Below are 57,671 nucleotides of genomic sequence, written 5' to 3' on the forward strand. Positions count from 1 at the left end.
GGCCACGAAAAGGGGGCCTTCACAGGGGCCACCCAAGCGCGCCCCGGTCTGGTCGAGAGCGCCCACGGCGGCACGCTGTTTCTGGACGAGGTGGGTGATATTCCTCTGGCGCAGCAGGTCAAACTGCTGCGGCTGCTTGAAACCGGCACCTACCGCCGCGTCGGTAGCACCGAACTGCGCCATGCCGATATCCGGGTGGTCTCAGCCACGCACCGCCACCTTGCCCAGATGGTGGCCGAGGGGCGCTTTCGGGAAGACTTGTATTACCGACTGGGCACCTTTCCGATCCACTTGCCACCCCTGCGCGAACGCCGCGAAGACATCGCCCCGCTGGCCCAAGCCCTGCTCGAGCGGGTGGCACCGGGGCGCAAGCTCCAGCTGGCTGCGGGGGCGATGGCACTGCTGCAAACACAATCGTTTCCGGGCAATGTACGCGAGTTGCGCAACTTGTTGGAGCGCGCCGCCCTGCTGTGCGATGGTCACACCATCGGGGTAGAGCAGATGCACGAAGCACTCACCTGTGGTCTGGCCCCAGTGGTTGCAGCGGCCCCCGGTGAAATGGGAACAGCAATGGACGACACCACGCTGGCACGCCTGCTGGCCGAGCACCAAGGCAGTCGGGCCACTCTGGCCCAACGCCTAGGAATGAGTGAGCGCTCACTCTACCGCCGCCTGCGCTTGCTCAAGGGCACGGATGCCGCCAGAGCTTAAAACGGCAGCCGCTCAGGAGCCTGTGGCAGCCGTGGCCAGAGGGGCTGGCGCAGGCTCCAGCAGGGCATTGGCCGCGCGCAGCGCCGTCTCATCCAGTTGCCCGGCCAAGGCGGCCAGACGCAGGCTATCGAGCAGCAGCGCAGCACGGGCTTGGGTCAAGGCCAAATGGGCACTGGCGGTGTCGTTTTCTGCATTGAGCAAATCCAGTGTGGTGCGGTGCCCCACCTCGTGGCCCACTTGGGTGGCTTCGCGCCGGGACTGGCTCGCTTGCAGGGCCTCGCTCAGGGCTTGCACTCGCTCGCGGCCTGCCGTCAACCCCAACCAAGCGGCATGGACTTGCTGGGCCACAGCGGTTTGGGTGCTTTCTACTTGCGCTTGGGCTTGATCTAATTGGCGCAGCGCCTGCGCCTCTTTGGCACTGCGCAAACCGCCCGTCCACAGCGGCACCGTCAGCTGCACGCCAATCAGGGCATTGCTGCCTTTGTTGCGCGCACTGCCAAAGTCACCACTGCCATGCAAGCGTTCTTGCCCAGCCTGTGCGACCAGATCGACACTGGCCGAAGCACCAAGCCGGTACTGGCTGGCTTGGGCGCGGGCCAAGTCCACGCCCAAGCGTTGCAATTGCAGTTCTGGGTTGGCCGCTTCCGCCTGCGCTTGCCATGCGGCCAGCTCACGGGCTGGTGCGGCCACTGCCGTGCCGGGCAGGTGGGGCTGCAAGGCTGATGTGGGCAGGCCCGTGCTATCGGCCAGCAGGCGCTGCTGGATCTCCAACGTGGTTTGGGCGGCCAACCGCTGGGCGCGCAGGGCGGCCAAGCGGGCACGGGCCTCATGGGTGTCGGTGATGGGGGCGCTGCCCAAGTCGAAACGGTCTTGCACTTCGGTGGCGGCACGCTGCACGGCGGCCAGTTGCTGGTCGAGCACGCGCAGCGCCTCTTGGGCGATGGCTACGTCCAGATAGCGTTGCGCCGTGCGCAGTATCAGCGCCTGCTGCGCTGCCCGCCATTGCAGTTCGGCCTGATCGGCGGCCAGCCGCAATTGCTGCTGCTGGGCTTGGCGCTGTGGGTTGTAGAGCGGCTGGCTGGCCTGAATGGCCCAACGGCTGACGGTGCCCCCCGTGACAGAGGTGCTGAAATCCACCCCATTGGAGCGCCCCATGCCAGGCGCAGCAAACTGCGCGCCTTGGGTGTCGGTCTCGCTGCTGCCCATGCCTGCCGTGGCACTCAGGGCAATATGGGGCCGCCACAAGGCGGTGGCTTGGTCGCGCTGGGGTTGGGCGCTGGCATGGGCGGCACGGGCCACGGCATGTTCACGGTCATGCTGTTGCGCGGCCTGCCAAACATCCAGCAGGTTGGTGGCTTGGGCAGCGGACAGGCCGATGGCCCACACCGACAGGGCCAGCACAGTGCATCGAAATGGTTGGAGCATGGCGTTTTTATCTCCAGCGGGGCAGACGGGCTTGGAGCCAGTAAACCAGATTGGCAGCGTGCCGCGCCCAGCAGGGGCACATCATGCCGATACCGGGGCCGCAGCCGCCGCAGCGGCACTGAACTCATCAAAAGCTGCCGAAGCCTTGGCGGCATACATCAGCGACGGGCCACCGCCCATATACACGGCCATCGCCAACACATCGGCCAACTCGGCACGGGTAGCCCCCAGCTTAACCAGCGCTTGCAAATGAAAACCGACACACGGATCGCAACGCGCTGCCACCGACAACGCCACCGCAATCAGCTCCTTGGTCTTTTTGTCCAGCGCCCCCTCGGCAGAGGCAGCCTTGCCCAGCGCGTTAAAGGCTTGCAGGGTGTCGGGCATGTCGCTGCGCAGTTTGCCCAGTTCGGCAGAAATATCACGGGTTAGATCACGATAAGAATTCAGCATGGTTGCACTCCAAGGGTTAAAGAAAAACAGAGAATCGATTGATTAGGCGGCGCTGTGGGCAGGAGCTGGCGCTGAGTGCAGCACCTCCAGCCGATGGCGGTAGGCCACGTAGTACAGAATCGGGATGACCACCAGCGTGAGCACGGTGGATACGGCAATGCCAAAGATCAACGAGATCGCCAGCCCGTTAAAAATCGGGTCGTCCAGAATAAAAAATGCCCCCAGCATCGCGGCCAGCCCGGTAAGCACAATGGGTTGGGCGCGGGTGATGGCCGATTGCACAATCGCCTGCTCAAACGGCACGCCACTGCGCACTTGCAGGTTGATAAAGTCCACCAGCAAAATAGAGTTGCGCACGATGATGCCCGCCAGCGCAATCATGCCGATCATGCTGGTGGCCGTGTATTGCGAGCCCAGCAGCGCATGGCCGGGCATGACGCCGATGATGGTCAGCGGAATCGGGGCCATGATGATGAGCGGCGTGAGGTAGGAGCCAAACTGCGCCACCACCAACAGGTAGATCAAAATCAAACCCACGCCATAAGCGGCACCCATATCGCGGAAGGTTTCGTAGGTGATTTGCCACTCGCCATCCCACTTCAGGGCATAGCCGCGCCAAGCATCTTGGGGCTGGTGGATCAAGTATTCGGTCAGTTGGCCGCCATTGGGCATGGGCAGCTTGGCTATCTCGCTGCGCATGGCAAACATGCCATAAAGTGGGCTGTCTACCGCACCGGCCATATCGGCCACCACAAAGTTCACTGGCAGCAAGTCTTTGTGATAAATGGGTTGCTCGCGCACGGTGTCGCTCACCGTGACCAGTTCGCGGATCGGCACCAAGGCCCCAGAAGCCGTACGCACGCTCAGTTGCAGCAGGGCGCTCAAATCGCCATGCTGCTCGGCGGGCAATTGCAGCACAGCCGCCGCTGGGTATTTGCTCTCGTCATGCAAGTAGGTGGCGGCTTCGCCTGCCAGCCCGGCGCGCAAGGTAGTCACGATGCTCTGCTGTGGCACCCCCAGCAGGGCAGCCTTGCGCCGGTCTACCAGCAGCAGGGTGCGCGGCGCTGGGGCAATGCTGCTGTCGTCCACATCCACCACACCGGGGGTCTTTTCCAGCACGGCGCGCACGGCCTTGGCCACTTGGCGGCGGCCTGCTTCTTCGGGGCCATAGATTTCGGCCACGATGGGGGCCAGCACGGGCGGGCCGGGCGGCACTTCGACTACTTTCACGTTGGCACCAAAGCGCTGGCCGATTTTTTGCAAGGCTGGGCGCACGCGGGTGGCAATGGCATGGCTTTGGTCTTTGCGCTGGTGCTTATCAACCAAATTGACTTGGATATCGCCCACGTCGCCGCCAGCACGCAGGTAATACTGGCGCACCAGCCCGTTGAAGTTGATGGGCGCGGCGGTGCCCGCGTAGGCTTGGTAGTGGGTTACTTCTGGCACGGTAGCCAAATAAGCCCCCAGCTCGTGCAACACGGCAGCGGTTTGCTCCACCGGGGTACCGGCAGGCATATCGACCACCACCTGAAACTCGGATTTGTTGTCAAACGGCAGCATTTTGAGCAGCACCAGCCCAGCCACTGGCAGCGCCACCGAGACGGCAATCAACCCGGCAATGCCCAAGCCCAATAGGGTGCGGTTGCGCGTACCGCGTTTCTCATCGAGCAATGGCGTAAAGATGCGCGTAAACAGCGGCGTGATCTTGCCCGCCATACCATGCGGGTGCGTGGCGTGGTGCGCCGCCTCGGCCACTGAGACCGGCTTCATCCACAGTCGTGCCAGCCACGGGGTAACGACAAAGGCAATCGCCAGCGACAGCAACATGCCCATGCTGGCATTGATGGGGATGGGACTCATGTACGGCCCCATCAGCCCAGAGACAAACGCCATCGGCAGCAGCGCGGCAATCACCGTCAGCGTAGCCAAAATGGTCGGGCCGCCCACTTCATCCACGGCACCGGGGATGATCTGCGCCAGCGTTTTGCCGGGGTAGAGCTGCTGGTGGCGGTGGATGTTTTCTACCACCACGATGGCATCGTCCACCAAAATGCCAATCGAAAAGATCAGCGCAAACAATGACACCCGGTTGAGCGTAAAGCCCCAAGCCCAAGAGGCAAACAGCGTCACCGTCAGCGTCAACACCACCGCCGTGCCCACAATGGCTGCCTCGCGCTTGCCCAGCGCGATAAACACCAACGCCACCACCGAGGCGGTGGCAAACAGCAGTTTTTGGATGAGTTTTTGTGCTTTGTCGTTGGCGGTGGCACCGTAGTTGCGCGTTTCTACCACCTGCACTTCTGCCGGAATCACGGTGTTTTTCAGCACCGCTACGCGCTCCAGCACGGCGTTGGCCACGTCGATGGCGTTCTCGCCGGGTTTTTTCGTGATGCTGATGGTCACAGCGGGGGATTCGCTGGCGTCTTGGCCAGCCGTGCCATGCCACACATAGCGGCTTGGGGGCAGGGCACCATCGCGCACGCTGGCGACATCGCGCAAAAATACGGGCTTGCCCGCCCGCACGCTTACCACCAGTTCGGCCACCTCGTCGGCGCTGCGCAAAAACAGGCCCGACTCGATAGCCACGGCCCGGTTGCCTCCCAGCAGCTCGCCCACCGGCAGGCCCAAGTTGGCCGATTGCAGGGTGCGGCGCAGGTCGTCCACGGTCACGCCGGTGCTGGTCATGCGGGCAGTGTCCAGCTCTACCAGCACGGCGCGGCCTGGGCCGCCCACTGTAGTCACTTCGCGGGTGCCGGACACGCGCTTGAGGTCGGCCTCCATGCTGTGGGCTACGCGTTCCAGATCGAAAGCGCCGGTGTCAGTGCGCGGGCTGTGCAGCGTGAGGGTGACGATGGGCACATCGTCAATGCCCTTGGGTTTGATGATGGGAGGCAACACCCCCAAGCCTTGTGGTAGCCAATCGGCATGGGAATGCACGGTGTCGTACAGGCGCACCAGTGCTTCGGTGCGCGGCACGCCCACCTTGAACTGCACCGTCAAAATTGCCAGTCCGGGGCGTGAGAGCGACATCACATGCTCGGTGCCGGCGATTTGCGAGAGCACCTGCTCGGCGGGGATAGCCACCATTTGTTCAACATCGCGCACGCTGGCCCCCGGAAAGGGCACCAGCACATTGGCCATCGTGACGTTGATTTGCGGTTCTTCCTCGCGCGGCGTGACCAGCACGGCAAAAGCGCCCAGCAACAGCGCCAGCAGCGCCAGCAGTGGCGTGATTTGCGCGCTCTGGAAAAAACCGGCAATGCGGCCCGAAATGCCCAAGGCGTGTTTCTCAGTAGACTGGCTCATGGTGGCGGCCTTACTGCGCTGGCGCACGGCTAGCCGCTGCGGGGTCAGTCATGACGTTCTCTCCCGCCGTCAGGCCACTCAACACCTCTACCTGATCGCCGGTGGTGCGGCCCAGCCGCACTTGACGCAAGCGCGGCTGGCCGCCCTCGCCCTGCACATAGACGCCGGTCATTTCAGCGCGGCGCACCACCGCCTTGAGCGGCACCGACACCGGGCCGGGGCGCGCCGAAGCAGCAGCAGTACTGCCTGCCCGTGGCAGCCACAGGCGGGCAAACTGGCCCGGCACCACACCCAAGAGGCCAGCGGGCAAATCAGCGCGGATTTGCACCGTGTGCGTGGCAGCATCTACCGTGGGTAACACCTGCACCCGCAGCGGCTGCGGCCACTGGGCCGCACCGGCCACACCGGGCAGTTCTACCTGCACGGCAGAGGCCATCTCTGGCTGCACTACCGACTGCGGCAGCGCTGCTGTTACGCGCAAGGCGCTAGGGTCATACAAGGTGAGCAAGGGCTTGCCGGGCATGGCCATATCGCCCAACACCACCGACACCTCAGCCACCACGCCTGCGTAAGGGGCGCGCACGGTGTGCAAGCCGCTTTGGGAATGGGCGGCCCCTGCCTGCGCCACCTGTGCCGCCACTTGGGCCTTGTTGGCCTTGAACTGCGCTTCGGCCTGCTCTAAAGCGGCTTGGCTGATGTATTTTTTCTGGTAGAGCTGCTGCTGGCGCTGGTACTCGCGCGTGGCTACCTCCAGCGTGGCCCGTGCGGCCTGCACTTGGGCATCGACGGCAGCGGCGCTTTGGTCTGCCGTGCGGGCATCCAAGCGCAAGAGCAGTTGCCCGGCCTGCACCCGGTCTCCCGCTTTCACGGCCAGCTCGACCACGGCACCGGGCACCTGCGCCGCCACCACGGTGTGGCGCACCGCCTCCACGGTGCCATCAAAGCTGGTGCGGCTGAGGGTGCTGGCCACTTGGGCAGGCACCGCCGCAACATTGGTGGCAAGCACCGCACTGGCCCCGCCAGACAGCAGCACAGCCAAGGACAGCGCAAGGGGACGGATTTTCAGCATGGGCAGAGGGGGTAGGCAGGGGAAGAAATGGTAGCTATTATTTGCATAAGTAGCTAAATAGTCAAATAGTTGACGAAGAGCCGCCCCAGCAACCACTACAGTGTGTGCTGCATCGGCTTGTCCTCTCTCTTTTCTTCTCATTGCTCTACCACCTATGAACCGTAATCTGTGGCTGCTGGCCTTGTGCCAAGGCCTGTTCCTGACCAACAACGTGGTCTTTATTGCCATCAACGGCTTGGTGGGCCTGCAATTGGCCCCCTATGGCTGGATGGCCACGCTGCCCGTGATGGGTTATGTGGTGGGTGGGGCGCTATCGACCGGGCTGGTGGCGCGCAGCCAGCGGCGCTGGGGGCGGCAGGTATCGTTCCAAATCGGGCTGGCGGTGGCGCTGGTCTGCGCCCTGTGGTGTGCTTGGGCGGTGCATAACGGCCAGTTCATCGGGTTATGTTTGGGCACGATGGTGGCGGGCTACTACAGCGCCAACGGCCAGTTGTATCGCTTTGCGGCAGCAGAGTTGGCCGCGCCCAGCTTTCGGGAAAAGGCTGTTTCCTTGGTGCTGGCCGGGGGCCTGCTGGGGGCGGTGGCTGGCCCTTATCTGGCCAACCACACACGCAACAGCCTAGAGGCTCCGTTTGTGGCCACCTATCTAGCACTGGTCGGGGTGGCACTGCTGTCTATGGTTTGCATGGCGGCTATCCGTTTTGAGGCCATTACCTCTGCCGCTACCAGCCAAGCCGGGCCGGGGCGGCCTCTGGCACAGTTACTGCGCCAGCCCGCTTTTGTCGTGGCGATACTGGGGTCAGCACTAAGCTATGGCGTCATGAACTTGCTGATGGCCGCCACGCCCTTGGCAATGCAAGTGTGCGGTTATGCCTTTGACGAAGCTGCCTTTGTACTGCAATGGCATGTGGTGGGCATGTTTGCCCCCGGCTTTTTTACCGGCCATCTCATCAAACGCTGGGGTGTGCTGCCGGTGATGGGGGTGGGCGTTTTGCTCAATCTGCTGTGCGTGCTGGTGGCACTGTCTGGGCAAGAAGTAGCGCAGTTTACGGTGGCGTTGTTTCTGCTGGGGGTGGGCTGGAACTTCCTGTTTACGGGCAGCACCACTTTGGCTTTGCAAGCCTACCGCCCCGAAGAAAAAGACCGTGCCCAAGCGGGCATCAATTTTGCGGTGTTTGCCACCATGGCGCTCACCTCTTTTGCTTCTGGAGCTTTGGTAACCACCCAAGGCTGGTGGTGGCTCAACCTGGGCTCTTTGCTGCCGATAGCGCTCACAGGTGCGGCCCTGTTGTGGCTGGCCCTACGCCAGCGCCGGGATTAAGGCCATAGGCCACACTACGGTTTTGTTTTTTACAGGAGATCCACATGGGTTTGCTCGATTCCGTGCTCGGCGCAGTCATCAACAATGCCACACAAAACAACGCTGTGGGCAGTGGTTTGGGGGGTAGTCTGGGCAGTTTGATGGGCATGGCCGCCAACAACCCCCAACTGTTGCAGGTGGTGGTCGATTTGCTAGGCAACCAAAGCCCGGTGGGTGGCCTGCCGGGGCTGCTGGCCCGCTTTCAGCAAGCCGGGCTGGGCGATGCCGTGGCGTCATGGCTGGGCAACGGCCCCAATGCTGCCCTGTCGGGGGAACAACTGGGCCGGGTATTGGGCGAAGGGCCACTGGCGCAAATTGCGGCCCAACTGGGTGTTGGCCAAGGTGATGCCGCCGGCCAGTTATCACAACTGTTGCCGGGCTTGATTGACCGGCTCACGCCCAATGGGCAATTGCCCGCTGGCGTGCAAGGCACAGCCCCAGAACTGCTGGGAATGTTGGGCGAGTTGTTCAAGCCCCGCGCTTAAGCACACTCAAGCGGCAGCAGCCAAGGCAGCTTGGCACATATCGGCCAGCAACCAGCTAGTCTACTCCTCGCCTTGGGCTTGGACATTGGCGACCATGCGCTCTAGGTCAGCAACAAAAGCGGCTTGCTCATCAGCAGGCCATTGGCACATCGCCGCAAACACCCCCCCCAAACTATCGACAATACGCATGATTTTTGTTGCCACTGCCGCTCATCCACTGTGACTACCACCCACCCCATCCACCGCGAACTCGACCACGCCTACCGCAACGGTCCGGTGCGTCATATTGTCATCCCCCCCTGTCCAGAACTACTGCGCCAGTTGCAAGAGGCCACAGCCCATAGCGAATCAGACATTGGTGCCCTTGATCAAATCGCCAGTGCTGACGTGGCGATGGCCGCGGCTCTGATCCGCCAGGCCAATAGCCCACTTTATGGGCTGACCCAACCGGTGCATACAGTGGGTCAGGCATTGATCGTGCTCGGCTTGCGTCCGGCAGTGCAACTGCTGACCGGATTTTTAACCCGCCACGCCTTACAGGTGAAGTCACCGCTACTGGCACATTTTTGGGAAAACTCGACCCGTCGGGCTTTAGCTTGTGAACACATTGGCCACCAGCTCTACAACTTAGACCCCGGTCTGGCCTACAGTTTTGGCTTGTTTTGCCATGTGGGTATGCCGGTGCTGATGCGGGGCGTAAAAGACTACGGTGGCACCATCATTGAAGCGATGGCTCGCAAAGACCGCACCTTTGTCCAAACCGAAAATGTCAATCACCGCACCGACCATGCCGTGGTCGGTGCCATCGTGGCACGCACTTGGCGTCTGCCCAGCGAGGTCGCAGTGGCCATTCGCCTACACCACGACTTCACAGCCCTCAATGACCAGCGCTACAGTGACATCGAACGCCACTTGGTTGCCATGGGCTTGATTGCCGAATATCTGGTGGGCCAATACGAAGGGAGCATTGTTCAGCGCGAATGGGAGCAGTATGGCCCAGCCTGTCTGGAGCATCTAGAAATTGGCAGTACCGAACTCGATTCGTGGGTGGATCAATTGCACCCCGTTTTTGAAACCGTGCAACTGAGTTGATGCGATCCAAAAGAAAATAGCGGGAGGTTCTCTCCCGCTATTTTGTCGCTGTCTTGATCGCACCGGCATCACTGCCGGTGACGGACTCTTTCCATCAGAGAGCGGCCAAGCGCTGTTCCAACGCGTTCTTGGTGTCGATCAGTTCTTTGGGCATGTGGTGGGACAGCAGCTCAAAGTGCACGTCGTGTGACTTGAACTCTTCGGCCCAAGCAGCCTTGTCGATGCTGGTCACGGTGTTGAACTGCTCAGGGCTGAACTCCAAGCCTGTCCAAGTGATTTCAGCATACTGGGGCGCAACACCAAACATGGTGTCTTGGCCTTGGGCTTGGCCTTCGATGCGGTCCAGCATCCACTTGAGCACGCGCATGTTTTCGCCGTAACCGGGCCAAACAAACTTGCCTGCCTCGTCCTTGCGGAACCAGTTGACGCAGAAAATCTTGGGCAGGGTGTGGCCCTGACTTTCGAGCTTGTGCTCCATGTTCAGCCAGTGCTGGAAGTAGTCGCTCATGTTGTAGCCGCAGAAGGGCAACATAGCAAACGGATCGCGGCGCACCACGCCTTGCGCGCCAAAGGCGGCAGCAGTGGTTTCTGAACCCATGGTGGCGGCCATGTACACGCCTTCCATCCAAGTGCGCGCTTCGGTCACCAGCGGCACGGTGGTGGAGCGGCGGCCACCAAAGATAAAGGCATCAATCGGCACACCGGCAGGATCATCCCAAGCGCTATCGAGCGCGGGGTTGTTGGTGGCAGCCACGGTAAAGCGGGCATTGGGGTGGGCAGCCTTAGCGCCGGTTTCTTTGGCAATGGCGGGCGTCCAGTCTTTGCCTTGCCAGTCGATCAGGTGCTCAGGCAGCTTACCTGCGTCTTTTTCCATGCCTTCCCACCAGACATCACCATCATCGGTCAGAGCGACGTTGGTGAAAATCACGTTCTTGTCCAAGCTGGCCATGCAGTTGGGGTTGGTCAGGGTGTTGGTGCCGGGAGCGACGCCAAAGTAACCGGCTTCAGGGTTGATGGCGTACATCTTGCCGTCAGCGTTGGGTTTGATCCAAGCGATATCGTCGCCAATGGTGGTGACCTTCCAGCCGTCAAAACCTGCTGGGGGCACCAGCATAGAGAAATTGGTCTTGCCGCAGGCGCTAGGGAAGGCCGCAGCGATGTGGTACTTTTTACCTTGGGGGTTGGTCACGCCCAAAATCAGCATGTGCTCGGCCAACCAGCCTTGGTCGCGGCCCATGTTGGAGGCAATGCGCAATGCCAAGCACTTTTTGCCCAGCAGCGCGTTGCCGCCGTAGCCCGAACCATACGACCAGATTTCGCGGGTTTCGGGGTAGTGAACGATGTACTTGACGGTGGGGTTGCAAGGCCAGCTGGTGGTGTCCTTTTGGCCTTCGGCCAGCGGAGCGCCCACAGTGTGCATACAAGGCACAAACTCGCCATCCACGCCCAGCACGTCGTACACGGCCTTGCCCATGCGGGTCATCAGCTTTTGGTTCACGGCCACATAGGCGCTGTCGGTCAGTTCGACGCCAATGTGGGCGATGTGGCTGCCCAGCGGGCCCATGCTAAAGGGCACCACGTACATGGTGCGGCCCTTCATGCAGCCGTCAAACAACGGTTGCAGCGTGGCGCGCATCGCTGTTGGTTCCATCCAGTTGTTGGTCGGGCCAGCGTCTTCTTTTTGGGCCGAGCAGATATAGGTGCGGTCTTCCACGCGGGCCACGTCGGAAGGATCAGAGCAGGCCAAGAAGCTATCAGCGCGCTTGGCGGGGTTGAGCTTTTTGAAGGTGCCGGCATCCACCAATTGCTGGCACAGGCGGTCGTATTCTTCTTGCGAGCCATCGCACCAAACGATGTTGTTGGGCTTGCACAGGGCAACCATATCGGCCACCCAAGCCAACAGGCGGGCATTTTTAACGTAAGCGGGGGCGTTGATATTCAAGCCCTGCATGGTGGGTGCGTTCATTGGTGAGATTCCTTCAATTGAAAAACGGTTTTTCAAAGGGAACAAACCCGCACTGGCAGAGCGGACGCTGCGCTGCCTTTGAAAAAACGGCTCGGAAGGCACCTGCCGCCACGCAAGGCCGTCCCAAGTTGAGACCACCCCAGCGGCTGGGATGACGATTTTATGAAGCCGCCCGGATTTTGTCTGCGCCTTATCCGGGATATTTATGCAAACAAAGCATAACGTTATGCTTGTATGATGCCAGGTGGTACCTTTTAGCTGTTGAGCGCGGCCTGCCAGCTTTCAAAACCGCGTTGGCGCAGCGCACAGGCTGGGCAGTGGCCGCAGCCATAGCCCCAAGGGTGGCGCAGCTCGCGCGTGCCGTGGTAGCAGGTGTGCGATTGCTCGATCAAGATGTCGATCAGTGCGGTGCCACCCAGCGTTTGCGCGAGCGCCCAAGTTTGCTCCTTGTCCAGCCACATCAGTGGCGTCTCAAAGGTAAAGCGCTGGCCCATACCCAGCGACACTGCCACTTGCAACGCCTTGATGGTGTCATCGCGGCAATCGGGGTAGCCAGAAAAGTCTGTTTCACACATGCCGCCCACCAAAATGTGCAGGCCGCGCCGATAACCCACCGCCGCCGCCAACTGGAAAAACAGCAAATTGCGCCCCGGCACAAAGGTATTGGGCAGCCCGGCGGCGGTCATGGCGATCTCGGTGTCACGGGTCAGGGCGGTGTCGCTGATCTGGCCCAGCACGGCCAAATCGACCATGTGATCTTCGCCCAAGCGCGCGCCCCAGTGTGGAAACTGCGCCCGCAGGGCTTGCAACACGTCTTGGCGCGCTTGCAGCTCTACTTGGTGGCGCTGGCCGTAGTCAAAACCGATGGTCTCGACATGGGCAAATTGCTCTAGCGCCCACGCTAGGCAGGTGGTGGAGTCTTGACCACCAGAGAACAAAACCAGTGCTTTTCCGTCGCGCATCGACATTCCTTGCATAGGGCGGCGGGCCGCACACCCCAAAGAAAAACCCCGCACAGCGGGGTTAGGTTGATTAAAAAATAGGCAATTTTAACGTGCGCAACGCCCTTGCCAGTCACAAACCGCTGCCCGCACCATCAACCCCCAGCTCTTACACCAGCCACCACTAGGAGAAACACGATGGGGCTTTTTGACCTCGCGCTGCGCATTGTGGCCCTGTGTGTCTTGCTAGCATGCGCTGACACTCTGGCTCACCGCGTTCATGGCGCTGTTTGCTATAGCCTGGAGCAGGTGGTTGATGCGCAGGCCGTGGGCCAAAATTGCGCAAGACCTTAACCCGGCGTCGGGCAACTATCTGGTGTTTGGCTTGTTGTGTCTGAACATCACACCGATGCTGATACGCTGGCTATCACCAGCCGTAAAGCAAGAGAGAGGTGATTGGTGCCCATGGCGGGAATCGGACCCGCGACCTCTCCCTTACCAAGGGAGTGCTCTACCACTGAGCCACATGGGCAACTTGTGCGCAAAAGAAGAAAACTGGAGCGGGATAAGAGATTCGAACTCTCGACCTATACCTTGGCAAGGTATCGCTCTACCAACTGAGCTAATCCCGCATATGATGGTTATTTGAGAACCATGCGCTTACCGAAGTAAGACCACGATTATAGTCTGAAAAATAAAGCGGCAAGCTACCTCTGCAAAAAATTTCTGCCTTAGGTGCGAACCGAAGCCGCAGAGCGCTGGGTACGCGCCCAAATGCCCGCACCGACCAAGGTGGCCGAGGCCACACTGAGCAGCAGGGCCAAGGCAGAGCCATAGAAGATACCCCCGGTCAAACCACGGTCAAGCAAAACGCCAAATACGGGTGCCGCCACCGAAAAGCCCAAATCCAGCCCCGAATACACGGTGCCATAAACCCGGCCTGTAGCCCCCGGTGGTGCAGCGCGCTTGATGAGCATATCGCGCGAGGGGCCTGCAATGCCTGTGCCCAGCCCCGCCAGTGCGGCCAAAGCCAAGGCCGCAGTGCCAGGCAGCCAACCCGTGCCCGCCAACACCAACAACACTGCCGAGGCGACGAGGCAGACCGAAATTGTTTTTTCTAGCCGTGCTACACGCCCCACCAGAAAGCCACCGGCCACCATGCCAGCAGCGCCGCAAAGCATGTAGCCCGTGACCACCAATGCCGTCAGGCTCAAAGGCAGCCCGTACATTTTTTGCAACGCCGGGCTGGCAAAACTCTGGATGGCACTGAGAGAGCAAGTGCTCCAAAAAAAGAACGAAAAACACAGCCACACCGAAGGCAGGCGCAAAAAGGCCATCGGGTGCTCGGTAGCGACAGCGGCAGCACCGGCGTGGCTAACGCCTTGGTGCGCCCAAGCGCCTTGGCGGTCATCCAAAGCATCGCGCTGCCAGACCATGACGGCCAGAACCAGCAGCGCCAGCAGCGCGCCACATAGGCAGGCCAGCCGCCACGAGCCTGTGGCCGTAGCCAATCCCGCCATAAACAGCGGCGCTAACGCCCAACCCAGATTGCCCGAAATACCATGCACCGCAAAGCCATGCCCCAGCCGTGCTGCCGACACCCGCTTGTTCAAAATAGTGAAATCGACCGGATGGAAGGGCGCATTGCCCAATCCGGCCAACGCGGCCGCCAACACCAGCCCGGCATAACCTTGCGCAGTGGCAGCGGCCACACCTGCCAACATAAAGCTGCCCAGCGCAAAGAACAGCACGGGGCGCGCTCCGACGCGATCGACCAAAAACCCAGACAGCGCTTGCCCCACCCCAGAAATAACAAAAAACACCGTGACCAACCAGCCCAGCTCGGCATAGCTGAAGCCAAACTCGGCAATCAGCCACGGAAACAGCGGCGGCAGCAGCATATGAAAAAAATGCGAACTGCTGTGGGCCAACCCAATCAAGCTGATAGTGCGTACATCTTGACGTCTGGCAGCAGTTTCTGGATCGGGATCGGTGGCGGGGGGTATGGCACTCATCTGAACATCTTAGAAGCAGTGCGATTTTCTTGCAGCGCAGGGGCTTAGTGTGCCCGGTTGACTTGCATCAACACGGCCATCAAGGCCCATCACCAGAATTCTGGCCCATACAATGGTTTTTTAATTCCAACCGGAGGGTACCTATGAAGCTGCTAAACGACCTTTTCACTACCGACTATGGCCTGATGAGCATCGCCGGCATTGCCCTGATGGTGGTAGCCAGTGTGGCTTTTGTCTATGTGCTCAAGGGCAAAATTGACGCAGGCCCCACGGATGCGGGTCAGAAAAAATAAGCCTGCAAAGACTGACTGACGGGATATTTTTAGCCCAAGGTCAGGGCGGCCAGCACGGCCAGCGGTGCCGTCTCGGCGCGCAGCACCCGTGGCCCTAGGGTAGTGGGCACGAAGCCGTGGGCCAAGGCTAGCGTTTCTTCGGCAGCACTCAGCCCGCCTTCAGGGCCAGACAGAAACCATGCCGTGCCATCACCCGCAGTTGCCTGCAATAGGGGCTGGGTGCCAGTGCGCAATGACAACACACAACGTTGCCCCATGAGCGCGGCGTTGGGTGCTTGTTGCAGCCAGTCGGCCAGCGTTTGGGCAGCATGGATGCGCGGCACCCGGTTGCGCCCACATTGCTCGCAGGCTGCTACGGCCACGGCCTGCCAGTGGGCTAGTTTTTTCTCGGCCCGCTCGCCCTTGAGTTTGAGCACGCTGCGCTCGGCCAGCAACGGCGTGATGCTCGCCACCCCCAGTTCGGTGGCTTTTTCTACCAGCCAGTCCATGCGTTCGTTGGCGGTAATGCCTGCCAGCAGGTGGATGGCCCGTGCCGCTTCGCGCTCCACGGGGTGGTGTGTGCCAATCTGCACCTGTACATCGCTGCGGCCCATGCGCAGCACGGTGGCGTCAAACTCGCCACCGGGGCCGGGGCCTTCTAGCCCACCATGAAACAGCGTGATGGTATCGCCCGGTTGCAGGCGCAGCACCTGCACATGGCGCGCGGCCCCGGCGGGCAGGTCAATCTCGGCACCGGGCAGTAAATCAACCGGGCAATAAAAACGTGGCATGGGTGCTCCTGTGGCTTGGCTTAGACGCGGCCAAAGGCGTAGCCTACCGGCGCTTGCAAGCCTTCAATCTGGTCGATCAGGCGACTGAATGGCAGCAGTTCGCGGTAGCGTTGGCTGGCGGAACGGATGTAGTGGATAAAGCGCGGCGCATCGGCCAAATATTTGGGCTTACCGTCGCGCAAGGTCAGGCGGGCAAAAATACCTGCCACCTTGAGGTGACGCTGCAAGCCCATCCACTCCACGCTGCGATAAAACTCGCCAAAGTCAGCACCCCAACCGCTGGCACTGTTGGCACCTAGCAGCCCGGCCTTGCGCGCTTTTTCCCAGTAGCGCACAGTGATGTCAATGACGAAACCTTCGTCCCAACTGATAAAAGCATCGCGCAGCAGGCTGGCAATGTCGTAGGTGATGGGGCCATACAGTGCATCCTGAAAATCGAGTACCCCCAGTGGCTCGCCTGCCTTGGCGGGGGCCATCAGGTTGCGCGTCATGAAGTCGCGGTGGACAAACACACTGGGCACCGACAGGTTCTCGGCCACGATGCAATCAAAGGCTTGAGTCAAGATGGCTTGCTGCTTATCGTCCAGCGTCAGTGCCCGGTGCTGGGCGATGTACCAGTCGGGAAACAGCGCCAGCTCGCGGCGCAGCACGGCCTCGTCGTAGGCGGGCAGCACACCGGGGCGTGAGCTCAGTTGCCATTGCAGCAGCGTATCGGTGGCCTGTTGGTACCAAGCATAGGCGTCTTGGGGGCGCTCGGGGTCGAGCTTTTCGATCACTGTGTGCTGACCCAAATCACTCAGCAACATAAAGCCGTGAGGCTGATCCCACGCCAAGATGTCAGGCACGCTTAAACCCGCTTGCTGCATCAGCGCCTGTACCTGCACAAAGGGCTGGCAGTTTTCTTTATCGGGGGGGGCATCCATGACGATGCAACTGTGGCCGGTGGCGGTATCGAGTCGCAGATAGCGCCTAAAACTGGCATCGGCAGAGGCTGGGCGCAGCGTGTCGGGCAGCAACTGGTGTGGGCCAGCCAGCGCTGCCAGCCAAGCAGCAAAGGCGGCGTGTCGGGCGGGGGCGGCCCAAGTGACGCTGGAGGAGAGGGAGGAAGAAGGCGCGGCGGCGGGGGGGGAGGATGGGTGGCTCATGGCGGGCTGGATTCTACAAACCCAGCCCAAACTACGGCATTGGCACAACGATCAGTAACGCTCGTCTTTGACCAACACGCCCGTCTTGCGCAGCATCACAGCATCCCAACTTTGGCTTTCGCGGTTGTCGCCCACCAGCTTGAGCAGCTTGTCATCAATCTTGCGCAGCTCGGCCTTTTGGGTGGGGTTGAGCTCGCTCAGGCGATCATGGATTTGGTCGCGCAGCTTATACAGTTGCTCGGTGTCTCCGGCGTCGTCGCTCCAAAAATCGACGTAGCCGTCGTAGCTCTTGAGGCAGCTTTCAATGGTTTTGCGTTCGGTAGTCGGCATATTGCTGATTCCTTGAGTGATAGGGTGCCAAAATAAGCGTAAGTGCAACGGCAGTGGTTTTGCCGTTTCGGCGCAGACTCTACAACAGCCACGACTGCTTTTGCCAGTACTGGGGTGCGCATGTGGATAATCTGTGCCTACAAACCCGGCCCGCCCGGCGCGGGTCGTGGGTGGCACCTTTGGCCGCATACCCACTGCTGCTTTCCTGGACTGACTCCCTTGCCCGACCTGCTCCGCACTCCCTCACTGCCTGTGCGCTCTCTTACTCGCCATGCTCCTCCCTGTACGCGCACAGCACTGGCGCAACAGGTAGCAACCGCTTTATGCCTGTTGCCGCTGTGGGCCCCAGCACAAAACCGAGAGGAAGCCCCCACCACGGCCCCCTTGGTGTTGCGCGCCAGCCCGCAATTGCAAGAGACGATTGCAGAATCGGTGCGGGCGCAAATGCCCACCTTTGTCTCAGGTGACCACATCGAGGGCCAGCCCGATGTGCGCGCAGTGCTGGAGGGCAATGCCGAGCTGCGCCGCGCCGACACCGTGGTGCGCGCCCAGCGCATGGAATACGCCGTGCCTGAGGATTTTTTGCAGGCGCAAGGCCAAGTGCGCATCAACCGGGCAGGCAACGTCTATGAGGGCACGCTGCTGGAGTTGCGCGTGAATGCCTTTGAGGGCTTTTTTGACCAAGCCCGCTACCAATTTTTGCGCAATGCCGCCCACGGAGATGCTGCACGGGTCGATTTTCTGGATCGCGACCGCGCCATCATCCACCAAGGCACCTACACCACCTGCGAGCGTAGCGATGAGGCCAGTTGGCAGCCCGCTTGGATGCTGCGCGCCGACACCATTCATCTGGACATGGACGAAGAAGTGGGTCGGGCCCAAGGGGCAGTGCTAGAGTTTCAGGGCGTGCCCATTTTGCCGCTGCCGCGCATCAGCTTTCCGCTGTCGGATAAGCGCAAATCGGGCTTGTTGCCACCCACCATTGGCATCAACAGCACCAATGGCATGGAGTACGTGCAGCCCTACTACTGGAACATTGCCCCCAACCGCGACGCCACCTTCAAGGGGGCCATCATGACCAAGCGGGGCGTGCAGGCCGGGGCCGAGTTTCGCTACCTAGAGCCTAACTACCACGGCGAGTTGCGCGGCGATTTTCTGCCCGCCGACCGCCTGCGCCAAGACAACCGCTGGAGCTATGGCATCAAGCACCAAGGCAACATGGCGACGCCACTGGGCGGCTTGGGCCTGAACCTCAGTCTGGATCGGGTCAGTGACGATTATTACTGGCGCGACTTTGGCCGTGCAGGCACCCAAATCAGCCAGCGCCTGCTGCCGGGCGACGCCACCCTGTCTTGGGCCGGTGGCGACATGGGCCTGCAACTGCGCACTCTCAAATGGCAAACTTTGCAAGATGTATCAGCCCCCATCGTGCCCCCCTACGACCGCTTGCCCCAATTGCACGGGCGCTATGCACCAACACACTGGGGCGTTTTTGATATCAATATCGAAGCCGATGCCACGCGCTTTCACGCCAACCGCAGCCTCACAGGCCAGCCCAACACCACCCGCAGCTATGCGCTGGCACAAATCAGCCGCCCCTATTTGAGCGCGGCAGGCTTTGTGGTGCCCCGGCTGCAATGGCACGCCACACAATACCAATTTGACACCCCACTGGCTGATGGCCGCCGCTCGGCCAGCCGCGTGCTGCCCACTTTGAGCGTAGACAGTGGACTGGTGTTTGAGCGCGAAACCAGCTACCTTGGGCGCAACTTTCTGCAAACGCTAGAGCCACGGGCCTTTTACACCTACACCCCCTACCGCAACCAGAGCCTGCTGCCAGTCTATGACACGGCAGCCAACGACTTTAACTTTGCCACCATCTACACCGAAAACGCTTTTGGCGGCCAAGACCGTCTGGCAGACAACAACCTGCTGACACTGGGCGTCAGCACCCGCCTGCTCGACCCGGCCACCGGGGCTGAGGCTGCCCGCTTTGGCATCGCCCAACGTGTACGCTTTTCTGACCAAAAAGTGACCCTACCGGGGGCAGCACCTCTAGATGAGCGCCTATCCGACCTGCTGCTGGGTGCCGGAGTGCAATGGACGCCGCAGTGGGGGCTGGACTCCACCGTGCAGTTTAACCCCAAAACCAGCCAATCTATCCGCACCACCTTAAGCACCCGCTACAGCCCCAGCCACTACCGCACCATCAATGCCGCCTACCGCTTGCAACGCGGCACCAGCGAACAGGTGGATGTAGGCTGGCAATGGCCACTCAATGATGCGTGGGGGGACAAAGGCCTCGATTTAGGCCTAGGCCGGGGCCAAGGTGGTGGGCGCTGGTACAGCGTGGGCCGCCTCAACTACAGCCTGCAAGACCGCAAACTGGTCGATACCGTGGTCGGGCTAGAGTACGACGGCTGCTGCTGGATTGGCCGCGTGGTGCTAGAGCGCCTGCAAAGCACCATCAGCAGCGCCAACACCCGGCTGCTGTTCCAGCTCGAATTTGTCGGGTTCTCGCGCCTGTCACTGGGGTCTAACCCCTTGGCCAGCCTCAAGCAAAATATCCCGCGCTACCAGTACCTGCGTGAGCAGGTCAGCACGCCCAGCCGCTTCAGCAACTACGACTGAGACTTTTTCGCCATGAACCACCGTGTCTTTGCCTTGGGCCTTGCCTGTTTGGCCGCCTTTGCCACCTCGGGTGCCAGTGCGCAGGGCTTGCGCCCAGCCCTAGCGGGCAGCAGCACCCCAAGCCTGTCGCGGGCCTTAGCCGCCCCAGTAGCGCTGCCCGCAACAGCGGCCAGTGCTGACGTGCGCCCTGCCGATTACATCGTGGCAGTGGTCAACTCCGAGCCGGTCACTTACAACGAAGTACAAACCCGCGTGGCCCGCATAGCGCAACAACTGGCAGGCCAGCCCAACCCACCGCCACTGGCCCGGCTAGAGCGCGAGGTGCTAGAGCGCCTGATTCTGGAAAAAATCCAGTTGCAACAAGCCGCGCAAAGCGGCATTCGTGTCGATGATCTGGCCGTGGCCCAAGCCGAGCAAATGGTGGCCAGCCAAAACAGCGTCAGCCGCGAAGAAATGCACCGCCGCCTAGCTGCTGACGGCATCACGCCTGAGCGTTTCCGCCAAGACCTGCGCCGCCAACTGTTGCAGCAACGCCTGCGCGAGCGCGAAGTCGATGGGCGCGTGCGCGTCACCGATTTAGAGGCCGACGCCTACTTGCGTGAGCAAACGGGCGGCCAAGGGGCCACAGCCACAGAAATCAACCTAGGCCATGTGCTGATTGCCGTACCAGAAAACCCCACCCCCGAAGGACTGGCCCAGCGCCAAGCCTTGGCCCAACAAATAGCCGACCAAGCCCGCGCCGGGGCCGACTTTGCTGCGCTGGCACGCGAGCATTCTGCGGGCCCAGAGCGCGCCCAAGGCGGCCTGATGGGCCTGCGCCCTGCCGAGCGTTACCCCGAACTGTTTAGCGCCGCCATACAAAACCTGCCCGTCGGTGGCGTGACCGGGCCACTGCGCTCTGCGGCGGGGTTCCACATCCTCAAGCTGGTCGATAAAGCCAGCACCAGCAAGCTCCCACCCATTACCCAAAGCAACGCCCGCCATATTTTGTTGCGCATCACGCCCCAACTGAGCGAGGCCGCCGCCGCTGCCCGCTTGGCCGACTACCGCCGCCGCGTGCTGGCCGGACAGGCTGATTTTGCTGATCTGGCCCGCACCCACTCGCAAGACGGCAGCGCCAAAGAAGGCGGCGATCTGGGCTGGTCTACGCCGGGGCGCTATGTGCCCGAATTTGAAGCCGTGCTCAATGCCCTGCAACCGGGCGAAATCAGCCAGCCGCTCGTATCGCGCTTTGGTGTGCATCTGATCCAACTGATGGAACGCCGCCAAGTGCAACCCAACCCACGTGAGCAGCGCGAAATGGCCCGCTACGCCCTGCGCGAGAAAAAAATCGAAGAAGCCTACAACCTGTGGGCACAAGAGTTGCGCGCCCGCGCCTACGTTGAATACCGCGACGCACCCTGATCGGCCCCCGGATGAAACACATAGCCCGCAAACGCTTCGGCCAGCACTTTTTGTCTGACCGGGGCATCATTGATGCCATTGTCGATGCCATCGACCCACAACCGGGCCAGCCGGTAGTAGAGATTGGCCCCGGCTTGGCAGCGCTCACCCAGCCCTTGGTAGAGCGCCTAGGCCGCCTGACGGTGATTGAACTTGACCGCGACCTGGCACTGCGCCTGCGCCTGCACAACCAGCTCAACGTGATTGAGTCCGATGTGCTCAAGGTGGACTTTGCCCAAGTGGCGCAAACGCTGGCGGCGCCCAAAATCCGTGTCGTGGGCAACCTGCCATACAACATCTCCACGCCCATCTTGTTCCATCTGCTGCCGTTTGTGGATGTCATTACCGACCAGCACTTTATGCTGCAAAAAGAGGTGATTGACCGCATGGTGGCCTCCCCCGCTAACAGCGACTATGGCCGCCTGTCGGTCATGCTGCAATGGCGCTATGCGATGGAAAACGTGCTGTTTGTGCCCCCCGAGAGCTTTGACCCACCCCCACGCGTCGATAGCGCTGTGGTGCGCATGGTGCCCTACGCCGAGCCAGTAGCCCTGAACCCCAAACTGCTAGAAACACTGGTGCAGGTGGCGTTTAGCCAACGGCGCAAGCTCTTGCGCCATACACTGGGGCGCTGGCTGGACGAAAAAGGCTTTACCGGCCAATTTGATGTGCAACGGCGTGCTGAAGAGGTGCCGGTGGCCGAGTATGTGGCGCTGGCGGTCGGATTGGCCGCCGCGTAGCCTGTTTAACCTTTGATGGAGTCCCAAGATGCGATACCTTCCCCTCGTGTTTGCCACTGCCGGACTCTGTTTTTTGACGGCCTGTAGCAGCCCGCCAGTCGCCACCAGTTCGGCTGAAGTCGTTTTGCCACTCAACCACGCATGGGTGGATGGCAACAAAGTAGGCTACGTCACCACCGACATCTCTGACGCCGCGATGGCGCAGGATGCTGGGGTGAACTATGTGCCCCGGCTGTCTAAGGCCGCTGCACAGACCGGAAATAACTCCCTGTTGGAGCGGGTGTACAAGTTTCCCAATGGGGAACAAATCACCATCTTCCAATCGGCACCCCGCCCCACGGGCGCGGCCAACATCGTCTCCGAATACAGCCCCTTGTGGCGCATGGCCTTGGTGCGCTGGCTTCAACCTGAGCGCGTGCGCGAACTCAAGTCTGAGGCAGAACTGTTATCTGCCGAAGACGCCGGAGAAGTATCCATCCAAGTGACGCAGATCGTGGTCAATTGCCCCGTCGTTCGTGGCGCTGACGGACAAGCGCTTCAAGGCGTACGCTAGGCGGCCTTGCACTCAGACTCAACAGCAACAAAGGGGAGATGGGATCGTCTGGAGAATTTAAGGTTTTCCTAAAACGACACCGAGTACCCACATCGGAATAAGCACCTAACCTGTAGTTGTGAGCAGAAATGTCACAATGGACGGGTTTTCCCTGCTCTTAGGGAATAGAGCCTGCCCTGCGGCCTCCTGTCCTGTTTTTTCACTTCTCGCTAGCTATTGCACCATGAGCGCCTTTCTCGAAGAACGCGTGCTGTCCGTCCACCACTGGACGGATCGGCTTTTCAGCTTTACCACCACCCGCGACACGGCACTGCGGTTCTCTAACGGCCACTTCACCATGATTGGGCTGCGCGTCGATGGCAAGCCGCTGCTGCGCGCCTACTCCATCGCTAGCCCCAATTACGAGGAGCATCTGGAGTTTCTGTCCATCAAGGTAGAAAATGGCCCGCTGACGTCGCGCTTGCAGCACATCCAAGTGGGTGACACCATCATCGTTGGCAAAAAGCCCACCGGCACCCTGCTGATTGACTACCTGCTGCCTGGCAAAAACCTGTACCTGATTGGCACTGGCACCGGCTTGGCCCCTTGGCTGGCCGTGGCCCGCGACCCTGAAACCTACGAGAGGTTTGACAAGGTCGTTGTGGTGCATGGCGTGCGCCAAGTCGAAGAGCTGGCCTACCACGACCTGTTTGAGAAAGAACTGCCTGCGCACGAGTTTTTGGGCGAGATTGTCAAAGACAAGCTGATCTACTACCCCACCGTGACGCGCGAGCCATTCCGCAACCAAGGCCGTATCACCGATCTCATCAATGATGGCACCTTCCCGGCCAACATCGGCCTGCCAGCGCTCAACCCCGAAACCGACCGCGTCATGCTGTGCGGCAGCCCCGCCATGCTGGCCGATCTGAAAGAGATGATGGAGCAGCGCGGCTTTAAAGAAGGCAACACCACCACGCCGGGCGACTTCGTCATCGAGCGCGCCTTCGTCGAAAAATAACCCCACAGCGCAGCACCAAATTGCGGCGCACCAAAACGGTGCATTGCTGTGGCTGCTGCGCCATCGGCCCTGCACTGTAGAACATGTGTGCGCTCTCAAGGCTAGAGGCGCGGGCCACGGTGATGGCACTGAGATAGAAAAGCTGGCACGTTCCGTGCTTGTGGGATGGTGAACTTATTTAACCATCCCACTGGAGGAACCATGATTGCAGCATCCCTCAAAACCCTCGGCGTCGCTCTGGCCTGCGCACTTCCCATGCTGGCCAGTGCTCAGCTGACCGGCAACTTGAGCCTGACCAGCAACTACAAGTATCGGGGCCAAGACCAAGACACCAGCCGCACTAAGGCCATCAAGCCAGCGCTGCAAGGCGGTTTTGACTATGCTTTTGGTGAAACCGGTTGGTATGTGGGCAACTGGAACTCCAGCGTCGATTGGCTCAACGGCAACTCGCTGGAAGTGGACGTGTACGGCGGCTACAAGTTCAAGGCGGGTGAGATCGATATGGATGTGGGCGCACTGGCCTACCTGTACCCCGGCAACAGCGCAGGCAACACCACAGAACTCTACGGCGCAGCCACCTTTGGCCCGGTCACGGCTAAATACTCGCACACCGTCTCTAGCGACTACTTCAACTGGGCTGGTGCCAAGACTTCCGGCAACCGTGGCCGCCACACCGGCTACCTGAATTTTGCCTTTGCCAAAGAAGTGGCCCCCAACCTCACTGCCAAGGCATCGGTGGGCTTTACCCGCTTCTCCAGCGACATCAAAGACTTGGGCGTACCTAACTACGTCGATTACAGCGTCGGTGGTGCCTACGAGTTAGACAAGGGCCTGTCACTGGGCGCTGCTATTGTGGGTGCCAACAAGAAAGCCTATTTTGGTGATGTGAACAAGGCCCGTTTGCTAGTTACTTTGACCAAAACCCTCTAAGCCTCTAAAGCCTGTAACCCATAGCGGGCGCTGCGGTGCCCCTTTTTCTGGAGGAACTGAACATGAAAATGGTGACAGCCATCATCAAGCCTTTCAAGCTCGACGAGGTGCGCGAGGCACTCTCAGACATCGGCGTGCAAGGTATCACAGTGACCGAGGTCAAGGGCTTTGGCCGGCAAAAGGGCCACACCGAGTTGTACCGGGGTGCTGAGTATGTGGTCGATTTTCTGCCCAAGGTCAAGCTCGAAGCAGCGATTGCCGAGGATCTAGTCGAGCGCGTGATTGAGGTCATTGAGACTGCCGCCCGCACCGGCAAAATCGGCGACGGCAAGATTTTTGTCTCGCCCTTGGAGCAAGTGGTGCGCATCCGCACCGGCGAAAACGGCCCCGAAGCCCTCTAGGGCCACCTTTCCCCATAGCGAGAGATTGCCATGAAAAAATTACTTGCCTCCGTTCTGCTGGGTCTGGGTGTGCTGGCCAGTGCGCTGCCCGCTTCGGCCCAAACTACGGCAGCCTCCGAGCCTGCGGCTGTGGTGGCTCCTGCTGCCCCCGCAGCGGCAGACCCTGCTGCGGTTGCCCCTGCACCTGCTGCACCGGCAGCCGTAGCGCCTGCTGCACCAGCAGCCGCTGAAGCAGCAGCCGCTGAAGCAGCCCCAGCCGCTGCACCGGCCCCCAAACTCGATTCGGGCGACACCGCCTGGATGCTCACCTCTACCTTGTTGGTCATTTTGATGATCATCCCTGGGCTGGCACTGTTTTATGGCGGCTTGGCACGCTCCAAAAACATGCTGTCGGTACTGGCACAGGTGTTTGTGATTTTTGCCCTTATCAGCGTGCTCTGGCCTTTGTATGGCTACACGCTGGCCTTTACCGGTGATGGTGCGTTCATTGGTGCGCTGGACAAGCTGTTCCTCAAGGGCATTGCCCCAGATACGCTGTCGGGCCTGCTGCCCACGATTCCTGAATATGTGTTTGTGGCCTTCCAAGGCACCTTTGCCGCCATCACGGTGGCGCTGATCGTCGGTGCTTTTGCCGAGCGTATCAAGTTCTCTGCCGTGCTGATTTTTGCCGTGCTGTGGTTCACTTTTAGCTATGTGCCTGTGGCGCACATGGTGTGGGGCGGTGGCTTCTTGGCCAAAGATGGTGCTTTGGACTTTGCTGGTGGTACCGTGGTACACATCAACGCTGGTATTGCCGGTCTGATTGGTGCCTACATGGTGGGCAAGCGCATTGGCTACGGCAAAGAAGCCATGACGCCGCACAGCCTGACCCTGACGATGGTTGGTGCCTCGCTGCTGTGGGTGGGCTGGTTTGGCTTTAACGCCGGTTCTGCTGGCGCTGCCAACGGTGTTGCTGGCTTGGCCTTTATCAACACCGTGCTGGCAACTGGCGCGGCCACCTTGGCTTGGTTGGCTACAGAAGCTCTGCACAAGGGCAAAGCATCCATGCTGGGTGCCGCTTCGGGTGCCGTGGCTGGTTTGGTCTGTATCACGCCAGCGGCTGGTTTTGTCAGCCCGATGGGTTCCATCGTCATGGGCCTGATTATTGGCCCGGTCTGCGTCTGGGGTGTGGGTGGTCTCAAGCGCATGTTGCGTGTCGATGATGCCTTTGACGTCTTTGGCGTGCACGGTTTGGGCGGCATTGTTGGTGCCTTGTTGACAGCCGTGTTTGCCTCGCAAAGTCTGGGCGGTACCGGCGGCTTGACCCCCGACACCTTCTCGATGGGCCACCAACTGTGGGTGCAAACCGAGGGCGTGCTGGTGACCATCGTTTGGTCTGGTGTGGTGTCGTTTATCTCCTACAAGGTTGCTGATGTGTTGGTGGGCTTGCGCGTCTCGGAAGAAGCCGAACGCGAAGGCTTGGACATCACCTCCCACGGCGAAACGGCTTACACCCGGTAAGCCGCCGCCCCTGCCCGGCTGTGGTGTCTGGTGGTGCCACAGCCGGGGTTCTCCCTTCTTTGCGATTGACTCCTCTGGCCTGTCATAGGCCACTTCACCCGCCCTCCAAGGCGGGTTTTTTTATGGCTGCGGCACGCACCGCCTGCACCGGCACCTTGGCCGCCGCACAGGCGCAATGGAGTGCCGCATGGCTGACCGGCTCGCCGCGCATGGCACTGGCAATGATCTGGTCGGCCCAAGGCACACCGCAAGGAGTGATGGGGGCATAGGCAGGCTCAGGGCCGCGCCATTGCTTGAGCAACTCGGCCATGCGCGCCTTGGCTTGGGCCACTTGCTCGGCAGTGACGGCGGGGGCTTCTGCGGCCTTGGGCCTGAGCGCAGGTGGCGGCGGGGCATCAGGGCGGGGCGGGGCTTCTACTATGGTGGGCAAGCGCGGCGGCGGCCGTTGGTTGTGCAGCCATGCCGGATCAAACGAGGCCCAATCGTTGAGCACCATCACCTGCACCACCCAGCCCATAGGCTGGCCCAGCGTGGCGGCATGGTGGAGCAACTGTTGGCATTGCAAGGCGTTGGGCAAGGCGGGCCTGCCTTTGGCGCGGCGCACTTGCTGCCAAGCCTGCAAAGCGGCTTGATCTGCCGGGCTTTGCAAGGATTGCAAAAACAAAGTTGATGACGATGAGGATGGCTCTTGGGGCATTGGTGCCGCAGCGGGTGGCGCTGGGCAGGGTGTGGCGGGTGGCTCCGTTGTCTTTTTCTGTTGAGGTTCGTTGCTGCCGTTCTGGGTGGTGATTTCTGCCCACTGACCGGAAAAATCACCACCACGGGGCGCAGCCAACACCACCTTGGGAGGCAAATTTGCCATCTCTTGTGCTGGAATCTCGGTAGCGCTCGGTGGCGGGGCCAAAGCCGCCTCGTGGATGCGGTACACATTGGTGCTGAAGCCGGGGGATTTGTCCACTTGCAGCACGCCCCGTGTCACCAGCAAGGCGATATGCCCTTGCACTGTGCGCTTGTGCAAGCCACACAAACGCGCCAGCCGCGCCAATGAGGGAAAGGCGACACCACGCGCATCGTTGTAATGGTGAATGATGCACAACAGCACCAACTTGGCTCCACTGGGCATATCCACCCCCCACGCCGCACGGGCCATGCGCAGGCTGGCACGGGCAATAGAAAACATTTCGGTCATGGCAAGACCTCTCCCCACACAGAGAAAAACACAAGGCACAGGCGCGCCCGCTGGCCGCTGCATGGCGGTCAGGCACTGGGCCGCAACGGCAGAAAAGAAAGACGCGGGCGCTTAGGACGCGCTCAAGGTCAGGGCGTCACACAGCAGATCGGTACTGCCATCCGTGCGAAAACCGGCCAGCCACTGCAAGCGCGGGCGGTTGTGCAGCAGCAGGGCGCGCTGGCGCTGCTGGCACCAAGTGCCAGCGTGGCTATGTGGGGGTTCGGCCAGCAAGCGCTGTAAGTGGTGGAAGGTGTGTTGCAACACCGAAGCACTGGGAAGCGAAGCAAGGCCACGCGGCGGGGCCGCAGTGTGGGAGGAAAAGGTGTCAGCCATGAATGGCTCCTTGGGGACAAACAAGGGAACCTGCCGCCTCCATCGCCAAATGGGGGTGGCAGACCATGCGGGGTTGGCGAACCGGCCCAAGGTTCCGGCACACCCTTGCGGGTGTCCCCACACAGCCCACCGTAAAGTGAATCCGTGCGCGCAGCACAACAAAAGAGAAAAGCCGCTGCCCATATGGGGTGCGGCTGCTGCGCCTTGGTAAACCGGGTCGCCAAACCCGTGCCGCGCCTTTTTCGCGCGACGGGTGCAAGTCTAACGGCGAATGGAGCTGTCGTGCAAGTGCCACGGCAAATACCGGCCCCTCGGCCCCATCGCTCCAGAATCCGTCCGCCTTGGCAATTCCCATTTTTTCCACTGTGCAACAAAATGAAACATTTCGCCTGACTCACAGACGGTTTGACTGTGAGGATGTTTTAATGGTGCATACGCGAATGCGCGTGATCCATGAAATTTTAGGTTCGCCTCAACTAGCTCGCTCATGGGGTCTTCCTATGAGTGCGGTAGGATGTGATCCTCCTATCCGACAGTTGAGCGACGTTTGGCTGTCGTCTAATCGTAGTTAGCTTCACTAATCCAGGAGTATTTATGCAGCAGTTGGCCCTAATTCCTCATGTTGACGAAGGCGGAATAATTCCTCAGCGAGTCGGTGACGGCTACATTAGCGCAACCGCACTCTGCCAATCAGTTGGAAAACGCTACTCAGACTACCGTTCGCTGAAATCTACTGGGGAATTTTTGACTGAGCTGATGGCTCAGACAGGCTTTCCCGAGCAGCAGTTGATTCATGTCATAAGCGGCGGAAACCCAACTCTTCAAGGAACTTGGGTACACCCATACCTTGCCATCAATTTGGCGCAGTGGCTGTCACCAAAGTTCGCTGTCAAAGTTTCTCAATGGGTTACGGAGTGGCAGCAAGGTCGTTCCAAGCCCGTAATGCCAGTGCATATTGAGAGGTATATGCAGAACCGCTCAAAGGTTCCATACACTCACTTCTCAATGCTCAATGAATTGACGCTCAACCTTATCGCTCCGCTTGAGCAGGCAGGCTACACACTTCCGCAGGAAATGGTTCCTGATATCTCAGAGGGAAGAATTTTCTGTAAGTGGCTCCGCGAACAACGTGGAATTGAACCGAATACTTTCCCAACGTATACCCACACCTATCCTGATGGGCGAGCTGTACAGGCAAAACTGTACCCAATTGAACTGTATGAAGATTTTAAACGCCACTTCAATGAAATTTGGTTGCCGCAACATGCGCCACGATATTTCGGACAACGTGATCAGCAAGCCCTTCAGTTTGTGACAACGCTGCTTCTTCCTGCGGCGTGAAGCTAACCAATCATTCCAGCGGAATGTCAAAAGCTACGCTTTTGCCATCCGCTGAATTCAAACGTTAGGCAGCATGAAATCCCGTGCATGCTGTCGTTGATTTCGCGGGCAACTGAAAGGGAAACACATGGCAAATAACACGATCTACTTCGAGAATCCACGCACCGGGCAAATGAAAGAAGCCCCTGTGGGCTTTTCATGGACAACTTTTTTCTTTGGCCCATTCCCTATGCTGTTTCGGGGTAGCTGGAAATGGTTTGCCATCATTCTTATCATTGCCATAATTACCTGGGGGCTGGGCAATCTTGTATTCATGTTTATTATCAATAAGTTTTACATCAAAGACTTGGTTAGCGATGGATTCAAAGCGAAATCGGTCAAGATCGGCACACTAGAGCAGGTTTCTATGTCTGTTGGCTTTCCAGTGCCAGTGCTTGAGGCCACCACTGCCGCCTAACACTTCGCTCAATCGGACAGCTTACTTTTTGGTACCTCTAAAAACTCCTGAAATTTGCTTTGCATCATTCGCAACCTATTAATTCATAAGATAGCGAATTTTAGAAATCAAGGTTTTTAGAGGTTCCCATTAGTTAGAAAGGACTATTTTTGGTATTTGGCATCACCGATATGTCATCTGTGCCATAACTTGACATCTTGCCTTTTTAGCGTAAATTTTTCTAAATCCTGAGATGGCCCCATAGTTTATGGTTATAATAGTTGCAATGTGAATTTATGTTGATTTAAATTTTATTATTATCTTGGAGGTTTTATAAAATGGATACTATTTTTAATCGAGCTTTTATTTTTTTACCGATCTTTTTACTTACTGCATGTTCCAATAGTCCCTCAGAGAGTGAAGTTAAATCAAATCTATCGTCGGCAATTGATAATTGTAGTTTTGTTAGTGTAAAAAGCGTCAAGAAAACAAATGGATTTCCTGATGGAAGCAATAAAAATAAATATGTTATGGAGGTTGATTTTGAATTGCATGCAAATCCAAAAAAAGAAATGGAATTGATATATAAAGATTATTCTGATAAACTTGAGAAATTCAATAAAATAAAAGCGAAACTGGACTCCATGCCTACTGATTCTCCAGAAATACCAAAAATCTTAGAAGATGCAGGAGTAGATGGTTTTGATGCAAGTGGTTATGGACACTATAAACGCCAAGTGGTTTATTTTGATTGTAGGCCAAAAAACAGAATTGCTAATGGGATTCTGTCTAGAGTTATTGACTCTAGATCAGAATACTCTGAAAAAGTGAAGCTAATGGGGGTTGGAGGTGATGTAAAAATGAGCGGAAAATTTTCAATGATTAAGACGGATAATGGATGGATGTTTGAGTAATAAAATAAATAACAAGGATTAATTTAATCTCTACAGTGGAAATTTTCTGCTGCGGTAAATAATTATCTATATCCACCAGCCTATCTATTGGAGGACTGCTGAGTTATCTATAGCCTTCAAAGTGGTGTTTACATGCAAGCCCCATAAAATTTACGAAAAACATAATTTTAATATGATTCACCTTAAAAAAAATATCATTGCGTTGCTTGTGGTTTCGCTTGCAATAGTTGGTTGTGGGAAAACTACTTTTAATTCAGAGGATCCTAACTCTGTCATTAACATGACTAAAGGTATGTCCAGTTCTGAAGCCATTTCCTTCATTGGTGATGCTGAGATTGCTGGAGCTGCTTTAGGCGGTCAATATAAATTAAATGGTTATTCTGTTGATGAAATAGTCTTTGAGGCAAAAAAAGCGAAGGATTTCCGAGATAAGAAAAATATTTTATTTTTAAAAGAGAAGATAAATTTTATGAGGAAAAATTCCATAAATACAGTAAATATTCATATTAGCAATCTTGGCTTTATGAATGAGCCTAGAGAAGGGTATATTTATAAAAAAGACTATTCTGCTGAAGATCTGGAGAAGCAGCTTTCTGATATATTGAAAATTCATGGCATGAATGATGATAATTTAAATGAGAAGAATAAGAGTGAAGATTTAAAAATTTCGAACCCCGATTCTCAAGTTGAAACTTATAAAAAAGAAGTCGAAAAAAAAGATGTGCAGAAGCAAAATAACGAAAAAGAATTAAAAGAATTATCATTGGCTGCCAAAGAGGCTATTGATAAAGGTTTTGTTGAGATTGAAGATGTAGAGGTAAGTAAGTGTACGGACGAAAAAATAAATAATATTAAAAAAGAAATGGGTGATGACTATGTAATCAATTACAGCACTTACAATCAAGCAGCAGTTGAATGTGGATTTAATATATGAAATTTTACTTGGTTAAATGAGTTGCTTGAATGTATTTCATTAATTAATTATTTTGAGGCTATGTGCTGGCTGTGCTAAGTCCCTAGGGGCTGTCCCACAGTATTTTGACTTACCAGCTGATGTTACGCAGCAAAAGGGATAAAGGGGCTAGGGTCGAATTATTTTTGTGCTTGGGCGGTGGTGCTAACCCGGCTACAGGGACTTCCCACTTTGTCAACCGCAGTTCATAGGTTTTCCTTCTGATGAACAGTATTCATATTCATTGATCGCAGACACACGATGGATTCAAAAACCACCGCAAAAGGACAGACTGCACACCTACAGGTGGGCTTTTGTCGGCCCATTGGGCCAATGCCCCAAATATGAACCGCTCAGTAGGACTCCATTCGTTCATCGTGCTTCAAGCACGGCCGAGTTATCGGGTTCCCCTGCTGCCGGTCTGACCTGTGGTGGTGATCTGCTATCGCACGTCCCACTCCAACAATCCGTTGATGCCACCACGGCAACTGCACCAACCATTGGCTAGTTCAGCCTCACTCTGCGGTCGTAGCACAGGATTCGTTTTAAGAATCCTGCCGTCTTGAGCCAAGAAACTATCAGCCTACTCCATCATGGGCAGGGCTTGCTGCACCTTATTGATGAAAGTGCAGGGCTTCTCCGAATAGCCCCTTGGGCGTACCATCGCCCCCCATGCCCTGTACTGTTTTGCTATGCGCCGCTTTCGCCACCTGACCGGCCAACACCGCACCGATATCAGCAACCGCCGTTTAGGCCTGTTGCTGGCTTTTAACGCGGGTGCCATCAATGCGGGCGGCTTTTTGGTGCTGCGGCTTTACACCTCGCACATGACAGGCTTTGTCTCCATGCTGGCCGACAACTTGGTGCTGGGCAATACGGTGCTGGTGCTCAGTGCGCTGGGGGCCATGCTGTCGTTCATCAGTGGTGCGGCCCTGACCGCCATTTTGGTGAATTGGTCGCTGCGGCGGCAGTTGCACAGTGCCTATGCCTTGCCGCTGCTGATCGAGGCTCTGTTGATGCTGGTGTTTGGTTTAGTGGGGGCCGTAACGCTAGACTGGCATACTCCCTTTGCTGTGCCAGTCACGGTGCTGCTGCTATCCTTCCTCATGGGGGTGCAAAATGCTACCGTCACCAAGATGTCCTCGTCACAAATCCGCACCACCCACATGACGGGGGTGGTGACTGACTTGGGCATTGAGTTGGGCAAAATGCTCTACTGGAACCGCACGGCCCGCCGCCCAGAGCAGCAGGTGCGCGCCAACCGCCAGCGCATGCACTTGTTTGTGGGCCTACTGGGTATGTTCCTGATCGGGGGCATTGCGGGGGCACTAGGCTTTAAGCATATTGGTTTCATTTTTGTGCTGCCGCTGGCATTGGTGTTGCTGGCCTTGGCCTTGCCACCGTTATGGATAGACCGGGCTTACCTGTGGCAGCCCCCACGCCGCAGCGGTGCCAACACCACCCCGGCATCACCACCATCGCCGCCCTGAAATGGGGCTTTTTGGCCATGCCTAGCCCAAGGCTGGCATCATTCGCCACTCTTTGATCTGATTTTTTGCTCCATGAACGATTCCGCGCCCGCAGCTTCCTCCACGCCCATCCCTGTAGATGCCGTTTCTGCCACCCATAACGCAGTTACTGCTACAGAAGGGGGGCCAGCACCCGCCGTGGGGGCAGAGTCTCCCGCAGGCGAGGCCAAGGCCGCCGCGCCACGCCGGAGCCGCGCCCGCCGTGGCAAGCGTGCAGCGCCTAGCACCCCAGCCACTACCGCAGCAGCGCCCGGCACCCCACCCAGCCGCACGCCACGCCCCGTACCACCCACATTAGAAAAACTGGCAGAACTCTATCCCCAGCTTTTTGGCGCGGTGTTTCGGCCCCTCAAGCGCGGCATCTTCCAAGACCTGATGGCTGCCCACCCTGAAGTGTTTGAGCGCGAAGCCCTCAAGCAAGCACTGGGGCAGCACACCCGCTCTACCCGCTACCTGCAAAGCGTAGCCACCGGCCAGCAGCGCCACGACCTGCAAGGCCAGCCCGTGGAGGCCATGGCCCCTGAGCACATCCATCACGCCCTGCTAGAGGTGTACCGCCGCCGCCAAGGGCACAACAACCCCGAAATGACAGCCAAACTGTGCGCCCGCATCGTGGCTAATTTGGAAGCCAGCGGCCTGTCGCGTGAAGACTACGCCGAGCGCGTACGCACCCGCGATGAAGCCGCCAACGCCCTGCTAGACCAAGCCTTGGGCGAGTTGGCAGAAAAAATGGCCCGCGAAGAAGCCCTGCTGCGCACCTTTGAGGCCAGCGGCCAAAAAACCGTGCAAGCCTTTGCCGATATGTATGGCATGGACGCCAACACCGTGCTGCGCGCCCTGCACAGTGCCCGTAGCCGGGCCGCCAAGGTGGCACCAGCCCCCGCAGAGTAAACAGGCCTGCACCGCCGCGCTACAGCGTTTTGCGCAGCGTGGCGGTAGGGATTTTGAGGCCTTCGCGGTATTTGGCTACCGTGCGGCGGGCGCATTCAATGCCCTGCTCCTTGAGCATTTCGGCCAATTGGCTGTCTGACAGCGGTTTGGCCGGGCTTTCGGCGGCAATAAACTGCTTGATGAGCGCCCGCACGGCGGTGCTGGAGGCATTGCCACCGCTGTCGGTGCCCAAGCCAGAGCCAAAAAAGTATTTCAGCTCGTAGGTGCCCTGCGGCGTAGCCATGTATTTGGCCGTAGTCACGCGCGAGATGGTGGACTCGTGCAGGCCCAGCGCATCGGCAATGTCGCGCAGCACCAGCGGGCGCATGGCGAGCTCACCATGCACAAAGAAGTTTTTTTGCCGCTCCACAATGGCTTGGGAGACGCGCAAGATGGTGTCAAAGCGCTGCTGGATGTTCTTGATAAACCAACGCGCCTCTTGCAAGCGCTGTTGCAGCGCTTGGTGGCCTTCTTCTTGGCGACGCCCACGCAAAGCACCGGCATAAATATCGTGGATACGCAAGCGCGGCATCACTTCGGGGTTGAGCTGCACACTAAATTGGTGCCCAGCCTGCCCATGCCCAATGCGGCGCACCAGCACATCCGGAATAATGGCATTGCGCTCTACCGAGACAAAAGGCCGCCCCGGACGCGGCTCCAACCGGGCAATCAGCGCCATCGCGGTGCGGGTTTGCTCTTCGGTAGCGGCGCACGCTTGCGCCAAGCGGCGCACGTCGCGGCGGGCCAGCCCGTCCAGCGGCTGCTGGCAGATGCGCAGCGCCAGCGCAATCGTTGCCGGTTCTTGGCCGGGTTGGGGGTGTGCCGCCAAGGCGGCCAGTTGCAACCGCAGGCATTCGGCCAGATCGCGTGCGCCCACGCCCACCGGCTCTAGCGTTTGCAACAAGCGCAGCGCTACCGTGAAATGGTGCAACAACTGCTCCATCTCGCTGTGGTGTTCGTCTCCAGCCAACTCTTGGGCCAAGGCTTCGAGCGAATCTTCCAGATAACCGTTTTCGTTGAGCGATTCAATCAGGAAATACAGCGCCGCTTTATCTTCTGGGGATAACCGTAAGCCCAGCGTTTGCCGATGCAAAAAGGCCGCCAGCGATTCGTGGCCGTGGGCTAAATCGGTGGCACTGACCTCGTTATCGTCTGCGCCGTTGCGGCTAGAGGCCGGAGCGTCCCCCCCCCACTCGCTATCGTCTGGGGCCATATCGACGCTGCCATCGCCCTCCCAATCGAGCGTTTCGGTGCTGCTGCTCTCACTGCTGCTGGTATCGGTGTCGGTGGTGCTAGCACTGCTGGCACTACTGAGCGGGGCCGACCACTCGGCAGCTGGCTCGTCGGGGGAGGTTGGGGCATCAGCGTGGGCCAGACCGAACTCCTCACGCGGAGCCTCGTCGGGGTTGCGCTCCAAAAAGGGGTTGTCGGCCAGCATCTGCTCGACTTCTTGGCCTAACTCTAGCGTCGAGAGTTGCAACAACCGGATGGACTGCTGCAACTGCGGCGTCAGGGTCAGGTGCTGCGATACGCGCAGAGACAGGCCAGGTTTCATCGGCTCACATACGGAAATGCTCACCGAGGTACACCCGGCGCACCTCGGCGTTGTTAACAATCTCAGACGGCGTGCCTTGGGCCAACACCCGACCATCGCTGATGATGCAGGCGTGGTCGCAAATGCCCAGCGTTTCGCGCACGTTGTGGTCGGTAATGAGCACGCCAATGCCACGGGCTTTTAAAAAGCCAATGATGCGCTGGATTTCAATCACCGCAATCGGGTCAATGCCCGCAAACGGCTCATCCAGCAAAATAAAGCGCGGCTGCGTGGCTAAGGCACGGGCAATCTCGACCCGCCGCCGCTCACCGCCAGACAATGCCAGTGCAGGAGAATCGCGCAGGTGATCGACGCGCAGCTCTTCTAGCAAGGCCGTCAAGCGCTGCTCAATTTCCGCCTTGCTCAGGGGTTTGCCATCGTCACCGTGTTGCAACTCCAGCACAGCGCGCACATTTTCTTGCACCGTGAGCTTGCGAAAGATAGAGGCTTCTTGCGGCAGATACGATAGCCCTAGGCGCGAGCGTTTGTGGATGGGCATACGCACCACCGACTGACCATCAATGCGGATGTCACCGCCATCACTGGGCAGCAAGCCCACAATCATGTAAAACGATGTCGTCTTGCCCGCGCCGTTGGGGCCAAGCAGCCCAACCACCTCGCCCTTTTCTACCACCAGTGACACATCTTTAACCACTTGGCGTTTGCCATAGGATTTAGCCAGATGCAGCACCTCTAGGCGGCTGCCCGCAGGGGTCTGAGCGGCGGCGGCAGGCGCGCTCATGGCTTGGGGCTGCCCAGCGCTGGGCTAGAGCGCAAGGACGACGATGCGGGCACCGCTGCTGCGGGGGAAGCGGGGGCTGGCGTGGTCTTGGGGGCCAAAATGGCCCGGACACGGCCACCCGGCGCAGCCGCACCATCCACACCACGCGGCTGACCATCGACGCTAAACACGTCGGTCAGGTTGTTATAGACAATCACCGCCCCTGTCAGCTCATCTTGCAACTTGGCACCTTGGTAGCGGCGCAACTCGGCGCGGCGCAGCAGCCGCACGGTGTCAGTGCGGCCGTTGTATTCGATGCGCTCGCCTTCGCCTTCCACAAACTCTTCCGGGGCACCGGGCGCAGCGTCGCGTTTTTGCCGGAAAAACGCGCGTTGGCCTGCCGCCGCCGTCACGGTGCCAGACTGGTAACCGTCGGCATCTTGGTGAACCTCTAAGCGATCACCACGCAACACGATAGAGCCTTTGGTCAGCACCACGCGGCCTGTAAACACGCTGCTTTGCTGCAATTCGTCATGGCGCAGGGCATCGGCCTCAATGTTCATGGGCTGATGGCGGTCGGCCTTTTCGGCATATGCCAGCGTGAACGGGGCAATAGCCAGAGAGGCAAGCAGAGGGAGCGTAGAGAGGCAGTTCATTAAAAAAGGCACGAATCTTGCAGCGATTGTAGCCATGCCTGCCCGCCAAAAAAAAGCCCGCAACAGCGGGCTATGGTCATAGGCAGGTGGGTGCCACTCAAGCCTTGATGGTGGTCAGGTGGTTGACCACCTGCAACATGGCCTGCAACCCCCCTGCCATGGTACCGTCAGTGTAATAACGGCCTGCCACCCCCATCGACGGCGTGCCTTCAACGTGATAAGCCTCTTGCAACTGCGTGGCGCGGCGCACTTGGTTGGCTACCGTGAAGGATTGGTACATCTCTTTGAACTTGGCCATGTCCAGCTCAGGCTGCTTGGCAGCCCAAGCCATGATGTCGTCGTCTTTGGCCAGCTTTTGCTTTTCAACATGGATGGCACGGAACACACGGGCATGCAATGCCTCAATCTTGCCCAGCCCCTCTAGGGTGTAGTAGAGCTTTTGGGCAGGCACAAAGCTGGCATTAAAAGCCACCGGCACACGGTGCACCACCAAATTGCTGGGGGCTGTCTTCATCCAAGTGGCAAACATCGGCTCAAAACTGTGGCAGTGGCCGCAGCTGTACCAGAAAAACTCTAGCACCTCGGTCTTGCCCGCAGGCACGTCCGAAGCCACCGGCTTGGCAAGCTTGTTGTAGTCTTTGCCCTCTTTGGGCACAGCTCCCTGCGCGCGGGCCGACAGCGGCAGCAAAGGGGCGGCCAAGGCCACAGCAGCGGTGAGGGAAAAAGCACGGCGTTTCATCAAAACATACTCCAGGTTGCGGATAGAGATCAGAGCGGTATCGGAGCACAAAAGTTCAGCGCTGCACGCGCACCAAGGCCGCATCAACACCAGCGCCATCGAGCTTTTCTTTGAGCGTTTCGGCCTCACCGCGCTTGCCAAACGGGCCAACCCGTACACGGAACACGGTGCGGCCATTTTGCTCACGCTCACTGATACGAGCCTCCCAGCCCATCATCGCCAGCTTGGCGCGCTGGGCCTCAGCATCGGTGGTGGTACCAAAAGCGCCTGTTTGGAGAAAGTAGGTAAAAGGATCATCGGCCGTGCTGGTGGTGCTGGCCGTGGTGTTGGCTCGGCTCTTGACCAAATCTCCTAGCGGATCGGCACTGGCGCTGGTCTTGGTATCGGCTTTGGCGTCGGGCTTGGCTTCTGCCTTAGTTTCGGCCTTGCTGCTCTCTGCTTTGCCATCAGGCTTAACGGTGGTCTTGGTATCGGCAGCCGTCTCAGGAGCTGACTTGGGTTCAGCGGGGCTTGGCTTGGCCGCTGGCTCGTTAGCCGAGGGCGTAGCCGCAGCAGGGACGGGATCGGCCGCCACCGAGCGGGCCGGATTTTTGCCGTAAAGCGGTGCGTTCGGGTCCCAGTCCTTATTTTTTTCGTCTTCGGCGGCGTCTTTTTCTGTACCCCGCACTGCGCCTTTGTTCAAGAAGGGCACTGGCACCTTCGTCACATACACGGCCACGGCAAATGCTGCGCCTAAACCGACCACCAAGCCCAAAATAAAACCAAGGATGGTTCCGCCCTGCTGCTGTTTTTTCATGATGATGCCTGTGCTTTACATGCGTTCGGGCGCTGAGACCCCCAGCACCGCCAAGCCATTGGCCAGCACTTGGGCGGTAGCCGCCACCAGCGCCAGCCGCGCCAGTTTGACAGCCTCATCATCCACCAAAATGCGCTCTGCATCGTAGTAGCTGTGGTAGCTGGCGGCCAACTCGCGCAGATAGAAGGTGACGTCGTGCGGAGCGTTGTCTGCCGCCGCTGCGGTGAGCATTTCGGGGTACTTAGCCAACAAAAGCATCAAGGCTTGGGCCTGTGGGCCTTGCAGCGCCGACAAGTCCACGTCTTTCAGCGTGGCTACATCGCCGCCGCCCTGCTCGGCCCAGCCGCGCAGCACGGAGCAGATGCGCGCATGGGCATACTGCACGTAATACACCGGGTTGTCGTTGTTTTGGGCCACGGCCAAATCGACATCAAAGGTGTATTCTGTATCAGGCTTGCGACTGAGCAAGAAGAAACGCACGGCATCTTTGCTAGTCCATTCGATCAAATCGCGCAGCGTGACATAACTGCCCGCACGTTTGCTGATTTTGACCTCTTCGCCACCACGCACCACGCGCACCATCGTGTGCAGCACATAGTCGGGGTAGCCTTGCGGAATGCCCACATCCGCCGCCTGCAAACCGGCCCACACACGGGCAATGGTGCCGTGGTGATCGGTGCCTTGGATGTTGACGACCTTGGTAAAGCCACGCTTGAATTTTTGAATGTGGTAGGCCACATCGGGCACAAAGTAGGTGTAGTTGCCGTCTTGCTTGCGCATGACACGGTCTTTGTCGTCACCGTAGTCGGTGGATTTGAGCCACAGCGCACCATCTTGCTCGTAGGTTTTGCCGTTGGCGATCAGGCGCTGCACCGTGGCCTCGACATGGCCGTTGGTGTACAGGCTCGATTCGAGGTAGTACTCGTTAAATTTCAAGTGGAAGGCTTGCAAATCCTTATCTTGCTCGTTGCGCAAGTAGGCTACGGCAAACTGGCGGATGTTGTCGTAATCTTCTACATCGCCATTGGCGGTGAAGGCACGATCATCGGCTTGGACGGTGGCGCGGGCCTTGAAGGCATCGGCAATGTCTTGGATGTAGTCGCCGTTGTAAAAGTTTTTGGCGGCAGGGTTTTCTGGGTCTACCGGCCAGCAGTCATCGCCCGGCTTAAAGCCCTTGGCGCGCAGTTGTGTGCTCTTGGTCAGGGTGTCAATTTGCACCCCGGCGTCGTTGTAATAAAACTCGCGGTGAACGTTCCAGCCTTGGCTGGCATACAGGTTGCAAATGGCATCGCCCAGCGCCGCTTGGCGGCCATGCCCAACGTGCAGCGGGCCGGTGGGGTTGGCAGAGACAAACTCGACCAAGATTTTTTCACCACGCTCAGGCTGGTAGCCAAATTGTGGCCCTTGGGCCAATACCTCTTGCACCACTTGCTGCTTGGCAGCGGGCAACAGGCGGATGTTTAAAAAGCCGGGGCCAGCGATCTCAATGGCCGCCACCCAGCGCTGAAAGGCCGCTGTGGCCTCTAGCGCTGCCTTGAGCTGTTCGCCCAGCGCACGCGGGTTTTGCTTGAGCGGTTTAGCCAGTTGCATGGCTGCGGTGCAAGCAAAATCGCCGTGCGCCGCCACCTTGGGCGACTCAAAAGCGGCTTTGGCACCAGCACCAGGAGAGAGTTTGTCCAGTTCAGCCGCTAAAGCGGCCAGCAGTTCTTGTTTGGCAGAGAGCATGGCCCGATTTTACGGGCCTCAAACCAGCTCAGGTTCTGAACACCGCCACCACCTGCACTAAGGACTGCGCCTGCGCCTCCAGACTGCGGGCTGCGGCTGCCATTTCATCTACCAGCGATGCGTTTTGCTGCGTCACCTGATCGAGCTGGGCCACTGCCTCGCCCACCTGCGCAACCCCAGCGGCTTGCTCTTGGCTGGCCGTGCTGATTTCCCCCATCAGCGACGTCGCTTGGCGAATGCTGCCCACCACCTCCGTCATGGTGACACCGGCTTGGTCTGCCAGACCAGCCCCTTGCTCGACCCGATCCACACTGACACCAATAAGGGCTTTGATTTCTTTGGCTGCCTCTGCCGAGCGGCCTGCCAAATTGCGCACTTCACTGGCTACGACAGCAAAGCCCCGGCCCTGCTCTCCTGCACGGGCCGCTTCTACCGCTGCATTAAGTGCCAATATGTTGGTCTGGAAAGCAATGCCATCAATCACACTAATGATGTCGGCAATCTTGCGCGAAGACTCGTTAATCCCTTGCATGGTATCTACCACTTGGGCCACCACCTCACCCCCTTTAGTGGCTACAGTACTGGCATTGACAGCCAATTGATTTGCCTGCTGGGCGCTGTCGGCATTGTGTTTGACGGTAGCACTCAGTTGCTCCATAGAGCTGGCTGTTTCTTCCAAGGCGCTGGCTTGGGCCTCGGTGCGGGCAGATAAATCTTGGTTGCCTTGGGCAATTTCAGCGCTGGCAATAGAGATGCTTTCTGAACCTCGGCGCACATTGACCACCACCGCTGCCAAACGGGTCTGCATATGTGCCAAAGATTGCATGAGTGCAGCCAGCTCGTCTTGGCCTTGGCTGTGGATACGCTGGCTTAAATCACCTTGGGCCACGGCTTGGGCAATCTGCACTGCCCGTTGCAACGGCAAGGTAATGCCCCGCACCAACGTCCAGCCAAACCACAGGGCAAACGCCAAACCCAAAGCAATCGAGACTGCCGACACCGACCGGATAGTATGAAAACGGGCCGTGCCTGCATCGTATTCTTTTTTCACCTCATCAACCTGCAAACGAATCAGCGCCTCAGACTGCTCCTGCATCTTATTGAACAAGGGCACATTTCTTTCCAACGCAATGCGCTTGGCGGCGTCAAAGTCACCACTGCGCATCGGAGCCATAGAGGGTTGTAGCCCCTCTTGCACAAATTTTTGCCAAGCTTGCTCAAACTGACTCGCTATCTGTGCTTCCTCTGGGGTCAAGTAGGTGGTCATGTACTCTTTCCAGAGAGTAGAAGCCTTGTCGAGGTTCTGCTGTATCTGTTGCTCGTTTTTCTGTACTGCCTCTGGTTTTTGGATCAACAGCGAATTGGCAATCAGCATGCGGTTATGGAGCATCAGGTACTGAATAGTGCTCAACTGGCTCAACGGCACGGTGCGGTCTTTGTACACAGTATCGAGGGCATCTCCCTGCTTGGTCATACCGAACAAGCCAATACTACCAATCAACACCAATAAGGAGGCCAGTACGGCCACGAAAACTGTCAGGCGGGTGGAAATTCGAAATCGGTTCATGGGGATTTTTGGAAAGAGTCTGCGCCAACCCAACGCTTAAACAGCATTTGGGTACACAGGTATCCAATCGGGGTTCGTGGAAATCGTTAGAAAGAGTCTGCACCGATCCAGCACTCAAAAGGCGTCTGGGCACACAGGCATTTAGATGACCTGTGCATTTCGGTCGTTAGCATTAAGCAACCAACTTTACAATATTATTACTTTTTTCATCCATATGAAATACATGAAACATATAAAACATATGCAGGTAAATAGAAAATTTCTATCGGCGTGATAGTTTCCGTCATATCTGCACCAAGTTGGTGCTAGCATCCTTGCCAACAACAGCTACAACTGCACCATCGCCAGCTTAAACAGGTTATGGCCCATAACAGGTTATGGCAAATATCTGTGTGCAGATCAAAAAGAAGCGCGGCCTACCCCCGCCTGCCAAAACCCCGGCTGGCGGTAGTGGTGCTTGAGGTAGTCGATCCACAAACGCACCCGCAAGGGCAAATGCTTGGCATGCGGAAAAACGGCATAAATGCCATTGGGGGGTGCCGCAAAGCCCTCCAGCACTGGCAGCAACTGGCCTGAAGCAATTTCTGCCTCCACCTCCCAAGTACTGCGCCAAGCAATGCCATAACCGGCCAAACACCAGTCGTACAGCACCTGCCCGTCTGAGCAGTCCAGCGGCCCCGCAGGCCGAAAATGCACCACCTGCTGCCCATCGCCCTCAGTAGGCAGGCGAAACGCCCAGCCCCGCGTTTGCGAGGCCCCACTGGAGAGCACCAAACAATCGTGCCCAGCCAGTTCACTCGGATGCTGCGGCGTGCCCCGACGTTGCAGATAAGAAGGTGCGGCCACGCACAAACGGCGGTTGTCAGCAATACGCACACTGACCAAGGACGAATCGGGCAAATCGCCCACCCGCACCGCACAATCAAAGCCCTCGGCGGCCAGATCAATGACGCGGTCGCTCAGGTTAAGCGAGATACGTACCTCTGGGTGCTCGGCATGAAAGCGCGGTACCAGCGGTGCCACATGGCGGCGGCCAAACCCCGCCGGAGCCGTGACGCGCAAATGCCCACTGGCTTGAATGCCGCCCGCCGATACGCTGGCTTCGGCGTGGGCTACTTCGGCCAGCAGGCGCTGGCAATCTTCTAAGAAGGCGCTGCCCTCGGTGGTCAAACTCAAACGCCGGGTGGTACGCACCAGCAATTTCACGCCCAAGTGGGCCTCTAACGCATCGAGTCTGCGCCCCATAATGGCCGGAGCCACGCCTGCGGCACGGGCGGCTGCGGTCAGGCTACCGCGCGTAGCCACCGAGACGAAAGATTCAAACGCTTTGAGCTTGTCCATACACGGCTGATTTTTGCGTAAAAGTCACAGGTTTTTGGTTTTTTTGGTTATTTATGTGGGCAAATAATTGGAATACAGTCTGAGACAACAGATTCGGCTTTCTCCTTTTTCATCTCTTTCATCTTTTGAGGCCTTCCGCATGACCGCACGCACCACCATCCACCGCCTGCAAGTGGCCCAGAGCCTGCAACGCTTTATTGACGAACAGGTGCTGCCCGGCACCGGCATCGACAGCGCCGCCTTCTGGCAAGGTTTTGATGCCATCGTGGGCGATTTGGCACCGCGCAACATCGCCCTGTTGGCCGAGCGTGACCGCCTGCAAGCCGAACTGGACAAGTGGCACACCGCCCACCCCGGCCCAATCACCGACATGGTGGCCTACCGCCAGTTTTTGGAAACCATTGGCTACTTGGTGCCCCAGCCCGCCACAACTCCCGCTAGCACCAGCAATGTCGATGACGAACTGGCTATTCAGGCTGGCCCGCAACTGGTGGTGCCTGTGCTCAACGCCCGCTATGCCCTTAATGCCGCCAATGCGCGCTGGGGCAGCCTGTACGATGCCCTGTATGGCACCGATGCCATCCCCGAAACCGACGGTGCCGAAAAAGGCCAAGGTTACAACCCCGTGCGCGGTGCCAAGGTCATTGCCTTTGCCCGCAATGTGCTCGATCAAGCTGCGCCGCTGGCCGCTGGCTCACACCAAGACTCGACTGGCTACCGCATTGAAGGCGGCCAACTGGTAGTGGCCCTGAAAGACGGCAGCACCACCGGCCTGCAAGACGCAGCCCAACTGGTAGGCTTCCAAGGCGATGCAGCAGCTCCTAGCTCTGTGCTGCTGGTACACAACGGCCTGCATCTGGACATCATCATCAACCGCGCTACCCCGATTGGCCAATCGGATGCCGCTGGTGTGGCCGATGTGGTGCTGGAAGCAGCGCTGTCCACCATTCTCGACCTCGAAGACTCAGTAGCCGCCGTGGATGCCGACGACAAGGTGCTGGGCTACAGCAACTGGCTGGGCATCCTCAAGGGCACGCTGGTCGAATCATTTGACAAGGGTGGCAAAACCCTGACGCGCGGCCTCAACCCCGACCGCCTCTACACCGCGCCCCAAGGCGGCGAAGTGCGCCTGCATGGCCGCTCTTTGATGTTTGTGCGCAACGTCGGCCACCTGATGACCAATCCGGCCATCTTGTACACCACCGCCGATGGTAGCGTGAAAGAGATCCCTGAAGGCATCATGGATGCCGTGGTCACCACCACCATTGCCCTGCACGACCTGCAAGGCCACGGCGCTAACGGTATCCGCAACAGCCGCAAGGGCAGCGTGTATATCGTCAAGCCCAAGATGCACGGCCCGGCGGAAGTCGCCTTTGCCGCTGATTTGTTTAGCCGCGTGGAGCAGCTACTGGGCCTGCCCGACAGCACCGTCAAGCTGGGCATCATGGACGAAGAGCGTCGCACCAGCGTCAACCTGAAGGCGTGTATTGCTGCTGCTGCCAGCCGCATTGCCTTTATCAACACTGGCTTCTTGGATCGCACCGGCGACGAAATGCACACTGCCATGCTAGCTGGCCCGATGATTCGCAAGGGCGACATGAAGACCAGCGCTTGGATTCAGTCTTACGAGCGCAGCAACGTGCTGGTGGGCCTGACCATGGGCCTGCGCGGCAAGGCACAAATCGGCAAGGGAATGTGGGCCATGCCCGACCTGATGGCCGCCATGCTGGAGCAAAAAATTGTCCATCCCAAGGCCGGTGCCAACACCGCTTGGGTGCCCAGCCCCACTGGCGCGACGCTGCACGCGCTGCACTACCACCAAGTCAAGGTGGCCGACATCCAAATCGAACTGGAAAAAACCAGCGCCGATACCGTGCGCGACGACCTGTTGACCGGCCTGCTCACCATTCCCGTCAGCAGCAACCCCAACTGGTCTGATACCGAGAAGCAGCAAGAGCTGGACAACAACATCCAAGGCATTTTGGGCTATGTGGTGCGCTGGGTGGATCAAGGCGTGGGCTGCTCCAAGGTGCCCGACATCAACGACATCGGCCTGATGGAAGACCGCGCCACGCTGCGCATCTCTAGCCAGCATGTCGCCAACTGGCTGCACCACGGCATCGTCACCGAAGAACAAGTGCGCGCCACCTTTGAACGCATGGCCGCTAAGGTGGACAAGCAAAACGCCGGTGATGCGCTCTACCAACCGATGGCCGGCCACTTTGATACCTCGATGGCCTACCAAGCAGCACTGGATTTGGTGTTCAAGGGCAAAGAGCAACCCAGCGGCTACACCGAACCGTTGCTGCACGCTTGGCGCTTGAAGGTCAAGGCGGCCCAGCGCAGTGCCTAAAGCCTGACAGCAGCCTTGGAGCCAGAAAAGCGGTGCCTTTGGGTGCCGCTTTTTTTTCACGACTACCGCAACGGGCACTACACTGTTTGCACAAAACAGCAGTGAAAGCCCACCATGCCCAACGGACTCCCCGGAAAAGACGATCCCCTGTTTCAATGGTCACGGCGCATCACCCGCTCTCTAGCCGATCTGGACGCCCGCATTGCGCGACTGGCACTGTTTCTGGATCTCTCACTGGAGAGTGAAAGTGTGATGCAGCAGGTGATCGACCGCAGCCACCCGCTGTTCCAACGCTACCAGCACAACCCCAATGTGCCCCTTGCCGACGACCACGGACGCGAGCGCCACAGCCTAGAAGAGTTGCGCGGCCTGTTGGTGGTGCGCTGCAACATGATGGCTAATATGCTGAATGAATTTGGGCTGGAGTTAAGCACTCAAATTGCTTCTGCCGCCGAAGATCACATGGAACGCGTGGGCTTCAAGCCCGGCGCTGACGGCTTTACCCTGCTACCACGGCGCAAGCCATAAACCTGATCATTCATGATAGATGCCCTGATCCAAGGCCGTATCCACGGCCAACCCACCCAACGCAACGGCAAAAACGGCAAGCCCTTTGCGCTGGCCAAAGTGCGCGCCCCAACCACCGACGGAGAATCCCAGTTTGTCAGCGTCATTGCCTTTGATGATGCTCCAGTCACCGCCCTGTTGGGGCTGGGCGATGGCGATGCCGTGGCCGTGGCCGGAACGCTCAAGGTAGGCACTTGGCAAGACCGAGAAGGTGCCCACCGCCCGTCGTTGGACTTGGTGGCCCACCAAGTGTTGAGCCTGTATGCCGTGCGCCACAAACGTACCGCCAGCCAAGGTGAGGCCCCTGCTGCACCACGCCCGGCACCCACACGGCCCCAGCACGATCATGGCGGCATGGATGGCGAGATACCGTTCTGAGCCTTTTTAGAACGCTCACACCAATCAACAGGCAACAAAAAACCCGCTACCAAACGGATAGCGGGTTTTTATAACTGGTGGCCTGGGACGGAATCGAACCGCCGACACAAGGATTTTCAATCCTCTGCTCTACCGACTGAGCTACCGGGCCTAAGCCTTGAATTATAGCAGCAGAATTGCAAACCTCTGCCAAGGTCTCTGCAAATTTAATTGCGTTTACTGCGCCCCAAGTCTACGCCGAGTTGGCGCAGCTTGCGGTATAGGTGGGTACGCTCTAAGCCGGTTTTTTCGGCCACACGGGTCATAGAGCCACCCTCGCGGGCCAGATGGAACTCAAAATAGGCTTTTTCAAAGCCATCACGCGCCTCGCGCAAGGGCCGGTCTAAATCAAAATCTTGGTGCGATACGGGCAATTCTGCCACCCCCTCCCCTGCAAGGCTGGTAGCCAAGGCACCAGCTTGGGGCTGGGCCAGCGCAGACGCCGACACCACCGCTGCGGCGGTTTGTGTGGCACGAGCTTGGCTGCGGGCCAACCCCGCCTCTACCGCTTTGAGCAGCTTTTGCAAGGTGATGGGCTTTTCGAGAAACGAAAAAGCACCAATGCGCGTAGCCTCCACTGCCGTGTCGATGGTGGCATGGCCACTCATCATGATGACCGGCATGGTCAATAGACCACTGGCCGCCCACTCTTTGAGCAAGGTAACGCCATCAGTGTCGGGCATCCAGATGTCTAGCAACACCAGGTCGTACGGCCCCACGGCACGCGCTGCACGGGCCTGGGTGGCGTTTTCGGCCAAATCCACGCTGTGCCCCTCATCGTTGAGGATTTCTGACAGCAAATCACGGATGCCGTGCTCGTCATCGACCACCAAAATATTTGCCATGTATGTGAAACACCTTCCAACTGCGGTACACGGTGCTGCCGTCACAAAGCCAGCGCGTGTTCAGAAACGAATGATAGCGACACTTGCGCCCCTAGTACGACATCGCCATCAAGCCGGTTGGCCAGTTCGATGCGGGCACCATGCTCGTCGGCAATTTTTTTAACGACGGCCAAGCCCAAGCCGGTGCCACGGGCCTTGGTGGTAACGTAAGGCTCAAAAGCACGCTGCAAAATATGCGCCGGAAAACCACCGCCATAGTCACTCACCACCAGCCGCACGCGCCGGGCGCTGCGGCTCCAGTGCGTGCTGATGCAAACTGCGGGCAGGGGGGCCTGCGGATCGGTGCGGGCCTGCTCGGTGGCATCTTGGGCATTTTGCAACAGATTGTGGATGACTTGGCGCAGCTGCTGGGCATCACCGGCAATTTCTGGGCATTGCGGGTCTAATTGCACCTGTACCGGCACCCTAGCATGGTCTGCTTCATACAGGTGGAGCACGTCTGTGACCAAGGCATTGAGTTGCAAGGGTTGCAATTGTGCCGCTGGCAGGCGGGCATAGTCCCGAAACTCATTGACCAGCCGCAACATGGCATCGACCTGTTGCACGATAGTGCGTACCGATTTGGTCAGCAGGGCCTGCTCGGTAGCGGGCAATTTGCCCGAGAGTTTCATCTCCAGCCGCTCCGCTGACAACTGGATGGGCGTCAGCGGGTTCTTAATCTCGTGGGCCAAACGCCGCGCGACATCGCCCCACGCCTGCACGCGCTGGGCTGACACAATCTCAGAAATATCATCAAACACCAGTAGGCGCGCGGCGTCAGGCAACTCCGCGCCACGGGCCACCAGACTGGTGGCATGGTGGCCGGTGCCACTCGGAAAGGCGTGTAGTTCAAAGGCATGCTCCCAATGGTCGGGGCCATGCTCGTCGCGGTGCTCTACAAAGGCAGCAAATTGTTGCTGCACCTCGGCGGCAAAATTCTCCAGTCCCGGCACTTGGGCCAAGGGCCGCTCTCGGTAGGCAGCCAACGGGGCGCGCAAAATGCGCGTGGCGCTGGGGTTGGAAGAGCGGATGCCGCCTTGCGCATCGAGCACCACCACCCCAGCGGTTAAGTTGTCCAAAATGGTTTGCAGACGCGCCCGTGCCGTATCCAAGGCCCCCATGCTGTGCTCTGCCGTTTCGCGGGCATCGGCCAGTTGCTGCGTCATCAGGGCAAAAGAGCGGGTGAGGCCATCGAGTTCATCCTTGCCTTGCAGCACTGCCTTGGGGCGCAGGTTGCCAGCAGCCACTTCGCGCACGCCTTCGGCCAGCACCAGCAGGGGTCGGGCCAATTGGTTGCCCAGCAAAATGGCCAGCAGCAAGGCAGTAAACACCGCCAAAAACAAACTCAAGGTGAGGGTGCCGATATACATACGGCGCAGGCCCTCGCGCGCCAAGGCCCGCTCTTGGTATTCGCGGTTGGCCTCTTGCACGGCCAAGGCATTAGCCAGCAGCACCGGAGCCAATGGCACCGTGACCTGCAAAAAACGCTGTTCGGCCAACAAGCCAACGCTGGCGCTGTTGACCAAGGCAATGGCCTTGATGCGCACCTCGCGCCGCGCAGGGGAGTCAGGCAACTCGTCCAATCCTTCAATCTGTGCCAGCACGCGCTGCTCGCGCACGGTGCGCAACTGCTGTGCCGATAAACGCTCCGGATGCAACTGAAAACTCGTTGGCCCGGCACTGGCGAGCAACTGCCCAGAACCCGTCCAGAGCAGGACATCGGTAGCCCCCAGCTCATCGCGGATACGCTCTAGCACCAACCCCGCCGCTGCCACCGGCACTTGGGCCACTTGGGCACTGGCATTGCGTACCCGGGTGGCGGCTTCACTCACTTGGGTATCGAGCGTGGCACGCGCCAAACTAACGCCCGCCGCCAGCGCACCTTCTACCTTAACGTCAAACCAACTCTCAATAGAGCGCGAGACAAACTGGTACGACACCACATAAATCAATACGCCCGGTGCCAGCCCGACCAAGGCAAAAATGGCAGCCAGCTTGACCAGCAACCGGCTACCAAAACGCCCCCGGCGCAATCGGGCTACCAAACGCCATACCACCCACACCAGCAGACCCAGCAGGAACAAGGCCACAGCCACGTTGGTGCCAAACAGCCAAACATAGTTGCGCTCGTAGAGCATCCGGTTGTTCGTGGCCAATAGCAGCAAAAATAGCAACAGCAGCCCAATGCCCACCATCACCACCGTACCCACACCCAGCACCCAGCGCACAGCGCGCGATTTGGTATTCACATCCAACTGAAAAGGGATATTCATGGTGCTGGCTCCCAACGCACCCGCTGGCTGCCCTGCAAGGCCAAGCTCCAACTGGAGCGCCCAAAGACGCCCACTTGCAAGGTACGCGGCAATTGGGCGCTGTCTAAACGAAAGCGTAGTTGCACGTTGTAGTGCGCGCCCAGTTCCAGTGCAGGGGCGTCGGCAATCTTCCACTGGGCCATGCGCTTCATCACCGCCAAAGCGTCTTCTAGGCTGTCGTAGTTTTGTCCGGGCACCACGCCCAACCCACTGTGGTCAATCGGTGACGGCGATATAGCCAGCCGCCAGCGGCGCGTCAGGGGTTGGTAGCTCAGGCGCATATAGCGCATGGTCTGCGCCACCGTTTGCGCCGACCAATACCAACGCTCGCGCAGCACTTGGGCCTCGGCCACAAAAAACAGCGGGATACCTTGGTGCAGAGCATCCTCTACCGCCACCGGCAACTCCAGCGCCAATACGGTGCTCAGGTGCAATCCCTCAGCACTGCTGTGCAAGCGCAATTCCAGCGGCTCAGTAGCTACCTCCGCACGTAGCGGCAGCGGCGACGACAGCACGCAGCATAACCAAGCCCAAAGCAGGCACCAGCCCCAACGCGATACTGGGTAGTGTGCAAACACGTTCTTAAGCTGGGGCTTTTTGTAGCAGGGCGTAAAAGAATCCATCGTGTTCACCGTCTGGACTGTCCATCACCACGCGCCCCGCCGCATCGACTCCGGGCAACAAATGTCCGGGCGAGGGCAAATGGCGCGCGGTACTCTGGCGCGCCAAAAACGCCTGCACTTGCCCAGCGCCCTCGGCGCGGAATACAGAACAGGTGCAATAGAGCAAGCGCCCCCCCGGTTGCAGCAGCGGCCAGAGGGTATCGAGCAACCGCGCCTGAATCTGCGCCAGTTGAGCAATATCGCTCTCGCGGCGCAGCCAAGGCACATCCGGATGGCGGCGCACAATGCCAGAGGCCGTGCAAGGTGCATCGAGCAAAATAGCATCAAACAAAGCCCCTGCACATTGCTGCTGCCACCAATCTTGCGGGTGGCTGGCATCGGCCACCAGCACTTGTGCCTGCAAGCCTAGGCGCTCTAACGTGCCATGGATGCGCTGGGCACGCTGGGCATCAATTTCCAGTGCCGTGACCTGCAAGGGTGCCCCAGTACCCGCATATTCGAGCAAATGGGCCGTTTTGCCACCGGGGGCGGCACAGGCATCCAAGACCCGCAACGGTCGCGATAAGTCCATGCCCGCCAACAACAGCGGTGCGGCTTGCTGCGCCGCCGCATCTTGCACCGACACCCAGCCCTCAGCAAAGCCGGGCAACATTTGCACCGGCACTGCGCGCTGCAAAATCAGGCCCGCCTCACCCACCGCCACTGCGGCAATGCCCACAGCCTCCAGCGCCTGCTGGTATTGGAGCAAACTATTTTTTTGTTGATTAACGCGCAGCACCATCGGAGCTTGCTGGCGGTTGGCCTGCAATACCTGCTGCCAGTGCTGCGGATGGTCTTGGCGCAGGCGTTGCACCCACCAGTGCGGGTGGTTCCAGCGCGCCTGCACATCATCGCCCACCGCTTGGAGCAAGCTGGCCGATTCACGCAAAAAACGGCGCAGGCAGGCGTTCAAAAACCCAGCTTGGGCACGCGTTCCTGTATCTTGCTTGGCGGCCTCCACGGTTTGGTTGACCAGCGTAAACGGCTCATACAGCGCTTGCTCTGGATCACAGCACAGGGCCAGCGCCACACACAATAGGGCATCTACCGCCGGTGCCGGTTTGCGCGGTGCCAACGCCCGTGCCAACGCTTGAGCACAACCCAAATGGCGCAGCACCTGAAACAGCAACGCCTGTACCCCAGGGCGCAGAGCCGGGGCCACGGCCTCCAACACTACAGTGCCAGAGCGCCCTTGGCGAATACCCTGCAAAGCCAGCGCAACAGCATGCAACTGCCGAGACAAAGCCACGCCCTGCGCTGGCATAGTGGCCTCAACAGCCAGCGCTGCCGTGGATTGCACCGCCGAGACGGAACGAGATGCTGATTTTTTCATAAGGGTACTGCGGCCTTGAAACCAAAAAAACGTGCCAATATGGAGGCAGGAAACTGCGTGATGGCCTCGTTATACTGTGCCACGGCATGGTTAAACTGCTCTGTAGCCAGTGCATTTTGCTGGCGCTGTTGCTCCCAGCGCTGCGCCCACGGCACCCAGATGTCAGAGGGCACATCCGGGCCTGCCAGCAATGCGGCCCAAGTAGCATCCAGCGCTTGGCGCGCGACCAGCAACTCTGCCGCTACCTCCGGCTGCAAGGGCCGCGCACGGGCCACAGCCAAACAAGCAGCAAAACGGTTCATGGCGGCCAGCCATTCGCGCCTGCCAGCCACCATCACCCACCCCGCCGTGACTTGAGCGGCATCACACTCACCCAACATAGCCAGCAAGCGCACCCAGTGCACATCCAACCCACCAAACGCCTGTAAGGCCGCCGAACGCAAACGCATGATGCGGTGATAAGCCCCCACGGCCCAAAACACCATGATGGCCAAAACACCCCAGAAAACAGACGAAGACAACATACAGCTTTTGCTTGGCACCAGAAAAAAGCTCCCGGCCCATTGCTTGCGCAACAGACCGGGAGCCGGCAGTCACAGGCTACAGCCGATGATTAATCAGCCGCAGCGTCGTGCGTATCTGCCTCAGAGTCAGACAGATCCATACCTGCCATTTCAGCCGCTTCGGCTTCGGCAATGGCGCGGCGCTCGGCGTCGTCCATCGCATCCTTGGCCTTGCGTGCTTGGTGGTAAGCCATGCCGGTACCGGCAGGGATCAAACGACCGACAATGACGTTTTCTTTCAGGCCACGCAGCTCATCGCGCTTGCCCATGATCGCCGCTTCGGTCAGCACGCGGGTGGTTTCTTGGAAAGAAGCCGCCGAGATGAACGAATCGGTAGACAGAGACGCCTTGGTAATACCCAACAGCAAGTTGCTGTAGGTGGCCGGAATCTTGTCATCGCCTTGCAACGCATCGTTGGTGTTCAAAATCTCAGAGCGCTCCACTTGCTCACCAGCAATGTAGTTGGAGTCTCCGGTGTTTTCTACCACCACGCGGCGCAGCATTTGACGCACGATCACTTCAATGTGCTTGTCGTTGATCTTCACGCCCTGCAAGCGGTACACATCCTGCACTTCATCGACGATGTAGCGCGAGAGTTCTTCAATACCCAGCAGGCGCAAAATATCTTGCGGATCGGCAGGGCCATCGACGATGTGCTCGCCCTTGTTCACCACTTGGCCTTCGTGCACCAAGATGTTCTTTTCCTTGGGAATCAGCTCTTCCCAGACCTTGCCGTCGGGGTCGGTGATCTGCAAACGGATCTTGCCCTTGGTTTCTTTACCAAACGACACCGTGCCCGTAGCCTCGGCCAGCGTACCCTTGTCCTTGGGGGTGCGGGCTTCAAACAACTCGGCCACACGCGGCAGACCGCCGGTAATGTCGCGGGTTTTTTGGCCTTCAATCGGGATACGGGCCAGCACTTCGCCGGGGCCGACGTCTTGGCCGTCACGCACCTGAATCAGCGCGCCCACTTGGAAGCCAATGGTCACCGAGTGATCGGTGCCCGGAATCTTGACTTCATTGCCATTGGCGTCGATCAGCTTGACTTGCGGCTTGACCACCTTGGTAGAACCACGGCGTTTCGGGTCAATCACCACCAGCGTAGACAAGCCGGTGACATCGTCCACCTGCTTGGCGACCGTCAGGCCCTCTTCCACATTCTCGAACTTGGCTTGACCAGCAAACTCGGTAATGATGGGGCGAGTCAGTGGGTCCCAGTTGGCAAGGATCGTACCGGCCTTGATCGTCTGGTCGGGCTTGATGCTCAAGATCGCACCGTAAGGCACCTTATGGCGCTCACGCTCACGGCCATGCTCGTCTTGGATCACGATTTCGCCCGAACGCGAAATCACCACCAGTTCGGCCTTGGTGTTGGTCACATAACGCATCGTGGCATTAAAGCCGATGATACCGTTGGACTTGGCTTCCACGCTCGACGCAATGGCCGCACGCGACGCTGCACCACCAATGTGGAACGTACGCATGGTCAGCTGCGTGCCTGGCTCACCGATGGACTGGGCAGCAATCACCCCCACGGCTTCGCCGAGGTTGATGAGACCACCACGGCCCAAGTCGCGGCCATAGCACTTAGCGCACAAGCCAAAGCGGGTTTCGCAGTTCAGTGCTGTACGCACCTTCACTTCATCGACGCCAGCGGCTTCCAGCTCTTCGATCAGGTCTTCTTCGAGCATCTGGCCGGGCTGCACCAACACAGCACGGGTTTCGGGGTGCAGCACTTCCTCAGCGGCAGTGCGGCCCAAAATACGCTCGCGCAGTGATTCGATCACTTCACCGCCTTCAACGATGGCGCGCATCAGAGCGCCATTGGCGGTGCCGCAATCCTCTTCGGTCACAACCAAATCTTGCGTCACATCGACCAAACGGCGGGTCAGGTAACCCGAATTGGCCGTCTTCAGCGCCGTATCCGCCAGACCCTTACGGGCACCGTGGGTGGAGATAAAGTACTGCAACACGTTCAGACCTTCACGGAAGTTCGCCGTGATCGGGGTCTCAATGATCGAGCCGTCAGGCTTGGCCATCAGGCCACGCATACCGGCCAACTGGCGAATCTGCGCTGCGGAACCCCGTGCGCCCGAGTCGGCCATCATGTAAATGGCGTTGAACGACTCTTGCTCGACTTCGTTGCCGTGGCGGTCGATGGTCTTTTGCTTGGCCAACTGGGCCATCATGACCTTAGAAACCTCGTCACCGGCCTTGCCCCAGATATCCACCACCTTGTTGTAGCGCTCGCCAGAAGTCACCAGACCGGACACATATTGCTGCTCGATCTCTTTGACTTCCTTCTCGGCCTTCTCCAAGATGCCCTGCTTTTCTTTGGGCACCAGCATATCGTCCACCGCAATGGAGATACCGGCGCGCGTGGCCAAACGGAAACCGTTTTGCAGCAGCTTATCGGCAAACACCACGGTTTCCTTCAAACCGCACTTGCGGAAAGAAACGTTGATGAGCTTGGAGATTTCCTTCTTCTTCAGCGCCTTGTTGATGTTCTCAAACGGCAGGCCCTTGGGCAGGATTTCCGACAACAGGGCACGGCCCACGGTGGTCGGCACCAGCGAAGTGGAAGGCTCAAACTCACCGGTGACTTTGTCCTTTGTCCACTGCGTCAGACGCACCGTGACCTTGGCATTGAGTTCTACCTCGTTCGCGTCCAAGGCACGTTGCACTTCGCCGGTATCGGCAAACACCAAGCCTTCGCCCTTACCGTTGATTTTGTCGCGGGTGGCATGGTACAAGCCCAGCACCACGTCTTGCGACGGCACAATCGAAGGTTCGCCCGAAGCGGGGAACAGCACGTTGTTAGAAGCCAGCATCAGCGTGCGTGCTTCCATCTGTGCTTCCACCGACAGCGGAACGTGGACAGCCATCTGGTCACCGTCAAAGTCGGCGTTGAAGGCCGCGCAAACCAGTGGGTGCAGTTGAATCGCCTTGCCTTCAATCAGGATAGGCTCAAAGGCTTGGATACCCAAACGGTGCAGCGTAGGCGCACGGTTGAGCATCACAGGGTGCTCTTTAATCACCTCTTCCAAGATGTCCCAGACCACTGGCGTGCCCGATTCCACTTCCTTCTTGGCAGCCTTGATGGTGGTGGCAATGCCACGCTGCTCCAACTGGGCAAAAATGAAGGGCTTGAACAGTTCCAGCGCCATCAGCTTGGGCAGACCGCATTGGTGCAGCTTGAGCGTAGGGCCCACGGTAATCACCGAACGACCCGAATAGTCAACGCGCTTACCCAGCAAGTTCTGACGGAAACGACCGCTCTTGCCCTTGATCATGTCGGCCAAAGACTTGAGGGCGCGCTTGTTGGCACCCGTCATGGCCTTGCCACGGCGGCCATTGTCCAGCAAGCTGTCCACGGCTTCTTGCAGCATCCGCTTTTCGTTGCGAGCGATGATTTCTGGAGCCTTCAGCTCCAGCAAACGGCGCAAACGCGAGTTGCGGTTAATGACGCGGCGGTACAAATCGTTCAGGTCGGAAGTGGCAAAACGGCCACCGTCCAGTGGCACCAGCGGACGCAAGTCCGGTGGCAACACGGGCAGCACTTCCAGCACCATCCATTCGGGCTTGATGCCCGACTTCTTGAACGCTTCGAGCACTTTCAGGCGCTTGGCGTTCTTCTTGACCTTGACTTCAGAGCCGGTCAAGTCGCCGCGCAGGCGCTCGATTTCGCTCTCAATGTCGATGCTTTCGAGCAGGTCTTTGATGCCTTCAGCGCCCATCTTGGCGACAAATTCATCGCCGTACTCTTTCACCTTGGCATCGTAGTCGTCTTCGGACATGATGCTGAACTTCTTCAGCGGCGTCATGCCGGGGTCAGTGACGACGTAGGCTTCAAAGTAGAGCACGCGCTCAATGTCGCGCAAGGTCATGTCCAGCACCATGCCCAAGCGCGAAGGCAAGGACTTCAGGAACCAGATATGAGCGCAAGGCGCGGCCAAGTCGATATGGCCCATGCGCTCGCGGCGCACCTTGGTCTGCGTGACTTCAACGCCGCATTTTTCGCAGATCACGCCACGGTGCTTGAGACGCTTGTACTTGCCGCACAGGCATTCGTAGTCTTTGATAGGGCCAAAAATTTTGGCGCAAAACAGACCATCGCGCTCAGGCTTGAAGGTACGGTAGTTGATTGTTTCGGGCTTTTTCACCTCGCCAAAAGACCACGAACGGATCTTTTCGGGCGACGCCATGCCAATGCGGATGGCATCAAAATGCTCATCGGGCGTAAATTGCTTGAACAGGTCGAGTAGCGATTTCATAGGACTCTTTCCTTTTTCAATTACGAGCGCTCAAGCTCAATGTCCAAGCCCAAGGAGCGGATTTCCTTGACCAGCACATTGAACGATTCGGGCATACCAGCTTCGATGGCGTGCTCGCCCTTGACGATGCTTTCGTACACCTTGGTGCGCCCCACCACGTCATCAGACTTGACGGTGAGCATTTCTTGCAGCACGTAAGAAGCGCCATAGGCTTCGAGCGCCCACACTTCCATTTCACCGAAACGCTGACCACCGAACTGGGCTTTACCACCCAGAGGCTGTTGCGTCACCAGCGAGTACGGGCCAGTGGAGCGGGCGTGCATCTTGTCATCGACCAAGTGGTGCAGCTTCAGGTAGTGCATGTAGCCGATAGTGGTCGGGCGCTCAAAGCGCTCGCCGGTGCGGCCATCGTACAGATACGCTTGCGTGCGGGTGGGCGTCAGGCCCTTCTTGGCAGCGATGTCGTCTGGATAGGCCAGCTTGAGCATGTCCTTGATTTCTTCTTCCGAAGCACCATCAAACACCGGCGTCGCATAGGGCACACCGCTGGTCAAGTTTTGCGCCATCGCCAAGATATCTGTATCGCTCAATTGCGACAGGTCTTCTTGGCGGCCACGCGAGTTGTACACCTCTTCAAGGAACTGACGCACCTCGGCGGCCTTGGCTTCTTGGCGCAGCATTTCGTCAATGCGTTGGCCAATACCCTTGCCTGCCCAACCCAAATGCACTTCCAGCACCTGCCCGATGTTCATCCGCGAGGGCACGCCCAGCGGGTTGAGCACGATGTCGGCAGGGGTGCCGTCGGCCATGTGGGGCATGTCTTCCACGGGCACGATCTTCGAGACCACACCCTTGTTACCGTGGCGACCGGCCATCTTGTCACCGGGCTGCAAGCGGCGCTTGACGGCCAGATAGACCTTGACCATCTTGAGCACGCCAGCGGGC

General features: G+C 58.8%; 50 protein-coding genes and 3 tRNA genes (1 of these 53 running past the window's edge). 22 read left to right on the forward strand and 31 right to left on the reverse strand.

All coding sequences use genetic code 11. The annotated features are described in order from the left end of the window. Positions 1 to 711 (forward strand): sigma 54-interacting transcriptional regulator (locus BMX55_RS14435; RefSeq protein ID WP_143059694.1); only part of this gene is annotated, 711 nt, incomplete at its 5' end. Positions 712 to 723: 12 nt separating this feature from the next. Here the strand turns inward: BMX55_RS14435 and BMX55_RS14440 are convergent. From BMX55_RS14440 to BMX55_RS14455, 4 genes are all read right to left on the reverse strand, one after another. Next, a complete protein-coding gene (locus tag BMX55_RS14440) occupies positions 724 to 2,136 on the reverse strand; it encodes a TolC family outer membrane protein (RefSeq protein ID WP_091458917.1) in 1,413 nt (470 codons plus the stop codon). Between the two features lie 81 nt (positions 2,137 to 2,217). Beyond that, positions 2,218 to 2,589 carry a carboxymuconolactone decarboxylase family protein gene (locus tag BMX55_RS14445; RefSeq protein WP_091458919.1) on the reverse strand — a complete coding sequence of 124 codons (372 nt, stop codon included), beginning with the start codon at positions 2,587 to 2,589 and terminating at the stop codon, positions 2,218 to 2,220. 42 nt (positions 2,590 to 2,631) lie between these two features. Further along, on the reverse strand, positions 2,632 to 5,895 hold the full coding sequence (locus BMX55_RS14450; RefSeq protein WP_091459009.1) for an efflux RND transporter permease subunit: 3,264 nt from the start codon (positions 5,893 to 5,895) through the stop codon (positions 2,632 to 2,634). A gap of 10 nt (positions 5,896 to 5,905) precedes the next feature. Beyond that, positions 5,906 to 6,964 (reverse strand): efflux RND transporter periplasmic adaptor subunit, encoded by a 1,059-nt coding sequence (locus BMX55_RS14455; RefSeq protein WP_091458921.1) that lies wholly within the window; start codon positions 6,962 to 6,964, stop codon positions 5,906 to 5,908. A gap of 154 nt (positions 6,965 to 7,118) precedes the next feature. Here BMX55_RS14455 and BMX55_RS14460 point away from each other — a divergent pair, with 154 nt between their 5' ends. Together BMX55_RS14460 and BMX55_RS14465 are read left to right on the forward strand one after the other, a co-directional pair. Next, positions 7,119 to 8,285 (forward strand): MFS transporter, encoded by a 1,167-nt coding sequence (locus BMX55_RS14460; protein WP_091458923.1) that lies wholly within the window; start codon positions 7,119 to 7,121, stop codon positions 8,283 to 8,285. A gap of 44 nt (positions 8,286 to 8,329) precedes the next feature. Continuing rightward, positions 8,330 to 8,809, forward strand: coding sequence for a YidB family protein (locus BMX55_RS14465; protein WP_091458925.1), 480 nt, complete (start codon positions 8,330 to 8,332; stop codon positions 8,807 to 8,809). A gap of 60 nt (positions 8,810 to 8,869) precedes the next feature. On the opposite strand, the gene BMX55_RS16880 is transcribed toward BMX55_RS14465, so the two are convergent. After that, the gene (locus BMX55_RS16880) at positions 8,870 to 8,998 is read right to left on the reverse strand and encodes a hypothetical protein (RefSeq protein ID WP_281242848.1); all 129 of its coding nucleotides are present in this window, start codon (positions 8,996 to 8,998) and stop codon (positions 8,870 to 8,872) included. 30 nt (positions 8,999 to 9,028) lie between these two features. Between BMX55_RS16880 and BMX55_RS14470 the strand changes: the two genes are divergently transcribed. Continuing rightward, a complete protein-coding gene (locus tag BMX55_RS14470; RefSeq protein WP_091458927.1) occupies positions 9,029 to 9,901 on the forward strand; it encodes an HDOD domain-containing protein in 873 nt (290 codons plus the stop codon). A gap of 94 nt (positions 9,902 to 9,995) precedes the next feature. Here BMX55_RS14470 and BMX55_RS14475 read toward each other — a convergent pair whose 3' ends face one another. The 5 genes from BMX55_RS14475 to BMX55_RS14495 form a co-directional block, all read right to left on the reverse strand. Next, complete coding sequence (locus BMX55_RS14475; protein WP_091458928.1) at positions 9,996 to 11,867, reverse strand: phosphoenolpyruvate carboxykinase (GTP); 1,872 nt, start codon at positions 11,865 to 11,867, stop codon at positions 9,996 to 9,998. 254 nt (positions 11,868 to 12,121) lie between these two features. After that, positions 12,122 to 12,829 carry a 7-cyano-7-deazaguanine synthase QueC gene (queC, locus tag BMX55_RS14480; RefSeq protein WP_091459011.1) on the reverse strand — a complete coding sequence of 236 codons (708 nt, stop codon included), beginning with the start codon at positions 12,827 to 12,829 and terminating at the stop codon, positions 12,122 to 12,124. Between the two features lie 436 nt (positions 12,830 to 13,265). Next, positions 13,266 to 13,340 (reverse strand) — tRNA-Thr (locus BMX55_RS14485). A gap of 24 nt (positions 13,341 to 13,364) precedes the next feature. Next, positions 13,365 to 13,440: transfer RNA gene (locus tag BMX55_RS14490), tRNA-Gly, on the reverse strand. Between the two features lie 99 nt (positions 13,441 to 13,539). Further along, positions 13,540 to 14,823 (reverse strand): MFS transporter, encoded by a 1,284-nt coding sequence (locus BMX55_RS14495; RefSeq protein ID WP_091458930.1) that lies wholly within the window; start codon positions 14,821 to 14,823, stop codon positions 13,540 to 13,542. A gap of 143 nt (positions 14,824 to 14,966) precedes the next feature. Between BMX55_RS14495 and BMX55_RS14500 the strand changes: the two genes are divergently transcribed. Continuing rightward, positions 14,967 to 15,116, forward strand: coding sequence for a DUF3149 domain-containing protein (locus tag BMX55_RS14500; protein ID WP_091458932.1), 150 nt, complete (start codon positions 14,967 to 14,969; stop codon positions 15,114 to 15,116). Between the two features lie 29 nt (positions 15,117 to 15,145). Here BMX55_RS14500 and BMX55_RS14505 read toward each other — a convergent pair whose 3' ends face one another. From BMX55_RS14505 to BMX55_RS14515, 3 genes are read right to left on the reverse strand one after another with little or no spacing between them, the layout of a single operon-like run. Further along, on the reverse strand, positions 15,146 to 15,886 hold the full coding sequence (locus tag BMX55_RS14505) for a 16S rRNA (uracil(1498)-N(3))-methyltransferase (protein ID WP_091458933.1): 741 nt from the start codon (positions 15,884 to 15,886) through the stop codon (positions 15,146 to 15,148). A gap of 20 nt (positions 15,887 to 15,906) precedes the next feature. Beyond that, positions 15,907 to 17,031, reverse strand: a complete 1,125-nt coding sequence (locus BMX55_RS14510) for an aminoglycoside phosphotransferase family protein (protein WP_091458935.1) — start codon at positions 17,029 to 17,031, stop codon at positions 15,907 to 15,909. Between the two features lie 51 nt (positions 17,032 to 17,082). Next, positions 17,083 to 17,361: a hypothetical protein gene (locus tag BMX55_RS14515; protein ID WP_091458937.1), complete on the reverse strand. Its 279-nt coding sequence runs from the start codon at positions 17,359 to 17,361 to the stop codon at positions 17,083 to 17,085. A gap of 252 nt (positions 17,362 to 17,613) precedes the next feature. Between BMX55_RS14515 and BMX55_RS14520 the strand changes: the two genes are divergently transcribed. From BMX55_RS14520 to BMX55_RS14555, 8 genes are all read left to right on the forward strand, one after another. Further along, entirely contained in the window at positions 17,614 to 19,992 is a 2,379-nt protein-coding gene (locus BMX55_RS14520) for an LPS-assembly protein LptD (protein WP_245751500.1), read from the forward strand. A gap of 12 nt (positions 19,993 to 20,004) precedes the next feature. Then, entirely contained in the window at positions 20,005 to 21,396 is a 1,392-nt protein-coding gene (locus BMX55_RS14525; RefSeq protein ID WP_091458940.1) for a peptidylprolyl isomerase, read from the forward strand. Between the two features lie 11 nt (positions 21,397 to 21,407). Further along, positions 21,408 to 22,175 carry a 16S rRNA (adenine(1518)-N(6)/adenine(1519)-N(6))-dimethyltransferase RsmA gene (gene rsmA, locus BMX55_RS14530; protein WP_091458942.1) on the forward strand — a complete coding sequence of 256 codons (768 nt, stop codon included), beginning with the start codon at positions 21,408 to 21,410 and terminating at the stop codon, positions 22,173 to 22,175. Between the two features lie 28 nt (positions 22,176 to 22,203). Next, positions 22,204 to 22,728 carry a DUF7482 domain-containing protein gene (locus BMX55_RS14535; protein WP_091458943.1) on the forward strand — a complete coding sequence of 175 codons (525 nt, stop codon included), beginning with the start codon at positions 22,204 to 22,206 and terminating at the stop codon, positions 22,726 to 22,728. A 223-nt stretch (positions 22,729 to 22,951) separates the two neighbouring features. Next, complete coding sequence (locus BMX55_RS14540; protein WP_091458945.1) at positions 22,952 to 23,725, forward strand: ferredoxin--NADP reductase; 774 nt, start codon at positions 22,952 to 22,954, stop codon at positions 23,723 to 23,725. 201 nt (positions 23,726 to 23,926) lie between these two features. Beyond that, a complete protein-coding gene (locus BMX55_RS14545; protein WP_091458947.1) occupies positions 23,927 to 24,655 on the forward strand; it encodes a TorF family putative porin in 729 nt (242 codons plus the stop codon). Positions 24,656 to 24,717: 62 nt separating this feature from the next. Then, positions 24,718 to 25,056, forward strand: a complete 339-nt coding sequence (gene glnK / locus BMX55_RS14550; RefSeq protein WP_091458949.1) for a P-II family nitrogen regulator — start codon at positions 24,718 to 24,720, stop codon at positions 25,054 to 25,056. Between the two features lie 30 nt (positions 25,057 to 25,086). Then, positions 25,087 to 26,556 carry an ammonium transporter gene (locus BMX55_RS14555; RefSeq protein ID WP_177172922.1) on the forward strand — a complete coding sequence of 490 codons (1,470 nt, stop codon included), beginning with the start codon at positions 25,087 to 25,089 and terminating at the stop codon, positions 26,554 to 26,556. 94 nt (positions 26,557 to 26,650) lie between these two features. On the opposite strand, the gene BMX55_RS14560 is transcribed toward BMX55_RS14555, so the two are convergent. Both BMX55_RS14560 and BMX55_RS14565 read right to left on the reverse strand, forming a co-directional pair. Beyond that, entirely contained in the window at positions 26,651 to 27,745 is a 1,095-nt protein-coding gene (locus BMX55_RS14560) for a helix-turn-helix domain-containing protein (RefSeq protein ID WP_177172923.1), read from the reverse strand. Between the two features lie 111 nt (positions 27,746 to 27,856). Beyond that, positions 27,857 to 28,120, reverse strand: coding sequence for a hypothetical protein (locus BMX55_RS14565; RefSeq protein WP_091458953.1), 264 nt, complete (start codon positions 28,118 to 28,120; stop codon positions 27,857 to 27,859). Positions 28,121 to 28,714: 594 nt separating this feature from the next. Between BMX55_RS14565 and BMX55_RS14570 the strand changes: the two genes are divergently transcribed. The 6 genes from BMX55_RS14570 to BMX55_RS14595 all read left to right on the forward strand — a co-directional run bounded on the left by BMX55_RS14570 (position 28,715) and on the right by BMX55_RS14595 (position 34,183). Further along, positions 28,715 to 29,461 carry a KilA-N domain-containing protein gene (locus BMX55_RS14570; protein WP_091458955.1) on the forward strand — a complete coding sequence of 249 codons (747 nt, stop codon included), beginning with the start codon at positions 28,715 to 28,717 and terminating at the stop codon, positions 29,459 to 29,461. Between the two features lie 127 nt (positions 29,462 to 29,588). Continuing rightward, a complete protein-coding gene (locus tag BMX55_RS14575; protein ID WP_091458957.1) occupies positions 29,589 to 29,918 on the forward strand; it encodes a hypothetical protein in 330 nt (109 codons plus the stop codon). Between the two features lie 317 nt (positions 29,919 to 30,235). After that, complete coding sequence (locus BMX55_RS14580; RefSeq protein WP_143059695.1) at positions 30,236 to 30,811, forward strand: hypothetical protein; 576 nt, start codon at positions 30,236 to 30,238, stop codon at positions 30,809 to 30,811. A gap of 172 nt (positions 30,812 to 30,983) precedes the next feature. Further along, a complete protein-coding gene (locus BMX55_RS14585; RefSeq protein ID WP_091458961.1) occupies positions 30,984 to 31,745 on the forward strand; it encodes a hypothetical protein in 762 nt (253 codons plus the stop codon). A 710-nt stretch (positions 31,746 to 32,455) separates the two neighbouring features. After that, positions 32,456 to 33,253, forward strand: coding sequence for a YoaK family protein (locus tag BMX55_RS14590; protein WP_091458963.1), 798 nt, complete (start codon positions 32,456 to 32,458; stop codon positions 33,251 to 33,253). A 72-nt stretch (positions 33,254 to 33,325) separates the two neighbouring features. Next, positions 33,326 to 34,183, forward strand: coding sequence for a ProQ/FINO family protein (locus BMX55_RS14595; RefSeq protein ID WP_091458964.1), 858 nt, complete (start codon positions 33,326 to 33,328; stop codon positions 34,181 to 34,183). Between the two features lie 19 nt (positions 34,184 to 34,202). On the opposite strand, the gene BMX55_RS14600 is transcribed toward BMX55_RS14595, so the two are convergent. The 8 genes from BMX55_RS14600 to BMX55_RS14635 all read right to left on the reverse strand — a co-directional run bounded on the left by BMX55_RS14600 (position 34,203) and on the right by BMX55_RS14635 (position 43,361). Next, a complete protein-coding gene (locus BMX55_RS14600; RefSeq protein ID WP_091458966.1) occupies positions 34,203 to 35,777 on the reverse strand; it encodes an RNA polymerase factor sigma-54 in 1,575 nt (524 codons plus the stop codon). Between the two features lie 4 nt (positions 35,778 to 35,781). Continuing rightward, entirely contained in the window at positions 35,782 to 36,558 is a 777-nt protein-coding gene (gene lptB / locus BMX55_RS14605) for an LPS export ABC transporter ATP-binding protein (RefSeq protein ID WP_091458968.1), read from the reverse strand. Further along, positions 36,555 to 37,193 carry a lipopolysaccharide transport periplasmic protein LptA gene (lptA, locus tag BMX55_RS14610; RefSeq protein ID WP_177172924.1) on the reverse strand — a complete coding sequence of 213 codons (639 nt, stop codon included), beginning with the start codon at positions 37,191 to 37,193 and terminating at the stop codon, positions 36,555 to 36,557. The genes lptB and lptA overlap by 4 nt, the downstream gene beginning before the upstream one ends. A gap of 97 nt (positions 37,194 to 37,290) precedes the next feature. Further along, complete coding sequence (locus BMX55_RS14615; protein ID WP_091458972.1) at positions 37,291 to 37,932, reverse strand: thiol:disulfide interchange protein DsbA/DsbL; 642 nt, start codon at positions 37,930 to 37,932, stop codon at positions 37,291 to 37,293. 55 nt (positions 37,933 to 37,987) lie between these two features. Continuing rightward, on the reverse strand, positions 37,988 to 38,728 hold the full coding sequence (locus BMX55_RS14620; RefSeq protein ID WP_091458974.1) for an SPOR domain-containing protein: 741 nt from the start codon (positions 38,726 to 38,728) through the stop codon (positions 37,988 to 37,990). A 15-nt stretch (positions 38,729 to 38,743) separates the two neighbouring features. After that, positions 38,744 to 40,453 (reverse strand): arginine--tRNA ligase, encoded by a 1,710-nt coding sequence (gene argS / locus BMX55_RS14625; protein ID WP_091458976.1) that lies wholly within the window; start codon positions 40,451 to 40,453, stop codon positions 38,744 to 38,746. A 28-nt stretch (positions 40,454 to 40,481) separates the two neighbouring features. After that, a complete protein-coding gene (locus BMX55_RS16885) occupies positions 40,482 to 42,020 on the reverse strand; it encodes a methyl-accepting chemotaxis protein (protein WP_091458978.1) in 1,539 nt (512 codons plus the stop codon). A gap of 399 nt (positions 42,021 to 42,419) precedes the next feature. After that, on the reverse strand, positions 42,420 to 43,361 hold the full coding sequence (locus BMX55_RS14635) for a LysR family transcriptional regulator (RefSeq protein WP_091458980.1): 942 nt from the start codon (positions 43,359 to 43,361) through the stop codon (positions 42,420 to 42,422). 139 nt (positions 43,362 to 43,500) lie between these two features. Here BMX55_RS14635 and BMX55_RS14640 point away from each other — a divergent pair, with 139 nt between their 5' ends. The 3 genes from BMX55_RS14640 to BMX55_RS14650 all read left to right on the forward strand — a co-directional run bounded on the left by BMX55_RS14640 (position 43,501) and on the right by BMX55_RS14650 (position 46,659). Next, positions 43,501 to 45,714 carry a malate synthase G gene (locus BMX55_RS14640; protein ID WP_091458982.1) on the forward strand — a complete coding sequence of 738 codons (2,214 nt, stop codon included), beginning with the start codon at positions 43,501 to 43,503 and terminating at the stop codon, positions 45,712 to 45,714. Positions 45,715 to 45,828: 114 nt separating this feature from the next. Continuing rightward, the gene (locus tag BMX55_RS14645; RefSeq protein ID WP_091458984.1) at positions 45,829 to 46,242 is read left to right on the forward strand and encodes a hypothetical protein; all 414 of its coding nucleotides are present in this window, start codon (positions 45,829 to 45,831) and stop codon (positions 46,240 to 46,242) included. Positions 46,243 to 46,254: 12 nt separating this feature from the next. Continuing rightward, positions 46,255 to 46,659, forward strand: a complete 405-nt coding sequence (locus BMX55_RS14650) for a single-stranded DNA-binding protein (RefSeq protein WP_091458985.1) — start codon at positions 46,255 to 46,257, stop codon at positions 46,657 to 46,659. A gap of 75 nt (positions 46,660 to 46,734) precedes the next feature. On the opposite strand, the gene BMX55_RS14655 is transcribed toward BMX55_RS14650, so the two are convergent. From BMX55_RS14655 to rpoB, 8 genes are all read right to left on the reverse strand, one after another. Continuing rightward, positions 46,735 to 46,810, reverse strand: a tRNA-Phe gene (locus BMX55_RS14655). Positions 46,811 to 46,865: 55 nt separating this feature from the next. Continuing rightward, on the reverse strand, positions 46,866 to 47,543 hold the full coding sequence (locus BMX55_RS14660) for a response regulator (protein WP_091458987.1): 678 nt from the start codon (positions 47,541 to 47,543) through the stop codon (positions 46,866 to 46,868). Positions 47,544 to 47,584: 41 nt separating this feature from the next. Next, on the reverse strand, positions 47,585 to 49,855 hold the full coding sequence (locus BMX55_RS14665; protein WP_218144517.1) for a sensor histidine kinase: 2,271 nt from the start codon (positions 49,853 to 49,855) through the stop codon (positions 47,585 to 47,587). Continuing rightward, a complete protein-coding gene (locus tag BMX55_RS14670) occupies positions 49,852 to 50,517 on the reverse strand; it encodes a DUF4390 domain-containing protein (protein ID WP_091458989.1) in 666 nt (221 codons plus the stop codon). Before BMX55_RS14670 ends, BMX55_RS14665 begins: the two co-directional genes overlap by 4 nt. Further along, positions 50,477 to 51,820: a 16S rRNA (cytosine(967)-C(5))-methyltransferase RsmB gene (gene rsmB, locus BMX55_RS14675; protein WP_091459015.1), complete on the reverse strand. Its 1,344-nt coding sequence runs from the start codon at positions 51,818 to 51,820 to the stop codon at positions 50,477 to 50,479. Before rsmB ends, BMX55_RS14670 begins: the two co-directional genes overlap by 41 nt. 65 nt (positions 51,821 to 51,885) lie before the next feature. Beyond that, positions 51,886 to 52,413, reverse strand: a complete 528-nt coding sequence (locus BMX55_RS14680; protein WP_091458991.1) for a LemA family protein — start codon at positions 52,411 to 52,413, stop codon at positions 51,886 to 51,888. Between the two features lie 89 nt (positions 52,414 to 52,502). After that, on the reverse strand, positions 52,503 to 56,726 hold the full coding sequence (rpoC, locus tag BMX55_RS14685) for a DNA-directed RNA polymerase subunit beta' (RefSeq protein WP_091458993.1): 4,224 nt from the start codon (positions 56,724 to 56,726) through the stop codon (positions 52,503 to 52,505). A 20-nt stretch (positions 56,727 to 56,746) separates the two neighbouring features. Next, a protein-coding gene (rpoB, locus tag BMX55_RS14690) for a DNA-directed RNA polymerase subunit beta (protein ID WP_091458995.1) crosses the window boundary here: on the reverse strand, positions 56,747 to 57,671 show its 3' portion. Its footprint extends 3,188 nt past the window's final position; the window shows 925 of its 4,113 coding nt (coding positions 3,189-4,113); its start codon lies off the right edge, out of view; the stop codon is at positions 56,747 to 56,749.

Source organism: Giesbergeria anulus, assembly GCF_900111115.1.
GTDB classification, from domain to species: Bacteria; Pseudomonadota; Gammaproteobacteria; order Burkholderiales; family Burkholderiaceae_C; genus Simplicispira; species Simplicispira anulus.

Coding starts and splice junctions, on each gene's coding strand:
- BMX55_RS14440 (WP_091458917.1), bottom strand. CDS start 2,136: ATGCTCCAACCATTTCGATGCACTGTGCTGGCCCTGTCGGTGTGGGCC.
- BMX55_RS14445 (WP_091458919.1), bottom strand. CDS start 2,589: ATGCTGAATTCTTATCGTGATCTAACCCGTGATATTTCTGCCGAACTG.
- BMX55_RS14450 (WP_091459009.1), bottom strand. CDS start 5,895: ATGAGCCAGTCTACTGAGAAACACGCCTTGGGCATTTCGGGCCGCATT.
- BMX55_RS14455 (WP_091458921.1), bottom strand. CDS start 6,964: ATGCTGAAAATCCGTCCCCTTGCGCTGTCCTTGGCTGTGCTGCTGTCT.
- BMX55_RS14460 (WP_091458923.1), top strand. CDS start 7,119: ATGAACCGTAATCTGTGGCTGCTGGCCTTGTGCCAAGGCCTGTTCCTG.
- BMX55_RS14465 (WP_091458925.1), top strand. CDS start 8,330: ATGGGTTTGCTCGATTCCGTGCTCGGCGCAGTCATCAACAATGCCACA.
- BMX55_RS16880 (WP_281242848.1), bottom strand. CDS start 8,998: ATGCGTATTGTCGATAGTTTGGGGGGGGTGTTTGCGGCGATGTGCCAA.
- BMX55_RS14475 (WP_091458928.1), bottom strand. CDS start 11,867: ATGAACGCACCCACCATGCAGGGCTTGAATATCAACGCCCCCGCTTAC.
- queC (WP_091459011.1), bottom strand. CDS start 12,829: ATGCGCGACGGAAAAGCACTGGTTTTGTTCTCTGGTGGTCAAGACTCC.
- BMX55_RS14495 (WP_091458930.1), bottom strand. CDS start 14,823: ATGAGTGCCATACCCCCCGCCACCGATCCCGATCCAGAAACTGCTGCC.
- BMX55_RS14500 (WP_091458932.1), top strand. CDS start 14,967: ATGAAGCTGCTAAACGACCTTTTCACTACCGACTATGGCCTGATGAGC.
- BMX55_RS14505 (WP_091458933.1), bottom strand. CDS start 15,886: ATGCCACGTTTTTATTGCCCGGTTGATTTACTGCCCGGTGCCGAGATT.
- BMX55_RS14510 (WP_091458935.1), bottom strand. CDS start 17,031: ATGAGCCACCCATCCTCCCCCCCCGCCGCCGCGCCTTCTTCCTCCCTC.
- BMX55_RS14515 (WP_091458937.1), bottom strand. CDS start 17,361: ATGCCGACTACCGAACGCAAAACCATTGAAAGCTGCCTCAAGAGCTAC.
- BMX55_RS14525 (WP_091458940.1), top strand. CDS start 20,005: ATGAACCACCGTGTCTTTGCCTTGGGCCTTGCCTGTTTGGCCGCCTTT.
- rsmA (WP_091458942.1), top strand. CDS start 21,408: ATGAAACACATAGCCCGCAAACGCTTCGGCCAGCACTTTTTGTCTGAC.
- BMX55_RS14535 (WP_091458943.1), top strand. CDS start 22,204: ATGCGATACCTTCCCCTCGTGTTTGCCACTGCCGGACTCTGTTTTTTG.
- BMX55_RS14540 (WP_091458945.1), top strand. CDS start 22,952: ATGAGCGCCTTTCTCGAAGAACGCGTGCTGTCCGTCCACCACTGGACG.
- BMX55_RS14545 (WP_091458947.1), top strand. CDS start 23,927: ATGATTGCAGCATCCCTCAAAACCCTCGGCGTCGCTCTGGCCTGCGCA.
- glnK (WP_091458949.1), top strand. CDS start 24,718: ATGAAAATGGTGACAGCCATCATCAAGCCTTTCAAGCTCGACGAGGTG.
- BMX55_RS14555 (WP_177172922.1), top strand. CDS start 25,087: ATGAAAAAATTACTTGCCTCCGTTCTGCTGGGTCTGGGTGTGCTGGCC.
- BMX55_RS14560 (WP_177172923.1), bottom strand. CDS start 27,745: ATGACCGAAATGTTTTCTATTGCCCGTGCCAGCCTGCGCATGGCCCGT.
- BMX55_RS14565 (WP_091458953.1), bottom strand. CDS start 28,120: ATGGCTGACACCTTTTCCTCCCACACTGCGGCCCCGCCGCGTGGCCTT.
- BMX55_RS14570 (WP_091458955.1), top strand. CDS start 28,715: ATGCAGCAGTTGGCCCTAATTCCTCATGTTGACGAAGGCGGAATAATT.
- BMX55_RS14575 (WP_091458957.1), top strand. CDS start 29,589: ATGGCAAATAACACGATCTACTTCGAGAATCCACGCACCGGGCAAATG.
- BMX55_RS14580 (WP_143059695.1), top strand. CDS start 30,236: ATGGATACTATTTTTAATCGAGCTTTTATTTTTTTACCGATCTTTTTA.
- BMX55_RS14585 (WP_091458961.1), top strand. CDS start 30,984: ATGATTCACCTTAAAAAAAATATCATTGCGTTGCTTGTGGTTTCGCTT.
- BMX55_RS14590 (WP_091458963.1), top strand. CDS start 32,456: ATGCGCCGCTTTCGCCACCTGACCGGCCAACACCGCACCGATATCAGC.
- BMX55_RS14595 (WP_091458964.1), top strand. CDS start 33,326: ATGAACGATTCCGCGCCCGCAGCTTCCTCCACGCCCATCCCTGTAGAT.
- BMX55_RS14600 (WP_091458966.1), bottom strand. CDS start 35,777: ATGAAACCTGGCCTGTCTCTGCGCGTATCGCAGCACCTGACCCTGACG.
- lptB (WP_091458968.1), bottom strand. CDS start 36,558: ATGAGCGCGCCTGCCGCCGCCGCTCAGACCCCTGCGGGCAGCCGCCTA.
- lptA (WP_177172924.1), bottom strand. CDS start 37,193: ATGAACTGCCTCTCTACGCTCCCTCTGCTTGCCTCTCTGGCTATTGCC.
- BMX55_RS14615 (WP_091458972.1), bottom strand. CDS start 37,932: ATGAAACGCCGTGCTTTTTCCCTCACCGCTGCTGTGGCCTTGGCCGCC.
- BMX55_RS14620 (WP_091458974.1), bottom strand. CDS start 38,728: ATGAAAAAACAGCAGCAGGGCGGAACCATCCTTGGTTTTATTTTGGGC.
- argS (WP_091458976.1), bottom strand. CDS start 40,453: ATGCTCTCTGCCAAACAAGAACTGCTGGCCGCTTTAGCGGCTGAACTG.
- BMX55_RS16885 (WP_091458978.1), bottom strand. CDS start 42,020: ATGAACCGATTTCGAATTTCCACCCGCCTGACAGTTTTCGTGGCCGTA.
- BMX55_RS14635 (WP_091458980.1), bottom strand. CDS start 43,361: ATGGACAAGCTCAAAGCGTTTGAATCTTTCGTCTCGGTGGCTACGCGC.
- BMX55_RS14640 (WP_091458982.1), top strand. CDS start 43,501: ATGACCGCACGCACCACCATCCACCGCCTGCAAGTGGCCCAGAGCCTG.
- BMX55_RS14645 (WP_091458984.1), top strand. CDS start 45,829: ATGCCCAACGGACTCCCCGGAAAAGACGATCCCCTGTTTCAATGGTCA.
- BMX55_RS14650 (WP_091458985.1), top strand. CDS start 46,255: ATGATAGATGCCCTGATCCAAGGCCGTATCCACGGCCAACCCACCCAA.
- BMX55_RS14660 (WP_091458987.1), bottom strand. CDS start 47,543: ATGGCAAATATTTTGGTGGTCGATGACGAGCACGGCATCCGTGATTTG.
- BMX55_RS14665 (WP_218144517.1), bottom strand. CDS start 49,855: ATGAATATCCCTTTTCAGTTGGATGTGAATACCAAATCGCGCGCTGTG.
- BMX55_RS14670 (WP_091458989.1), bottom strand. CDS start 50,517: ATGGATTCTTTTACGCCCTGCTACAAAAAGCCCCAGCTTAAGAACGTG.
- rsmB (WP_091459015.1), bottom strand. CDS start 51,820: ATGCCAGCGCAGGGCGTGGCTTTGTCTCGGCAGTTGCATGCTGTTGCG.
- BMX55_RS14680 (WP_091458991.1), bottom strand. CDS start 52,413: ATGTTGTCTTCGTCTGTTTTCTGGGGTGTTTTGGCCATCATGGTGTTT.
- rpoC (WP_091458993.1), bottom strand. CDS start 56,726: ATGAAATCGCTACTCGACCTGTTCAAGCAATTTACGCCCGATGAGCAT.